Source organism: Mucilaginibacter aurantiaciroseus (assembly GCF_024055595.1).
GTDB classification, from domain to species: domain Bacteria; phylum Bacteroidota; class Bacteroidia; order Sphingobacteriales; family Sphingobacteriaceae; genus Mucilaginibacter; species Mucilaginibacter aurantiaciroseus.
This window is the reverse complement of sequence record NZ_JAMXOF010000002.1, coordinates 403,701-461,205: the sequence shown is the minus strand read 5'-3', so window position 1 is coordinate 461,205 and position 57,505 is coordinate 403,701. Positions and strand designations below refer to the sequence as shown.

The 57,505-nt window shown below is 42.4% G+C and carries 62 protein-coding genes, 1 tRNA gene and 1 pseudogene (2 of these 64 only partly in view); 17 read left to right on the top strand and 47 right to left on the bottom strand.

Annotation, left to right across the window (positions count from 1 at the left end; translation table 11 throughout):
* The 7 genes from NAF17_RS10220 to NAF17_RS10190 form a co-directional block, all read right to left on the bottom strand.
* Positions 1-1,482 carry the 5' portion of a glycoside hydrolase family 31 protein gene (locus NAF17_RS10220; protein WP_252757894.1) on the bottom strand. Its footprint begins 123 nt before the window's first position, so only the first 1,482 of its 1,605 coding nucleotides appear in the window; it begins with the start codon at positions 1,480-1,482; its stop codon lies beyond the left edge, outside the window.
* Positions 1,483-1,498: 16 nt separating this feature from the next.
* The gene (locus NAF17_RS10215; protein WP_252757893.1) at positions 1,499-3,046 is read right to left on the bottom strand and encodes a DUF4832 domain-containing protein; all 1,548 of its coding nucleotides are present in this window, start codon (positions 3,044-3,046) and stop codon (positions 1,499-1,501) included.
* 23 nt (positions 3,047-3,069) lie between these two features.
* Complete coding sequence (locus tag NAF17_RS10210; RefSeq protein WP_252757892.1) at positions 3,070-4,194, bottom strand: acyltransferase family protein; 1,125 nt, start codon at positions 4,192-4,194, stop codon at positions 3,070-3,072.
* Between the two features lie 54 nt (positions 4,195-4,248).
* The gene (locus NAF17_RS10205) at positions 4,249-5,115 is read right to left on the bottom strand and encodes a PKD domain-containing protein (RefSeq protein ID WP_252757891.1); all 867 of its coding nucleotides are present in this window, start codon (positions 5,113-5,115) and stop codon (positions 4,249-4,251) included.
* A 32-nt stretch (positions 5,116-5,147) separates the two neighbouring features.
* The gene (locus NAF17_RS10200; protein WP_252757890.1) at positions 5,148-6,665 is read right to left on the bottom strand and encodes a RagB/SusD family nutrient uptake outer membrane protein; all 1,518 of its coding nucleotides are present in this window, start codon (positions 6,663-6,665) and stop codon (positions 5,148-5,150) included.
* A 29-nt stretch (positions 6,666-6,694) separates the two neighbouring features.
* Positions 6,695-9,709, bottom strand: coding sequence for a SusC/RagA family TonB-linked outer membrane protein (locus NAF17_RS10195; protein WP_252757889.1), 3,015 nt, complete (start codon positions 9,707-9,709; stop codon positions 6,695-6,697).
* Between the two features lie 265 nt (positions 9,710-9,974).
* Positions 9,975-11,009, bottom strand: coding sequence for a LacI family DNA-binding transcriptional regulator (locus NAF17_RS10190; protein WP_252757888.1), 1,035 nt, complete (start codon positions 11,007-11,009; stop codon positions 9,975-9,977).
* Between the two features lie 535 nt (positions 11,010-11,544).
* Between NAF17_RS10190 and NAF17_RS10185 the strand changes: the two genes are divergently transcribed.
* Entirely contained in the window at positions 11,545-12,153 is a 609-nt protein-coding gene (locus tag NAF17_RS10185) for a DUF1684 domain-containing protein (protein WP_252757887.1), read from the top strand.
* 71 nt (positions 12,154-12,224) lie between these two features.
* Positions 12,225-13,022 (top strand): DoxX family protein, encoded by a 798-nt coding sequence (locus NAF17_RS10180; protein ID WP_252757886.1) that lies wholly within the window; start codon positions 12,225-12,227, stop codon positions 13,020-13,022.
* 42 nt (positions 13,023-13,064) lie between these two features.
* On the opposite strand, the gene NAF17_RS10175 is transcribed toward NAF17_RS10180, so the two are convergent.
* The gene (locus tag NAF17_RS10175) at positions 13,065-13,409 is read right to left on the bottom strand and encodes a hypothetical protein (RefSeq protein ID WP_252757885.1); all 345 of its coding nucleotides are present in this window, start codon (positions 13,407-13,409) and stop codon (positions 13,065-13,067) included.
* 242 nt (positions 13,410-13,651) lie between these two features.
* Here NAF17_RS10175 and NAF17_RS10170 point away from each other — a divergent pair, with 242 nt between their 5' ends.
* A complete protein-coding gene (locus NAF17_RS10170) occupies positions 13,652-14,101 on the top strand; it encodes a CHAT domain-containing protein (RefSeq protein ID WP_256474514.1) in 450 nt (149 codons plus the stop codon).
* Between the two features lie 3 nt (positions 14,102-14,104).
* Here the strand turns inward: NAF17_RS10170 and NAF17_RS10165 are convergent, their stop codons facing one another.
* On the bottom strand, positions 14,105-15,070 hold the full coding sequence (locus tag NAF17_RS10165) for a ligand-gated ion channel (RefSeq protein ID WP_252757884.1): 966 nt from the start codon (positions 15,068-15,070) through the stop codon (positions 14,105-14,107).
* Between the two features lie 186 nt (positions 15,071-15,256).
* Entirely contained in the window at positions 15,257-15,850 is a 594-nt protein-coding gene (locus tag NAF17_RS10160; RefSeq protein ID WP_252757883.1) for a 2OG-Fe(II) oxygenase, read from the bottom strand.
* Between the two features lie 258 nt (positions 15,851-16,108).
* Here NAF17_RS10160 and NAF17_RS10155 point away from each other — a divergent pair, with 258 nt between their 5' ends.
* The 3 genes from NAF17_RS10155 (at position 16,109) to NAF17_RS10145 (ending at position 17,142) form a co-directional block, all read left to right on the top strand.
* Positions 16,109-16,285, top strand: a complete 177-nt coding sequence (locus NAF17_RS10155; protein ID WP_252757882.1) for a hypothetical protein — start codon at positions 16,109-16,111, stop codon at positions 16,283-16,285.
* A 162-nt stretch (positions 16,286-16,447) separates the two neighbouring features.
* Positions 16,448-16,798: a DoxX family protein gene (locus tag NAF17_RS10150; protein WP_252757881.1), complete on the top strand. Its 351-nt coding sequence runs from the start codon at positions 16,448-16,450 to the stop codon at positions 16,796-16,798.
* Entirely contained in the window at positions 16,798-17,142 is a 345-nt protein-coding gene (locus NAF17_RS10145; protein WP_252757880.1) for a DoxX family protein, read from the top strand. Before NAF17_RS10150 ends, NAF17_RS10145 begins: the two co-directional genes overlap by 1 nt.
* Positions 17,143-17,315: 173 nt before the next feature.
* Here the strand turns inward: NAF17_RS10145 and NAF17_RS10140 are convergent.
* From NAF17_RS10140 to NAF17_RS10110, 7 genes and pseudogenes are all read right to left on the bottom strand, one after another.
* A pseudogene (locus NAF17_RS10140) lies at positions 17,316-17,867 on the bottom strand (glycoside hydrolase domain-containing protein).
* A 67-nt stretch (positions 17,868-17,934) separates the two neighbouring features.
* Positions 17,935-18,792: a helix-turn-helix domain-containing protein gene (locus NAF17_RS10135; protein WP_252757879.1), complete on the bottom strand. Its 858-nt coding sequence runs from the start codon at positions 18,790-18,792 to the stop codon at positions 17,935-17,937.
* A gap of 181 nt (positions 18,793-18,973) precedes the next feature.
* The gene (locus NAF17_RS10130) at positions 18,974-20,191 is read right to left on the bottom strand and encodes an acyltransferase family protein (protein WP_252757878.1); all 1,218 of its coding nucleotides are present in this window, start codon (positions 20,189-20,191) and stop codon (positions 18,974-18,976) included.
* Positions 20,192-20,319: 128 nt separating this feature from the next.
* On the bottom strand, positions 20,320-21,249 hold the full coding sequence (locus NAF17_RS10125; RefSeq protein WP_252757877.1) for a hypothetical protein: 930 nt from the start codon (positions 21,247-21,249) through the stop codon (positions 20,320-20,322).
* 38 nt (positions 21,250-21,287) lie between these two features.
* Positions 21,288-21,989, bottom strand: coding sequence for a hypothetical protein (locus NAF17_RS10120; RefSeq protein WP_252757876.1), 702 nt, complete (start codon positions 21,987-21,989; stop codon positions 21,288-21,290).
* Positions 21,990-22,081: 92 nt separating this feature from the next.
* A complete protein-coding gene (locus tag NAF17_RS10115; RefSeq protein ID WP_252757875.1) occupies positions 22,082-22,699 on the bottom strand; it encodes a hypothetical protein in 618 nt (205 codons plus the stop codon).
* Positions 22,700-22,707: 8 nt separating this feature from the next.
* Positions 22,708-23,133 (bottom strand): DUF998 domain-containing protein, encoded by a 426-nt coding sequence (locus tag NAF17_RS10110; RefSeq protein ID WP_252757874.1) that lies wholly within the window; start codon positions 23,131-23,133, stop codon positions 22,708-22,710.
* A 273-nt stretch (positions 23,134-23,406) separates the two neighbouring features.
* On the opposite strand from NAF17_RS10110, the gene NAF17_RS10105 reads away from it, so the two are divergent.
* Positions 23,407-25,413, top strand: a complete 2,007-nt coding sequence (locus NAF17_RS10105; protein ID WP_252757873.1) for a sensor histidine kinase — start codon at positions 23,407-23,409, stop codon at positions 25,411-25,413.
* 11 nt (positions 25,414-25,424) lie between these two features.
* Positions 25,425-26,171, top strand: coding sequence for a LytR/AlgR family response regulator transcription factor (locus tag NAF17_RS10100; RefSeq protein ID WP_252757872.1), 747 nt, complete (start codon positions 25,425-25,427; stop codon positions 26,169-26,171).
* A 326-nt stretch (positions 26,172-26,497) separates the two neighbouring features.
* Here the strand turns inward: NAF17_RS10100 and NAF17_RS10095 are convergent.
* Positions 26,498-26,571, bottom strand: a tRNA-Asn gene (locus tag NAF17_RS10095).
* A gap of 87 nt (positions 26,572-26,658) precedes the next feature.
* Here NAF17_RS10095 and NAF17_RS10090 point away from each other — a divergent pair.
* Positions 26,659-27,573 carry a PfkB family carbohydrate kinase gene (locus NAF17_RS10090; RefSeq protein ID WP_252757871.1) on the top strand — a complete coding sequence of 305 codons (915 nt, stop codon included), beginning with the start codon at positions 26,659-26,661 and terminating at the stop codon, positions 27,571-27,573.
* A gap of 88 nt (positions 27,574-27,661) precedes the next feature.
* Here NAF17_RS10090 and NAF17_RS10085 read toward each other — a convergent pair whose 3' ends face one another.
* From NAF17_RS10085 to NAF17_RS10070, 4 genes are read right to left on the bottom strand one after another with little or no spacing between them, the layout of a single operon-like run.
* Positions 27,662-28,660 carry an ABC transporter ATP-binding protein gene (locus NAF17_RS10085; RefSeq protein ID WP_252757870.1) on the bottom strand — a complete coding sequence of 333 codons (999 nt, stop codon included), beginning with the start codon at positions 28,658-28,660 and terminating at the stop codon, positions 27,662-27,664.
* Positions 28,661-28,684: 24 nt separating this feature from the next.
* On the bottom strand, positions 28,685-29,491 hold the full coding sequence (locus NAF17_RS10080; protein WP_252757869.1) for an outer membrane beta-barrel protein: 807 nt from the start codon (positions 29,489-29,491) through the stop codon (positions 28,685-28,687).
* An 18-nt stretch (positions 29,492-29,509) separates the two neighbouring features.
* The gene (locus NAF17_RS10075; RefSeq protein ID WP_252757868.1) at positions 29,510-30,277 is read right to left on the bottom strand and encodes a hypothetical protein; all 768 of its coding nucleotides are present in this window, start codon (positions 30,275-30,277) and stop codon (positions 29,510-29,512) included.
* Positions 30,252-30,824, bottom strand: a complete 573-nt coding sequence (locus NAF17_RS10070; protein WP_370340991.1) for an RNA polymerase sigma factor — start codon at positions 30,822-30,824, stop codon at positions 30,252-30,254. The genes NAF17_RS10075 and NAF17_RS10070 overlap by 26 nt, the downstream gene beginning before the upstream one ends.
* A 116-nt stretch (positions 30,825-30,940) precedes the next feature.
* On the opposite strand from NAF17_RS10070, the gene NAF17_RS10065 reads away from it, so the two are divergent.
* Positions 30,941-31,441, top strand: coding sequence for a hypothetical protein (locus NAF17_RS10065; protein WP_252757867.1), 501 nt, complete (start codon positions 30,941-30,943; stop codon positions 31,439-31,441).
* Between the two features lie 2 nt (positions 31,442-31,443).
* On the opposite strand, the gene hemJ is transcribed toward NAF17_RS10065, so the two are convergent.
* From hemJ to hemA, 10 genes are all read right to left on the bottom strand, one after another.
* Positions 31,444-31,977 carry a protoporphyrinogen oxidase HemJ gene (gene hemJ, locus NAF17_RS10060; protein WP_252757866.1) on the bottom strand — a complete coding sequence of 178 codons (534 nt, stop codon included), beginning with the start codon at positions 31,975-31,977 and terminating at the stop codon, positions 31,444-31,446.
* 65 nt (positions 31,978-32,042) lie between these two features.
* On the bottom strand, positions 32,043-33,068 hold the full coding sequence (hemE, locus tag NAF17_RS10055; RefSeq protein WP_252757865.1) for a uroporphyrinogen decarboxylase: 1,026 nt from the start codon (positions 33,066-33,068) through the stop codon (positions 32,043-32,045).
* A gap of 81 nt (positions 33,069-33,149) precedes the next feature.
* Positions 33,150-33,671 carry a tetratricopeptide repeat protein gene (locus NAF17_RS10050; RefSeq protein WP_252757864.1) on the bottom strand — a complete coding sequence of 174 codons (522 nt, stop codon included), beginning with the start codon at positions 33,669-33,671 and terminating at the stop codon, positions 33,150-33,152.
* Positions 33,672-33,674: 3 nt separating this feature from the next.
* Positions 33,675-34,382 (bottom strand): response regulator transcription factor, encoded by a 708-nt coding sequence (locus NAF17_RS10045; RefSeq protein WP_252757863.1) that lies wholly within the window; start codon positions 34,380-34,382, stop codon positions 33,675-33,677.
* Positions 34,383-34,394: 12 nt separating this feature from the next.
* Positions 34,395-35,270 (bottom strand): sensor histidine kinase, encoded by an 876-nt coding sequence (locus tag NAF17_RS10040; RefSeq protein WP_252757862.1) that lies wholly within the window; start codon positions 35,268-35,270, stop codon positions 34,395-34,397.
* Between the two features lie 63 nt (positions 35,271-35,333).
* Positions 35,334-36,671, bottom strand: coding sequence for a glutamate-1-semialdehyde 2,1-aminomutase (gene hemL / locus NAF17_RS10035; protein WP_252757861.1), 1,338 nt, complete (start codon positions 36,669-36,671; stop codon positions 35,334-35,336).
* Positions 36,672-36,773: 102 nt separating this feature from the next.
* Complete coding sequence (gene hemB, locus NAF17_RS10030; RefSeq protein ID WP_252757860.1) at positions 36,774-37,745, bottom strand: porphobilinogen synthase; 972 nt, start codon at positions 37,743-37,745, stop codon at positions 36,774-36,776.
* A 95-nt stretch (positions 37,746-37,840) separates the two neighbouring features.
* Entirely contained in the window at positions 37,841-39,415 is a 1,575-nt protein-coding gene (gene hemC, locus NAF17_RS10025) for a hydroxymethylbilane synthase (RefSeq protein ID WP_252757859.1), read from the bottom strand.
* A gap of 134 nt (positions 39,416-39,549) precedes the next feature.
* Complete coding sequence (locus NAF17_RS10020) at positions 39,550-40,017, bottom strand: hypothetical protein (RefSeq protein WP_252757858.1); 468 nt, start codon at positions 40,015-40,017, stop codon at positions 39,550-39,552.
* A 49-nt stretch (positions 40,018-40,066) separates the two neighbouring features.
* The gene (hemA, locus tag NAF17_RS10015) at positions 40,067-41,293 is read right to left on the bottom strand and encodes a glutamyl-tRNA reductase (protein WP_252757857.1); all 1,227 of its coding nucleotides are present in this window, start codon (positions 41,291-41,293) and stop codon (positions 40,067-40,069) included.
* 167 nt (positions 41,294-41,460) lie between these two features.
* On the opposite strand from hemA, the gene NAF17_RS10010 reads away from it, so the two are divergent.
* The 7 genes from NAF17_RS10010 to trxA all read left to right on the top strand — a co-directional run bounded on the left by NAF17_RS10010 (position 41,461) and on the right by trxA (position 47,432).
* Positions 41,461-41,832 (top strand): DoxX family protein, encoded by a 372-nt coding sequence (locus NAF17_RS10010; RefSeq protein ID WP_252757856.1) that lies wholly within the window; start codon positions 41,461-41,463, stop codon positions 41,830-41,832.
* 209 nt (positions 41,833-42,041) lie between these two features.
* The gene (locus NAF17_RS10005) at positions 42,042-43,568 is read left to right on the top strand and encodes a bifunctional GNAT family N-acetyltransferase/carbon-nitrogen hydrolase family protein (protein WP_252757855.1); all 1,527 of its coding nucleotides are present in this window, start codon (positions 42,042-42,044) and stop codon (positions 43,566-43,568) included.
* A 35-nt stretch (positions 43,569-43,603) separates the two neighbouring features.
* Positions 43,604-43,888 carry an RDD family protein gene (locus NAF17_RS18300; protein WP_370341164.1) on the top strand — a complete coding sequence of 95 codons (285 nt, stop codon included), beginning with the start codon at positions 43,604-43,606 and terminating at the stop codon, positions 43,886-43,888.
* 108 nt (positions 43,889-43,996) lie between these two features.
* Positions 43,997-44,827 (top strand): alpha/beta hydrolase family protein, encoded by an 831-nt coding sequence (locus NAF17_RS10000; protein WP_252757854.1) that lies wholly within the window; start codon positions 43,997-43,999, stop codon positions 44,825-44,827.
* 76 nt (positions 44,828-44,903) lie between these two features.
* On the top strand, positions 44,904-45,902 hold the full coding sequence (locus tag NAF17_RS09995) for an MBL fold metallo-hydrolase (protein WP_252757853.1): 999 nt from the start codon (positions 44,904-44,906) through the stop codon (positions 45,900-45,902).
* 89 nt (positions 45,903-45,991) lie between these two features.
* Positions 45,992-46,867 carry an alpha/beta hydrolase gene (locus NAF17_RS09990; RefSeq protein ID WP_252757852.1) on the top strand — a complete coding sequence of 292 codons (876 nt, stop codon included), beginning with the start codon at positions 45,992-45,994 and terminating at the stop codon, positions 46,865-46,867.
* A gap of 265 nt (positions 46,868-47,132) precedes the next feature.
* Positions 47,133-47,432 (top strand): thioredoxin, encoded by a 300-nt coding sequence (gene trxA, locus NAF17_RS09985; protein ID WP_252757851.1) that lies wholly within the window; start codon positions 47,133-47,135, stop codon positions 47,430-47,432.
* A gap of 194 nt (positions 47,433-47,626) precedes the next feature.
* Here the strand turns inward: trxA and NAF17_RS09980 are convergent, their stop codons facing one another.
* The 15 genes from NAF17_RS09980 to rplR all read right to left on the bottom strand — a co-directional run.
* Complete coding sequence (locus NAF17_RS09980) at positions 47,627-48,265, bottom strand: phosphatase PAP2 family protein (protein WP_252757850.1); 639 nt, start codon at positions 48,263-48,265, stop codon at positions 47,627-47,629.
* Between the two features lie 4 nt (positions 48,266-48,269).
* Positions 48,270-50,006 (bottom strand): thiamine pyrophosphate-dependent enzyme, encoded by a 1,737-nt coding sequence (locus NAF17_RS09975; protein ID WP_252757849.1) that lies wholly within the window; start codon positions 50,004-50,006, stop codon positions 48,270-48,272.
* 139 nt (positions 50,007-50,145) lie between these two features.
* Positions 50,146-50,706: a 50S ribosomal protein L17 gene (rplQ, locus tag NAF17_RS09970; protein WP_252757848.1), complete on the bottom strand. Its 561-nt coding sequence runs from the start codon at positions 50,704-50,706 to the stop codon at positions 50,146-50,148.
* A 158-nt stretch (positions 50,707-50,864) separates the two neighbouring features.
* Positions 50,865-51,857 (bottom strand): DNA-directed RNA polymerase subunit alpha, encoded by a 993-nt coding sequence (locus tag NAF17_RS09965; protein ID WP_252757847.1) that lies wholly within the window; start codon positions 51,855-51,857, stop codon positions 50,865-50,867.
* Between the two features lie 96 nt (positions 51,858-51,953).
* A complete protein-coding gene (gene rpsD / locus NAF17_RS09960; protein WP_252757846.1) occupies positions 51,954-52,562 on the bottom strand; it encodes a 30S ribosomal protein S4 in 609 nt (202 codons plus the stop codon).
* Positions 52,563-52,629: 67 nt separating this feature from the next.
* Complete coding sequence (gene rpsK / locus NAF17_RS09955) at positions 52,630-53,019, bottom strand: 30S ribosomal protein S11 (protein ID WP_252757845.1); 390 nt, start codon at positions 53,017-53,019, stop codon at positions 52,630-52,632.
* Positions 53,020-53,152: 133 nt separating this feature from the next.
* Positions 53,153-53,530: a 30S ribosomal protein S13 gene (rpsM, locus tag NAF17_RS09950; protein ID WP_067059732.1), complete on the bottom strand. Its 378-nt coding sequence runs from the start codon at positions 53,528-53,530 to the stop codon at positions 53,153-53,155.
* 72 nt (positions 53,531-53,602) lie between these two features.
* Positions 53,603-53,719 carry a 50S ribosomal protein L36 gene (gene rpmJ, locus NAF17_RS09945; RefSeq protein ID WP_073405774.1) on the bottom strand — a complete coding sequence of 39 codons (117 nt, stop codon included), beginning with the start codon at positions 53,717-53,719 and terminating at the stop codon, positions 53,603-53,605.
* A gap of 8 nt (positions 53,720-53,727) precedes the next feature.
* Positions 53,728-53,946 carry a translation initiation factor IF-1 gene (infA, locus tag NAF17_RS09940; RefSeq protein ID WP_022833270.1) on the bottom strand — a complete coding sequence of 73 codons (219 nt, stop codon included), beginning with the start codon at positions 53,944-53,946 and terminating at the stop codon, positions 53,728-53,730.
* A 63-nt stretch (positions 53,947-54,009) separates the two neighbouring features.
* The gene (map, locus tag NAF17_RS09935) at positions 54,010-54,801 is read right to left on the bottom strand and encodes a type I methionyl aminopeptidase (RefSeq protein WP_252757844.1); all 792 of its coding nucleotides are present in this window, start codon (positions 54,799-54,801) and stop codon (positions 54,010-54,012) included.
* Between the two features lie 5 nt (positions 54,802-54,806).
* Positions 54,807-56,150 carry a preprotein translocase subunit SecY gene (gene secY, locus NAF17_RS09930; protein ID WP_252757843.1) on the bottom strand — a complete coding sequence of 448 codons (1,344 nt, stop codon included), beginning with the start codon at positions 56,148-56,150 and terminating at the stop codon, positions 54,807-54,809.
* Positions 56,151-56,155: 5 nt separating this feature from the next.
* Positions 56,156-56,602 carry a 50S ribosomal protein L15 gene (gene rplO / locus NAF17_RS09925; protein WP_252757842.1) on the bottom strand — a complete coding sequence of 149 codons (447 nt, stop codon included), beginning with the start codon at positions 56,600-56,602 and terminating at the stop codon, positions 56,156-56,158.
* 4 nt (positions 56,603-56,606) lie between these two features.
* Positions 56,607-56,786 (bottom strand): 50S ribosomal protein L30, encoded by a 180-nt coding sequence (gene rpmD, locus NAF17_RS09920; RefSeq protein ID WP_067059736.1) that lies wholly within the window; start codon positions 56,784-56,786, stop codon positions 56,607-56,609.
* Between the two features lie 6 nt (positions 56,787-56,792).
* The gene (gene rpsE / locus NAF17_RS09915; RefSeq protein ID WP_252757841.1) at positions 56,793-57,311 is read right to left on the bottom strand and encodes a 30S ribosomal protein S5; all 519 of its coding nucleotides are present in this window, start codon (positions 57,309-57,311) and stop codon (positions 56,793-56,795) included.
* Between the two features lie 12 nt (positions 57,312-57,323).
* Positions 57,324-57,505 carry the 3' portion of a 50S ribosomal protein L18 gene (gene rplR / locus NAF17_RS09910; protein ID WP_252757840.1) on the bottom strand. It continues 166 nt past the right edge of the window, so the window shows 182 of its 348 coding nt (coding positions 167-348); its start codon lies beyond the right edge, outside the window — the gene reads right to left on this strand; it ends in the stop codon at positions 57,324-57,326.

Here is a 57,505-nt window from a genome sequence, read left to right as displayed (position 1 = left end):
TGTATTGCCGTTGGCTACCATGGGCGCCACCAGGTATTTATTCCCCAGCATAAACTGGCCGCTTACTTCAGCCAGGCCCTGGTTAGGGAACTCGTACTCCATACTGCGGGTAATAGGCTCGCCGGTTTTGGCGGCTTGCTTCACCAGTTGCATAATGTATGGCGTGTATTTAGCCCTAACATCCACAGCCTTTTTTACCGCTGCAAGGTTTTGTTTTGATAACACCCTCCATGGCGCTACCGAAAACTGCATCATTGGCATTAATGCCGAGCATTGCGCCGAACGTACTACCAGTTGCTCATCAAGTTTATCCCTGCCAATGAATGAGCCATATTCGCCGCCCCCAATCATATCGGGGCAGGTGAATTGGTAGCCTAACAGGCCCGCAGTGGTTAGATTCGGGATCAGTTTTTGCAGATCTTCCCAGTTGTGTTTTTTATCGCGCAGGCGTTGTACTAATGGCTCGCCACCCATTTTCCACATGGCGCGGTATTCGTTTAGCGGGTAGTACAGGCCTAATTCGCCCCATAACCTGCTATGCTCATTTGGTGTTGCCGGTTTAAATGATACCGCGTTTGCCGGATAGAAATCAGCGTCTCCGGCATCAAACTTAAAACCATCCAGGTGGTAAGTATCCACCATATGATCTAAGCGGCCCTTAAACCATTTTATAGCATCGGGGTTGGTAAAATCAAGCACGGCACTGTAACCGTTCCACCATGTGATTATGGCAGGCTCACCGGCATCTTTTTCCGGGTTACCGGTTTTTACTTTATTAGCCATCAGCAACAGCTTTTTAGCAAGCAATTCCCTCGCAACTTCGGTATCGGGCGATACAAAGGGGCTTACCCAAAGCATCACTTTAAAACCCATGCTGTGTAGGGTATCAATCATAGCCGGGGCGTTGATAAACCTGTCCGACCGGAAATCAAACCTGCCGTAGTAATCGGCCCAGTTGTCATCTATCATGATCACACCCGGAGGGAAACCATTGTCGATTATCGAGTGCGCGTATTTTAAAATATCCTTTTGATTTTGGTTGTAAACCAGTTCTATCCAGGTATTGTACTGCGGCTTGCTGAACAACAAGGTATCCGGCAGTTTACCTTTAGCGGGGAAGAAACGTTTTGACGCGTTGCTAAATGCCTCGCGTAAATTCTTACCTGCCGAATCGATAGTTACCGCAACTTTTGTATTGCTGATAACCAATTTATTGTTCGTTACCGTAAACTTAAAAGGCTCCTCGCTCCAAATGAACCGGCCTTTGGTAGATAGCAATAGCGGCGCCGCCTGGTTGCCTTTGGTATCGGCATACATATCGTAGCTGTAACCATCTTTAAAAGGTGCCAGGTGCGCCTCGTTAGAAGCGCCGCCGAACCATTTTTCTCCATCTTTAATAGTTATGCTTGTTTGCGCGTACAGCCCGGCACCTGTAATGCATAGCATCACGGCAAACAAACATATTTTAAAGGCCTTTATCATTTAGCAGGGGGTATATTTAGTTAACTTTTATAGTGTGGTTTAACTTGTTGTAACCTGTTGCAGCATCCCATGTGCCGTTGTTGGCTAAGCGGATGCTAAACTCTGGCTTGGTAGCGATGCTTGCATAAGCATCCGGCAGGTTCAACAACATTTCGTAATCGCCGGCAGGGAAATCTGAAGGGATCTTAACCGTTTCTGTGATCTTGTTAACACCACTGTACCACCTCCTAACATCAGTAGCCAGGTCGAATGATTTTACTTCGTTGGTTTTGGTGTTGCGCAGTAACAGTTTTACCGTACGTTTATTGTATGGCGATGCATAGCCCGCGTTTTTGACGTTCAACACCATATTAAGATCGGTACCTTTAACAACGTTATCGGGCAATACGGCGCTTTGCAATACAAGACGGTAACCCAGGTTGCGTTTAATGTTATCCATACAACCGCCATCCTGCCAGTCGTTATTAACATCGGTATTGTAATGTGCATTGATGAAACTGTAGTGCAATGCTGCAAACTCCGCCTGGATCTTACCTGCAGGTTCGCAGTCATTAGTTGGGCTGTAACCATCAGAACAGGTTTCACCACCTACAACTACAAATTTGCTATCGGCTTTAAAGTAGTCTTTCAGCGTATTTAAAGCTGCGCCACCAGATTCGCGGGGGCTCGAGCTATTACCATAATCGGTATAGGTACCAAAGTCATCTGCGCTGGCCATAAAGCAATCGTTATGGTAACCTAAGCGCGCAATATCAGTTGCGGTAAAGGCACTGCTTTCTGTCAATGGTGCAGAGGTTAACGGCGCATTAACACCGTAGATATAACGTTGCTTTAATTGCGGGTAACGCAGCTGGATCATCCTGTCGGCAGGTACTGCGTCAAGCATGGCTTTGATCACTTCTATCCTATCTTTCCAGTTTTGGTCAAGCAATTTGCCTTGTGCCGCGTTTGGTGAAGCATCACCGAAGAAGTCGCTGTAGTACTGCTCGCCCCATGTACCTATAAAGCCTAATTGCACACAGGCAATAACATCGGCATTATCATGCAATACTGGTTTTAACTGCGCGATGTGGTTTAAGATGATCGCCTTTGGAGCATCGCCGTATAGCGGGCAAATAAAACCCTCAGGGCAGTTACCCGGCTTTGCTGTCGCGGTGTAAACAAAGCGGGGTATCAGTTTAACACCTGCGCTACGTGCGGCCTCAAAATCCTTTTTAATATTGGTGATGAAATTGGCAGTAATGGCGGTATTAACCACATCATCTAAAATATAATACCTGAACACCAGCGTGCTTGATACCTGGTAGTTAGCCGACTGGATAGACTGCGGCGAACGGTAGCTTTTTAACTCATCGGCAGTTAATACCGTGTAGTTGCTGGAGTGTACCTCAGAGTAGCGGTAAAAACCACGCTCGGGGTTAGGGAAATCTTCGGCGCTTTCGGTATAGGTAACGTTTACCTTTTCAATTTGCACGAGGTTGGCGTCTTTATCTTTACACGATGACGAAAGCAGTACTGCTGCTAAACACGTGCCCAGGGCATAGCCTGTAAATTTTTTGATCATGATATCTTAGTTTAAGAGTAGTTTTATAGTTTAAAAAAGATCTTTTGTTTATAAAGCCAGTAGCATAAGCCCCATTCTAAAACCAACGCGGCCATGGCTGATGTTACTGCCGCGATACTTAGCGGCACGTTCAAAAACAGGTGCAGCATATTGCCTGTAAAAACAGCTACCTTGGCATTTACCCATTGTACGCCCACGGTTTCGAAGAACAGGTAAATGAATATGGCATTCATGCCCACCACGGTAAAGATCCAGGCGTATCTGGTATTACGTTTAACATCAACCAGCCAGTAAATCGCGGCCAGTATCAGCAAAACCCACCCTACCGATGCAAAAGCGAACGAACTTGTGCTGATGCGTTTGATGATAGGTGTAACGCCACTCCAATCCAACCCAAAGCCTGTAGCCAGCGCTATTAATCCTGCAATTACCAATGCCTTTATTTTGTAGGTGATGGTTTTGTTGGAGATAAGCAACTTGCCTGCCAGTGCGCCCCAAATGGTATGCGCCGCCGTTGGGATGCAATTAATGGTTACCCATCCGTCGCTGTTTATTTTGCCCATGAGCAGGGTATCCACATATGTCCCAAAGTTTTTGCCTTCCACAAACGGCTGGTCAAAACCTGGTATCAGTATGGTGCGGTATAAAACCTCTGTTAGGATAAGCAGGCCGATGGTGAACACAAACTGCCAGGTGTACGGCCTGTCAATTATCAAATAAGCTACGATGGTAGTGAATGATAATTGGGTAAGCACGTTCCAAAGTTCCCAAACGGGTTTGCCTGCATAAAAACAATGCAGGGCAACACCGCATATAAAAAGCTTTAGGCTGCGTACAAGCACATGTTTTAAGTTGTGCCCCCAGCTTTCGCCTTTTGCCAGTTTACGGCTGTAAGAAATATACATCGCAGCGCCCGCCATAAACATAAACGCAGGCTGCACTAAATCCCAAAAACGCAGCCCGTGCCACGGATGGTGAAAGAACTGGATGATTAACCCGCCCATGGGCTGCGCCGGATCAATGTGCTTTATTGCTTCGTAAAGCATGCAGCTTTCGCCGCAAAGCAGTAACATGATCATACCGCGCATCACATCTAAGGATACTAAGCGCCCGTTAGCCAATTGATCAGCATTCAAATTATTCACCATAAAAGCGCTTTGATATATATTTTTGTTTACAGCCTCAACTAACCAATTAAAACATTATTCGCTCATGTCTAAGAAGTAGCTTGATGTGCCCGTATCAGGCGCGCTACCGTATAATACCGAGTAATCATTTTTAGTTATCTGTATTGCCAAACGTGCACCCGTACCTGTAAGGCCCTTTAGCTTGCCACGTGCAATACGCATCTCAAACTTGGTTATACCATTAGCTTCCTGTATGGTGCCAACCGTAATAGCATCAGCAATTGATTGCTGCTCGAAAGAGAATGCATTTTGGTTGGTGCTATTGTGATAAAATATATCTATCCCGTTGGTAAGCAACTGGCCTTCCAATAAAACATCATAGCCACCATCGGGGTATGTACCGGTAAGCAAGCCTGTTGCAGGGTTGTTGTCAGAGTCGATATAAAAATCGAAGATGTCCGCGTCAGCTTTTTTCCTGGCCATTTCTATGTAAGCATAAATATAGTTACCATCGTAATCAAACTTAACCTTATTAAACACACCTTTATTGGGGCCTAAGGTTATCACATCTTTAGTAACGGCATCCCAATCGGCAAGCGAGTTATCGTTTATTTTAACCGGGGTTGTTTTGGCTATACGCAACACGGTTGATGCCTCGGCACTTTTACCGTTTACAGATGCTGTTAGCGTTGGCACATATTTGCCTTTGCCTGGGTAAACATGGGTTGGTTTAGCTTCGGTAGAGGTTTTACCATCGCCAAAATCCCATTTGTAATCTGTTACACCTTCTGTTTTTACGGTAAAGGTTGCGGTTGCGCCGTCAACATCTATCTCGTAAAGCAGATCTGTTTTAGGGGTGTAATTATCTTTTTTACATGAGCTGAATACCGAACTTGCCACGGCTACCGACAGCATGAACATGTAAGCTTTAAAATTTTTCATATCAATTTATATGTTACGATGTGATAATTAAATTATGGGTTTTGGGTTGCTAACGGGTTGCTCAGCGTTTCATCAACAGGGATGTAGTAAATAGTACGCGGGCTGGTATATGGCACAGTTAAGTTTAAATAGCCTGCAGGTGTTTTTGAAAGGTCTACATCGCTTTCTTTTAAACCTGCAATGTGATAGCCCCAGTAAGCCTTATTCAGTGTACGTTTGTTGCGGAAAACATCATAAGAGCGGTGGCCTTCAAATGCCATCTCTATGCGTTTTTCATCCAACACTACATCTAAGGCAGATTTACCCGCAGGTAAAACCTTGTTGTAAAGCGAGCCTTCTAAACCGCGGTTCTTGCGAATCTCGTCTACGTCATCAAGCGCCGCTGTGGTGGCGCCGGTTTTAGCTTCTGCTTCCGCACGGATCAGGTACATTTCTGCCAGCCTGAACATTATTGGCGAACTTAAGTTTGGCAAACCGCCCTGGAACGAAAATTTGCTGATGTAATAAACTTCTATCCCATTTCTTTTTTGAACGTTGCCACCGGCATCTTTAGATGGAACAATGTACGACCAGCGAACATCCTCTGGATGGGCCGACATTAAACCGCGTAATGATGATGAAGCATATTCTTCGCCCCAGCCAGAGTTACCGTCTGAGTAGATCATGGAGGCGACAGAACCAAATTTCCCGTAATCATCCACCGGGGTAAACGCCACGCACCAAATGGTTTCACTTGCTGTTTGCGAGTTGGCAAACATGGCTGGATAGGTTGCTTTGGTAGCTAATGTGTACTTACCCGCGTTTATTACCTTATTTGCATATTCAACAGCTTTAGCATTATCTTCTTTGTAAAGGCTTACACGTGCCAACAAAGCATTTGCGGCTGCCTGTGAAGCGTATTGTACACCTCTTGGCTGGGTCATCAAAGCCGCGGCTTTCTCAGCATCGGCAAGTACCGAATCATAAACTTCCTTAACGGTTGAACGTGCTTTTTTAGAATCGTCTGTAAGGTTAGTACGCAGGATGACGCCCGGCGAATTTGGATCGGTAGTGTATGCCTTACCGAAGGTCCTTACCAGGTTAAAGTGGCAAAATGCACGTAAAAAGTAACACTCGCCCAGTAGCTGGTTGGTTGTAGCATCAGTTTTGCCCGATTTTTCTACCGCGGCAATAACGGTGTTTGCGCCGGTTATTATTTTATATGAGATATACCAGTAATAACGTGTATTACCCTGTGCCGGCGAATGGTTTAAGCTAAAGCTATAGTACAATGGGTCGGTTGTTACCTGGCCGCAAACAATATCATCACTGGCAAAATCGCTCAGGTGATAAAACTGGCGCAGGTACATATTGTTCTGATCTATCGATCCGCCAAACTCAATATGGTCTTTCAATAACGCGTATGCCCCGTTAAGTGCATTGGTTAAACCATTGGTTGTGGTAACAATTGTACCCGTGCTAATGGCATCGCTTGGGTTTACATCAAGGTTTTTACAGCTGCTTGCTGCAACAACCATAAGGGTAATGAAGGTGAATATTTTCTTTTTCATATACTTAATTTTAATAGGCTGCAGCCTGCTTAAAAGTTGAAATTAACAGTTAATAAATATTGGCGGTTGTTTGGGTACTTAAAGTCGGATATACCCGGCATTGCAAAACTGCCCGGTGTAATGGTAGTTTGCGGGTCCTGACCTAAGAATTTAGAGAACGTGGCTACGTTATCGGCAGTTACACCAACGCTTACGCCCTTCATCGCTATTTTGTTAGCCCATGCATTTGGCAGGGTGTAGCTGAAAGCAATGTTCCTGATGGTAAAGTAGCTGCCATCTTTTAAGTAACGGGTTGATGTTTCTGTAGAGTTAGCATTGTTTTGCGGGCTTGGCTCGGTGGCTTGGGTATCGCCCGGGCCTGTCCAAACTTTAGCACCATCAGGTAATTTTATCTGGTTGTAATATGGTTCGTGGCCATCGTTCATCATATACCTTAAGTTATTGCTAAACACTTTATTACCTACGCTAAAATATGTGCTTACACGCAAGTTAAAGTTTTGGTACCTAAAGCTGTTGTTAAAACCACCCTGGAATTTAGGCAACGCCGAACCAACTTCCTGGTTGGTGGCTTCTGCATAGTTAAAGGTGCGTTCTTTGGCAACGGCCTTGCCATCGGTGTTATAGATGATCTTCTCCCAGGTAGGTGCGCCTGTTTGCGCGTCAACACCTGTCCATTTTTTCATATAAAACTCAAACAGGTTACCTCCGTTGCGATAGATCTGCGATACATTGGTAGTGCTTGGGCTGGTTTTTACGATATCTGACGGAAAGCTTTCCAGCGTGTTTTTATTATAGTTGATGGTAAAATCGGTTGTCCACTCAAAGTTTTTGGTTTTTACGTTGGTTGAGTTGATGCCCAATTCGATACCTTTATTGATAACCTTACCGGCGTTTTCCCATTTAGTTTCGAAACCAACCGAAAGCGGTTGCGATACCTGTAGCAACAGATCTTTAGTATCGTTACGGTAAACATCTATTGTTACGTTTACACGTTTAAATAAACCGATGTCGATACCGGCATTTATCTGTTGTTTGCTCTCCCATGTAAGGTTAGGGCTTTCTATTTGGTAAGGTATTGCACCTACCAACCCGTTGTATTGGGTAGTTAACGAGAACAGACCAAGGAAACGTGATGCGCCAATATCTTGTGTACCGGTAATACCGAAGCTACCACGCAGCTTTAAGTTATTGATAACACTGTTTTCCTTCAGAAACTCCTCGCTGCTGGCTAACCATGCTGCCGATACAGATGGGAAACCACCATAATGCTTGCTTGGTGCAAAGTTTGATGAACCATCGTACCTGTACGAGCCCGAAAGAAAATACCTGTCTTTGTAACTGTAGTTAACCTGGGATATTAATGATTGTAAAATGTATTTGTTATAAGCGCCATTAACCAATTGGTTGTTTGATACAACGTTAAGCACGCTAAGCCCCTCTGGTAAGCCTTTACCTGAACCGCCCGAATATTCGTTTTTACTACTCTCGAACGCGCCACCAACAAAACCGCTGATGTTATGATCGCCAAGCCTGAAATCGAATTTAAATAACTGGTTACTAATAAGGCCGTAATTAAGGGTGTTTAACTCATCCAGGTAACCTGTACCATGAAAAGTACCTGCCGCTAATGGCGATACAAAATTCCTGCTTTTATCAAACGATGCTGCCACCCTGTTGGTACTTGCAAAAGTTAACCAGTTGGTGATGCGGTAATTGATATTTAAATCGTAGTTAAGGTTAAACCCTTTATAAGAGTGATCGGAATTTTGAACGGTGTTAATAGGGTTTATTTTATCCCTCGACCACCATTTAAATGCCGAGTTACCATCTACATAAATTGGGTTGCCTGCTGCATCGTACGGGTTATCCCAAGGCATGTTCAGGAACGAGTAATACACATCCATGTAATCGTAGCTTTTGCCTTGCGACGCGCTTATGTTGATGTTATTGGTTACATCCAGTTTTTTTGAGAAATGGTAAGTTGAGTTACCACGTAAGTTAACCCGCTCAAAATTGGTGTTAATGAACGTACCTTTTTCTTTATAGTATGATGCACCTATGTAATAATCATTCTTTTCTGTTTTGCCACTGGCAGATAGGTAGAAGTTATATACCGGTGCTTTTTTGAAAGATTGTTTAGACCAGTTATAATCCTGGTTGCGTAGCGATAAAGGGCGCTCTGCGTAGAACTTCGCCAAGTCGATCTTGTAAGAGTTATCAGTTGCCCCTACAATGTAATCGCGGTAAAACTCCTTTTGGTAATCGTAAAGCTCGTTGCTGTTCATCACGTTCAGTTTACCAAAATCGGCAGTCCTAAAACCTGTTGAAAGCTTAGCCTCAAACCTGGTTTCGCCTTGTTTTGCAGTTTTTGTGGTGATGATGATAACACCCGCGTTTGCCTGCGAACCGTATAATGCGGTAGCACCTGCATCTTTCAATACCGTAACGCTTTCAACATCGTTGGGGTCGTAGTTACCGCCAATAATACCATCAACCACAAAAAGCGGGCTTTGGCTTGCATTAACAGATGATACACCACGCAGCCTGATTTCGGCCACCGCGCCCGGCGCGCCTGAACTGTTTACCACGTTTAAACCTGCAACTTTACCTTGCAGCATGGTACCAATGTCGTTTGAGGTAACGTCCTTAAGTTTGTTGGCAGATATCACGGTAACCGCACTTGTTAGCTCGTTTTGCTTTTTGCTGGTGTAACCTACTACAATAACATCGTTAAGTTGCTGCACATCCTCGGTTAGTTGAACCTGGATGCCGGTTTGGCCACCGGTTACTGCTATCTCTTTAGGCAGGTAGCCTACAAAGCGTACAACTAATATTGCTTTGCCCGCCGGCACGTTTAAAGAGAAATCTCCGTTAACGTTTGTCATGGCGCCGTTGGTTGTGCCTTTAAGCGAGACGGTTACGCCTGCCATTGGCTGCTTGTCGAGCGCGGCTACTACATGCCCTGTAACCGGTAGGGTTTGCGAGAAACCCTGCAGGCAAAACATCATAGCGCAAGAACAGATAAGTAAAATTTTCCTGGTCATATTCTGTGGTTTAGTTTATTAGGTAATCTTTAGTTTGTTGCTTATTGTAAAAGTGATGTAAAATTATTGTTAACGAAAGGGTGCAGCAGAACGCAAAAGCGCAAACACGTTTACGCAATCGTTTGCGTGACTTACGCAACCGTTTGCGCCATTTTACGCAACCGTTTGCGTAAAATTTACTTAAGTGCTGATTAGCAGATTATTATTGGTTGTTTTAGATATAAAACACCCAATAATGTTTGGTTAACACAAAAAGGAGGGTTAATTATTTGGCAGATGAGTAATCTATCATCTCCGAATCGATGATGTGCTGCAATAATGGGAGTTCGGGCGAGTTAGGTTTATTGGCATTGTTGATCATCTGAAACAGGAACTCTGCTGCCATAGACGATTGTTTGTTCGCAAATTGTTCTATCGACCCTAATGGCACGCTTTCCATATACTCCCAAATAGGCAAATTGGCAAAACTGATAAAGCTGATATCCTTGTTTACCACCAACCCGGCGGCTTTAACCGCGGCAATGCAATCCAGCAAAACGTAATCGTTAAATACAATAATGGCGGTTGGGGGTTCTTCAAGCGCAAGCAATTTGTCTATAGCCTTAACGTTGTCTGCTTTAGCTAAAGTGGTAGATACAATAATATCCTGGTCCATCGGCAGGTTATTCTCTTTCAGGCATCGGCAGTAGATCTCCAACCGTTGCAGGGTGGCAGCCAGTTTGGCCGGGCCATTTATCAAACCTATCCGGCTGTGCCCTATACCAACCAGTTTGGTTATGGCCTGCAACATGCCCGATACCAGGTTACAGGCTACATAATTTATATCCTTGCGGTTGGGTACCCTGTCAAAAAACACCACGGGGATGTTGTACTTTTTCAGGCTATCAAAATGCTCGTAGGTGGAGGTTTCTTTGGTGAGCGATACCAGCACGCCATCTACGCGGTGGTCTTTCATGTTTTCTACTATCTTTTTCTCGCGCTCAAAATTATCAAGCGATTGCCCGATGATCACGTTGTAGTTGCTGGCTTCGGCGGCATCCTCTACCCCAGTTAGCGCGGCAGAAAAGAAAGGTTCGGAAAGATCAGGGATGATTACGCCTATGGTATAGGTTTTACGCTCCTTAAAGTAGATGGCCATTTTGTTGGCCTCGTAACCCAGTTCTTTTGCCACCTTGTGTACCCGCATGGTAGTTACCAAACCAATGCTCGGATGATCGTGCAGCGCCCGCGATACGGTAGATGCAGATACATTGAGCCGCTTGGCTATCTCTTTAATAGTGGGTAACTTATTGTTGGACATGTGTTGCTAATGGAGCAGTACTTATTAGCTAATGTACTATATTAATTGTAAAGCTAACAATTTACCATTTGCCACAAAATAACAAGGGCCTTTGCAATAACGCAAGGCCCTTATTAAAAGTTTGGGGAAATTGCGTAGAAATACGTGGTTTAGACTGCGTGCATTTTTACGCAGTTTATATTTTTAACCTTTAGGTTTCCTGATGAGAAAAGTTAACCACCAAGAAAGCATTTTAAAAACTTGTGAACAAATAGCCCAAAGGTAACTTAAGCTACAGTTTGATGCAACTTTTAAGTAACAGTCAACGCAACTGTTAAAGTGTAAAACCTTCAAGAATATTATGTGACAATTAAATGACGTGGGGTTATGTACATAAATAACAAAAGCGGGTGATTCTGCCATTCAACCGGCTAACAATAAAGTGTAACAGAGCAATAGTTTAGTCAATACCGAATACTTTGCTATTTTTATGAAGTTAATAATTTTCAGCATTTAATGCCGTGTTTGTAAATTAGGCACCTATTAAAACAGCCCCATGAAATACCTATTGTACCTATTGATCTTTTTTAGCGCAAACACATTAGCGCAGGATTATAAAACGCAGCTTGCCACCCATCGCGATAGCTATAAAAAAGATTTTACTACAGATAAACACTCACCCATCAAAGAAGCCGACCTTGCCAACCTGCAGTTTTATGATGCCGATAGCACTTACCAGGTTAATGCGGATGCTGAGATCTTAGCTAACCAGCTCACCTTCCAGATGCCGACCTTTGACGGTGCCAGGCAGGCTTATGTAAAATACGCACTCATCAAATTTGCGCTAAAGGGCAAACCATACCATTTGCATATCTACAAAAATGTATCGTTTAGTAATGTACCCTCTTTGGTAGATTACCTGTTTTTACCCTTTACCGATGATACTAATAATACTGAAACCTATGGCGGCGGCCGCTACATCGACCTTAAAACCGGCGACATCAAAAACGGCAAAGTTGTGGTAGACTTTAACAAAGCCTACAACCCATACTGCGCCTACAGCGATGGTTACCAATGCCCTATGCCACCCGAAGAAAATAACTTAAAACTTAAGGCTGAAGCCGGTGAGAAAAAATTTACAGGTGAAAAAAAGCACCGCCAATAAGCAACATTTAATTATAAATAGTTTGGCAATTTTGTAAATTGCGTAAGTAACCCATTTTATAAACCTTCTTCATGCAAAACCCTGTTAAAGTATGGCGCGTGCTATTTGCGCTTGCCATTATCGCTATTGCCTTACAGCAGTTATTGTTCTCGGTATTTATGCCTGTAATTATCCCCTGGCCCGCCGAGCTCTCCACGTCAAAATTAGCTGTTTATACAGGTAGCGCGGTATTGATTCTTACAAGTGCATTCATTTTTGTTGATGGCAAAGCACGTCCTGCGGCCATCTACCTGGGTTTATTGTTTTTACTGTTACTAATCATCTTCCATATACCCAATCAATTCTTAAACAAGCCGGAGTTTTTAGGCAGCTGGGCAAACTCACTCAAAATATTAACACTAAGCGGATGCGCTTTAATAATCGCATCAGCCTTACCGAAGGGAAATTACACCACCGGATTCGGGGGCATCCTGCCGGCGGGCAAATACTTCCTGGCCATAACCATGCTTGTTTTTGGTGCCGAACATTTTATTTATGCCGATTTTGTGAAGAACCTGGTTCCAAAAGGCCTGCCGGGTCACCTGTTTTGGACCTACCTAACCGGTGCAGCACTTATTGCTGCAGGGCTTGGTATCATCCTAAATATCAAGCGCCGTTTAGCAGCACAGTTGTTGGGCATTATGATCCTGATCTGGTTTGTGATGCTCCACATCCCCCGTGCTATGGCCGATCCGCATAGCCTTAACGGCAACGAGATAGTAAGCGCGTTTGAAGCACTGGCGTTTAGTTGCGGCGCGTTCACTTTGGCCGCCTTGAGTAAAACCAATGTTATCCCAGTCACTGCTAAATTAAAAACAAAAAAGGGTTAGCTTTTTGCTAACCCTCCTCTTTTATAACTTTCCTTCCAGTTCCTACGCTTTACTGTAGTTTGAAGTAACCGGCGAGACGTTTTTAAGCCACTTTTTGGCGTTTTCGGGCTGCTTTTGTTTCACAAAACTTAGGGCAATCTGGTATGCCGCATCATACTTAAACACCGACTCGCCCTGGTACAGTTGCTGCAATATGACGCGGCCTTTGGCTTCCTGTTTATCTTGTATCAGTGTGATGCTGTAGTAGGCTGCTATGCTGTTCTTAGGGTTAGCGGCGTATTCTTTGGCCAGTAGCTTCTCGGCTTCCGCATAATCTTTTTTGTTATAATAAGCGGCTGCCTTTTCCAGGTTGGTTGGTGTGCCCTCACCACGCTCGATAACCGACATGCTGCCGTTTATGCTATACTCTTCGTAAAGGCTTTTCTTAAACGCCCATCATCGCGGTAAAGAAAGAAGCCGCGGCTATCTACGAACTGATCAAAGGCAAATACTTGTACAATAACGAGGTGAATACCAAAGCTTTCTTTAATAGCTTTGAAAATTCGGGCACGTTACATATCAGCACGCACGCGTACCTGTAGGGTGTAAATAAGGAACCTACGCTTGATTTTGGGAAAGAAAAACTTTTCCTGTTCGAGCTATTAGCCAGGCGCAATAAACCGAACCTGATTGTACTTAGTGCCTACCGTACCGGCGACGGGCAGTTGGCAAAGGGCGAAGGGGTAATTAGTCTTTCGCGTGGGTTTAGCGCCATTGGCACACCCGCAACAATAGCCGGTTTATGGAATGTAAATGATGAAACCGTATCGCAAATTACCAGCAATATGTATAAATTTTTGCTTGATGAGCAAAGCAGCGGCTACGCCCTGCACCTTGCCAAATTGGCCTGGTTAAACACCAACCAAACAGCCGATGCAATGTACCTGCCCTACTACTGGGACAGCCTGATATTGATGGGCACAAACAACCCGGTACTTTTGCAGGCAACCACAAACAAGATTTACTGGTACGCGGCAATAGGCGCTTTAATGGGCGTAGTTTTAGCTTTTATATATCTTAGAAAACAGGGTAAGAAATAGCCGTTAACTACCTCTTGTCGCTTCAAAAATAAACCAGGCGTTCAGCACAAGGTAGGTGCCTAATAAAACCTGCGCGGCTATAAAATCAAACCTTTTGGCTTTCTCTACTTCATTGCGCTTAATTAATTTGAGCGAATAGGATGTACCGATAATAACCGACAAAATAAACAGCAGCGTGATACCATGCAGGGTATCTACCAGGGTAAAAGTGGTAGACTCCGGCAGCGCCGAATCGACAATATACTTGTTACCAATTACGGCGAATAGTGCCCCCACACTCAACCCAAACCTCGAATCGATGCTATCTGTATGGATGTAAAAACACATGTATGCGATGAGGAAAGCCACATACATCCCCAAAAACATTTTCCAGAATAAGCCCATCGCATCGCGGGCAATGATCATCTTAACTTTAAAACTACTGTATTCGGTATGGGGTTTGGGTGCGCTGTCATCGCCAAAAGCGGTCTCATATTTTTTAATGCCTGTAGATACTTTCAGGCTATCTATCCGCCATCCCCGAAGGGTAAATCTCGGGTCAAATTCTTTTCCCAAAGTATCAGGGGCAAACACCAAAGCTTTAGAATCGAACTGCGAATTCTCGATAGAGAAACGAAGCGTTTGGTGGTCGAACGGAAAGTTATCTATCGCCCAGGAATCTTTCATTACGCATTGCAGCTTCATCAGTATGTAAACCTTGTTATCGCTGGAGTCTACCGTAGAATAGGATTGCGTAACCGTTTTGGCCTGCGGCACTTCCAGGTTATGCAAAAAATCGAATTTTTTGTTCTTGTATTTCAGCCACAGCCATAGGCTAACCGTGTACTCTTTATCCTTAAAATTGATGTCGTGGATGCTGGTGATATAAATGCCTGCTTTTACGGTATCGGGGTGTTCCTTTTGCGCCTGCGCGGCCTGGCAAAAAAGTATAAGTGTAAAAGTAACTGCTAATAAGAAACGTTTTAACATTGCCGTACCGGGTTTTGAGGTATAAGCTAAAAATAGTCATTTTGTTTGATTAGTATTACGTTCATTCCCAAGCGTAATGCCATCATGTTTATCTCAGTAGTGGTGATGTTCACCCTCATTGGCAAGGACTTAAGTTTGCCTTGGCTGGTTAAAAAGCTAAAAACCGACAAAGATTAATGTGTACCGCTAATTTACAGCGGCAACCTTTAACCAACCGGTGATGCTCATGCGCGGCAGGTTGGTTACCAAAACCTCGTGCTCCAGTTCGGTACTTTTAAAGAACACGCTTTTGCCCGAGTTTGGGCTGATATCCTGTGATTCATTCCCCTGGTAAATGCGCAACGAGCCGCCATCAACTTCGGTATTTAGGTAGATGATCATCGAAAATGCGCGGGTACCGTTCTGCTTAAAGTTGTCCAGGTGGCGTTTATAAAAGCTCCCTTTCTCGTAAAGCGCGTAATGGAACTCGTAACCGGTTATGCCTGCATAACAACTACTGTTTAAATGGGCTACAAAGCTATCCATCAAATCAAAAAAACTATTCTCATGAACATTGTTATGGAGCCTGTCCAGCCAATAGATCTTATCGCTGCGAACCAACATATCGTGATTTATTAGTTTATTGTTGCCCGTGCCTGCAGCAAGCAATTTATCGGCTGCATATAGCGTATTGATATTATTTACCAAATGGGCAGATAAAGCCTGGGTAAGGAAGTTTTTAACCGTGCCCACGTTGGTGGCCAGGTAACTATCGATGAGTTCGTTGAAGATGATTTCCAAATTGTGGTAAGGTACACTTAATAAAGGCGGCAACTGCTTTTAATCATTTAAAGCGGCAACTCAGATATAAGTAAATAAACAACGTTTAGCGATAATTTATTTCTAAATTGCAGCGTAAATATTCTGCCTCCCGTCACTCTTTTATAGCGTTTCTTTTAATATTACAGGCATAATTAAGTCCTGATGTTTGCTTTGCCGGTGCTTTATGAAACCTGTTATAACTTATTTTTCACTTGTACATTTTAAAATAACATTCAAATGAACAAAATTTCCAAAATTGAATTTGCTATCCTCACCATGGTGATAGTTATCATTTTTATCTCCGAGTACTATTACATCTTTTTAAAAGAACATGACCGGGCCATATTTATTGGCTTGTGGCCACCAACAATGATCGGTTTACTCATCTACTTTAACCAAAAAAAACAAAACTAAGATGGGAAATTTAGATCTGTTAATCCTAACCGTTATTGTAACGGTTTTGTATGTGGGCTTTGCCGTTAGCTTGTTTTCTGCCCAAACCAAACAACAACACCATAAAGACCAACGCTGAGTTTATTCTTTCCGGTTAATGTCCACCATTTTAAATCCCAAAAAATGAATACACTTGCTAATTGTGCTCAAGTAATTATAGCACTATCAATAGGCTATGTCTGGATCATCCGTTTTGATAACATCGTAGTAGAATTTAAACAATACGGCATCCCCGATGTATTACGAAGTTTTGTAGGAGCCAGCAAAATAGCCTTATCTACACTGTTGGTTGCCGGTATTTGGTACCCCTCATTAGTATTGATACCCGCTTTGTTAATGGCAGCCTTAATGATTTGCGCGCAAATCGCCCATTTCCGTGTCAAAAACCCGTGGTATAAGTTTATGCCTTCGGCCCTTTTATTGACCCTTAGTTTATTTACTGCCTGGGTACACTCGGGTTTATTAAAAATTTAATGCTACTGATCGTATTAACATTAATATCAGCACTGTCGTTTTTATATTATGGTTCCACTTTCTTCGCAACCAAGTCCATGAAGCTGGAGTTTGAGCGGTATGGTTTAGATAGGTACAGGCAACTGATAGGTGGGTTACAACTGCTTGGTGGTTTTGGTATGCTTATAGGCCTGTTTTGGGTGCCTGCTTTACTTTTAGCATCGGGCGGGCTGGCCTTGCTGATGCTGATTGGGTTTGGCGTGCGGTTAAAAATGAAAGATGGCTTTTGGGCATCACTGCCATCTTTCATTTTTATGTTGATAAACTTTTATATCTGTTTATCCGCAGCAGGCATTACTGGCTAAAACTTTTTTGATAACGGTGGTGGCACTATTTTGTCAGTTAGTAAACCTTAAACTTATTAACAACCAGTTATTTATAAATAACCACGTGTGTTCACCAACGTGAACGTGAACATTTGATTGCCTCCGCCTCCGTTTTCACACGGATTATTCTTAGTTACCACGTTGATAGTCCCTCATGTTTTGAACAGATCGTGCGATACAAAGTAGCTGTTTATCTTTTTGCCATTCACTTTTATGGCGGTGATGGCCCTGCCCTTACCCGGTTTAGCAATAGTGAGGATTTTACCGCTGCTGGTTTTCCTTGTCACTTTATCGAATAGTGGCGCGGTCACGATATACTTAGGGTTGGTAGCCGAGAACGGGTACAAACCCATCGAACTAAACACATACCATGACGACATTTCGCCGGCGGCATCCATCCCACTTAACTCCAGGCCTTCGTCGCCAATGCCATATAGGTTATTCAGGCTGTTATCCAATACCTTCTGCGTTTTCTCCGGCTTGCCGATAAAAGTACAGGCGAAAGGCGCTTAGTGATCTGGCTGGTTACCCTGGCAATATTGGCCTACCATAATTTCTACATTACGGGCAATATATTTAGGGTTCCAAGGTAGGGTAAACAACGAATCCAGCTTCGATTTAAACTTCTTTGAGCCACCGTACAGGGCTATCAACCCCAGCATATCATACCGTGCGAAAAACTGTACACTCTTACAAAGGCCGATAAAGGCAGGCTTGGTGCAAATTCCAGTAATACCATTAGCTTAATTTATATTTCTCTTTTGTTTATCATTAATAAATTTTATGCAACAGCTTAGGAGATAAAAAATCAGAATACCCCAAAATCTGTTCTGGGGATCGTTCTGTTTCCGCTAATAGTGTATTGGGTGTGTTCCCTGCAAATTGCTTAAAATCTTTAGCCAAATGCTGATAATCTGAATAGCCTGTTTTAATGGCGATAGTAAACCAGCTTAAATGAGGATAATGCTGCTTTGTTGCATAAGCCTGGTAAAAACGGCAAATACGTGCGTAAAATTTAGGGGAAATACCTACCTGCCTTGTAAACGTCCGCTCAAATTGACTAATGCTAAGGCAGGCCATGCTGGCATAAGTGTCGAATTTAAAACTTTGAGGACTATCAAATATAAGTTTCCCAATTTTATCAACTGGCCGGATAAACTCATCTGCCTGGCCTATTTTTTTTAATAGAAATGTTTCGAATATGTTTGGCAACTCTTCTAGCGACTTAGCGTTTGCCATTTGCTCGTGTAGCTGTTTCATACCGTTACCCAACACCAGTTCGGCATCAACGTTTTTATCAACAAATTCTGTCATCGGTATTCTAAAAAGTTGAAAAAAAGCACCAGGTTGGAAGCTTACATGAAACATGATGTAATCGTTAGACGAATATAAGTTATGCCTACAGGTGTTTTGCCCCATAATAACCGATCTTGCTCTGTTTTCTGAAACACCCATTTCTGGTATCTCTGAAAACAACTTACCGCGGACATAGAACGTGATTCCCTGATCCGGACAAGCCGGATAAGGCTTTACCGGAACTTTGGTTTGGGCATCAAAAACAAAATGCAAACAAAAATAATGCTTAATGTATTGTGCCGTTAATGGGTTGGGGAATATATAGCGTAACAAGGTATTGAATAATTTATTGCAAACTAATAATAATAAGACAATTTTGATTAAACAAATCAAATTTAATCAATTGATAACTAACACATTATTTGCCCGTAACCGTTAAATATGGCCAAGGCTTTTAATATTAAATTTCCAATCCTAAAGCCCTAAGTATCTTTCATTACACTATCGGTAATATTTACCCCGTATTAGATACTGTCTGTATGATCCCGGATTGTTTGTTTTTTTTACGCCGGTTAATCCAGTTGCGTGCAGGCACTTCTATAAAACGATAAGTTAAAGAAGAAATCAATAAAGTTACGCCAACAAAGCCTAAACTGATAAGCCATGCTACAGGCATATCGGGTTTAGGCGGTGGCCCAAACTGCAACCCTTTACCGGCAGGATGCAAGTAAGCGGTGATACTACCCATGGTGTACAATAATGGTTCGTGCACCAGGTAAATGGAAAATGACCAATCGCCCAGCATTTGTAGGGGTTTTATGCCAAATAACTTATCAATGCCGGTACTTCCATACGTTCCCGAAAGCAGTAACAGGGGAAAGAGAGTTACGGTAACAAAATCCGGAAGAGCAAAGTGCATGGAGGTAAATATGCTGAAGGCAATTATTGCCATGGCGTATCCGTTGCTTAATAGCTTTGATCCCCAACCTGCTTTGTAACATTGATACATAGCCATGCCCAGTGTAAACCCACATAAACACCTTAAAAACCCGAACTGGTAGGCTGCATTAAGCGACAGTGCTGCCGGATTTATTTTTACAAAGGACAATTCAGGTGGTACCGTTATAATTGGAATGATATAATAAGTTATCCCTAGGTAGCCTATAAAGCAAAGCGCTATCACAATTATTATTCCTGACGGCTTAAGCTTCATGATTGGTTTAACCAAAAAGGGAAATACCATATAAGCCCACCATTCCGTGCTGATGGACCAGGATGCATGGTTCCAGCTAAACCAGTTATGTAAATTCATGGAATGCAGTAAAAGCAAGTTAGTTAAAACGGAGTATCCGTTATCGGCTATTTGCAAAACAGGCACTTTAGGTATTTGTAGTAAGGAAGATATATAAAAGAGAATGATAGTATATATCAAAGTTACCAGGTGCATAGGGTATATCCTTGCAAAACGGGCGATGGTAAATTTTTTGAATTGTGTGCCGGTAATTGCCTCTGCAAACCATTTACTGTAAACATGGCACATAATAAATCCGCTGAGGATAAAGAAAAAATCAACCATTAAGTACATCCTGCTTAGTATCATGGAATCCTTAAACCTTATCAGGCAATCACCGCCTGAGCCAAGTGTCAAATCAAGGTGAAACAATACGGTAAGTAACGCAGCAATACCGCGTAATGGCGTAAGGTTAACTAAATAGCGTATGGTTTTTTGCATGGGTACTGGTTAGTATGCGTGAATTGATTATAAATTAAAGGTGGATTACTTCTGGCGGAGCTTCACTTAAATATTTTGCAAACTTCAATGGGCTCTTAAGCTATGGCCTTAGCATTTTTAAAAAAAAATCAATTGCCTACCTTCATTTTATGCTGTCCGATTTTTAAAAACATCCAGGCGGCGATTAACGTTAAAACCATTGCCGGTAACCCCCTGTACTCAAAATCGCTGTTGATCAGTTCTTCAATTTTAGCGCGGGAGTAATCATGTGACAAATAACCCTGTAAATCCTTTGCGATGTAGATAAATGTGATGAAGAAAATCCAAAATATAGTAAGCCCGTAAATACCGACAAATAGCTTTGGAACGCTTTTAGGCCTCAACCAAAACATTGGTATAGTGAGCAACATCGGGGTAAAAGCCACAATCAGTAAAAAAAAGAATTTTGTTGGTACAATGGCTTCCCTGAAAGCAAGCCAGTCTTTAGCTCCGACCGTAGTGTATAATGAAAAATTCACTAATGCATCGTAATTTCCTGTCCAAAACGTGATGCTAAAAAATAAGATGAACACCCAGCGGCTTACTACTTTAATATCGCTCAAATACCTGTTAAGCAACCAAAAACCCATTAAAACCTGCAAAAAGGAGGGGATGATTTGAAAGTATAAGCTTATATCCATCAATCGCCCGTAGATCGCTACGTTAAAACCGTTTATCCACAACGATAACTGTATTGGCATTATAAAAAAGAGGGTTGCGCAAACCGAAATGGCGCTTAAGCAAATAATAGCCCACATAGCCGGCTTGGGAAACGTATTCGGACGGAACCAAAGCAACAGAACAGAGAGAAGCAATAAGGCTACCGACGAATAGATTATCAATATTCTTACGGATGCATTAAATACACCCATATAGGCGTCATAATGTTCATGAATTTGAGAAAACGAAGGATAGATGATCAGATAATTGGATGTGATGATCCCAAAATAGTAGAGGCTCACCAGGAAGTACGCAGTTATTACGCCAATGATCTTCAAGTTAAGTGGCTCGTGATTCATGATCTGATTGATTCATGGTTTTGATTTAATAGCTATTATCAAAAAAATAACTGTGCAAACTTGCCGGCAACTGCCTGCCATGGTGCCGACATTTGGAACTCCCATATCAGGTGCATACCTACTAAAATACACAGGGTAATTAAGTAGGGTTTGTACGGCCTTTTGTTAATGGCATCATAAATAATAAAGCCTATCGCTAAAGCATCGGTTAACAGTAGCGAGTATTCTATGGCTAATGGGAATGGCACACCGCCGTAAATAATCATTGCCCTGCCTACACCCGGGCCAAGCATTAAAAAGGCCGTGGCTATCATGTATCGCATATGGTAAGCACTATTGCTTTTGTGTACAATAGCTAAAATATATAAAGCACCAAAGGCAAAAATATCTGGCAGGTTTAGAGCCAGGCCGGCGATGTTTTGTACTTTCGGTATGGTTGGAGCCAAACGCTGATACTGGCCTTTGGAAACTAAAAAAATTGAGAGCAATATCAACGGCACCAATACATAAGACACCTTCCCAAAATTGCGGTGCAGCTCATATTTTTTATAGCGGATTAAAAAGGGCTGAACGATGAGCATGCCAAACCAGCTTAGCATCATCAGCCCATGAAAATGTTGCACATTAGTGATACCGTTGAACGAAGGGAACAAGACGAAATAAGTTCTGAAAAAGCCCCAGATTACAAAGGCTAAAATTACAACTACAAAGTAGCTTACATTTTGATAGGTTTTCTCCATGATGGTTTTTTTATTTATGACGAAATTCGTTTAAAACGGAATAGTTATGGTGGTAAAAAATCGGCATGTTTTATTTTCATCACAAAAGGCCTTCACTTAAGTTTCAGCTTATTCAATTTACGGCGCATGACTAAAAACATAATGAGCAAACCGGCTACAAATGCCAAAACGATACGGATAACCAGAGTCTTCATCACATCCATACGATCATAGGGCACGGTTCCCTGCCCGGCTACCATGCACCAGTGAGCGCCTTTTTTGATATAAGTTTCCAGCCGCATCACATCCAAGTTCATTTCACCTGCGGGCGTACCTAATGTTACATCAAGCAGTACGTTTCTAACCGCGGTATTACCGTCATTATACAGGCGTACAATTTCAGTTCCGGGCACAACAAGCACCTTTTTGAAAATAATGCCGTCCTTTTCTGCATTTTTTTTCCAAACCCCACCGCTGATGGATCTAAGGCCCTCGGGCCCTACAGCAACCAAATCATCTGTACATTGAGATGTTAGCCGGGCGGCACCCGGTTTGTCAGGCGCAATGGCGTGCATATAAGCAATCACTTCTTTGCGCACTTCGGGATTGCCGGTTAAATTTAAAGCAGACGAATCTGCGTTTGTAAGTAAATAAACCTGATGATCTATCTTTTTTTCACAGGCGGATAGGACAATCAATAAAGCGCAAAACATTAAAGGGATAGGTTTCATATTAAAGTTTAAAATTTTGAAAATGAATGTGTTACATTTACATATAGCTGCCGGTTCACCAAGATAAGCCAGCATGTATCGCAAGCAATCAGGATCCTTTCACTAAAGCCTCTTATTGATGGCGGGCTAAGAAGAAAAATAATAAATAGCACAACACTTATCACCCTAAAAAACCAGGATGTTTTGGCCATGCGTTGCCAGTCATTATTCTTTTTGAAGCTAAAGCCCCAGGTAATTATGGCTATACTTAAACTTAACAAGCCGATTAATGCGGAGAAACCATGAATTAAACCCTGCGGTGTTGGCGGCGTACCCGGCAGATCGGTAGTGAATATGGAGAAGAGAAAAGCGCAGGCAAACCACAACCCCAAAGTAATTGTGGCCGATTTAGATGCCTTAATATTGTTTACTAACCCTGTGATAATCGTTTTCATAATTATTAAAATGGTTAAAGGTTTTTAAAAATATTGAGCAGCTGCACTCGTTTTTAACAATTCAATTGCTTTGGTTATCGTAAAATTGCGAGCTTTAAAAATTATTTCAAAGCCATGTGGGGCCAACGGCAGCTTTTGTGAGTGAGGGCATGTTTTATTGAGCAAGAGTTAATTTTACCGATGTACTTACCATTCACTCAAAAAAATAACCGTTAACCATAAACTTTACGCAATGTCCTAGGGTTTATTTACATTTAAAAAAAGCCATAATTAATGCGCCTTATTATTGCCCTTTTTTGCTTATTTATTGCCGCAACCGGGTTAACAAAAGCCCAGGATACGATTGCATTAAACGGACAACCTAAATGGGAAAAAGCGTTTGATATGGCCGACCATTGCCTGTTTTATGAAGAAACAGCTGATCAGCCTTTAACTTTTACTGAAATAAAAAAAGCGGTATTTATTCCGTATCGGAAAGAGTTAAGAGAACTGGAATATTCCAACAGGCCTCTGATTATTCAGTGGATTAAATTTGCCATATGCAACGTGTCAAAAACCGACACTATAGACTTAAGACTGGATGCTTCTGCTCATTATTACACCCGCTTGTACGATAGGCAAAAAATTATAGGGCTCGGCGGGGCCTATCAAACAGGTTTGCCAACTTTGTGGCGGTATGGTATGTCCTTACTCATCCCGCCGCATACTACCATTGTTTACCTATTACGCACCGAAGACCGTAAAGATCAGTTGATACCGCCTCATATTCTTTTAAAAACGCCATATGTTGCTGTAAAAGAGGGCACTCTTGATATATATGGAGACCGGTATCTTTTTTTGCTGTTAGCCAGGCTTTGCGGTTGCTTATTTTTCATAAACCTGTATGCCGTTTATCAGTATTACTTATATCGCGATATTGCATTTATCTGGTATATATGCTACACCGCATCGGCTTTATTTATGGGATTGTTTTGGATGGATATAAGATTACAATTGATGCTGTTTTCGCCATTCATACGCGATATTATTTTCTCGATCTGCATTTTACTGATCCCCGCACTTTATGCGCTTTTTATAGGGCAGCTGCTTCAGTTTTCGCGCTATTTTAAAAAAGGCTGGGTGTTAATAAAAGTGTTGATAGGTATTGCGGTATTGCAAATGGTCATTGAATTTCTGGAGGTGCATAACGGTTGGTTTATATTCAACAAAAATTACTACAGCATTCTTACGTCCGTTTTCCCCACATTGGCACTTAATTTTGTGTTGCTGGTACTTACCGCAAAAAGCAAAGAACCTGTAAAATGGTTTTTGTTTGGCGGGTTAGTGAGCATGCTATTATTATGGTTTTTACCATTTACACGTATATTCTATCATTTGCCTTACAAAAGCCATGAGTTTTTTGTGATAATCATTTTTTTACCTGCCTTTTTTTTATTAGGCTTAACTATCGAAGCAATCTTCTTTTCGTTTGCGTTATCCTATCGCGCAAAGCTGATTTTGATTGAGAAAAACACTTTGCAGGCAACCTATGCCTTGCAGTTACAAAATGAACTTGCTGTAAAAACAAATGAATTGCAAATACAGAACAGCATCAGCGAAGCCCAAAAAATAAAACAGGTAGAAACAGACTTTGAGCACAGGATAGCAGAAACCGAAATGACGGCACTACGCGCACAGATGAACCCGCATTTTATATTCAACTGCCTTAATTCCATCAAGCTCTACACGCTTGAAAATGATTCGCAAACGGCATCGGAGTATCTTACTGTTTTTTCACAACTCATCAGGTTGGTACTGGAGAACTCGCAGTCGGAAAAAGTGACACTACAAAAGGAACTTGAAACACTGCGCTTGTATATTCAACTTGAAGCAATGCGTTTTAAAAACAAGGTGCGCTATCAGATCAATGTAGACCCGGCTATAGACCAACAATTTACAGATATCCCCCCGTTGCTTTTGCAGCCCTATGTGGAAAATGCAATATGGCATGGCCTGATGCATAAAAAAGAAGGAGGAATTATCAAAATAGATGTTGCACAGCCCTCGGAACATTTGTTGCATATCGAAATTACTGATAACGGTGTAGGGCGGGAACTAGCGGCAGCCTACAAAAGCAAATCTGCTACCCGGCAAAAATCGTTTGGCTTAAAAATAACTTCGGAAAGGATAGATATCATCAACCAATTATACGAAATGGAGGCTGATGTAAAGATAATCGATCTGAAGGATTCCATGAATAATGCTATAGGAACGAAAGTGACCATTCAAATCCCCTTATAACCTGGAAATATATGCTTAAAGCCGTTATAATAGATGATGAACCGGATTGTGTAAAGCTATTAGCATTGCAGCTAAAAATGTATTGCCCACAAGTAGAGGTGATAGCGGAATGTACTGAAAGTAGCGAGGGGCTTGAAAAAATAAGAGCCTTGTTGCCAGATATGGTATTCCTGGATATAGAAATGCCGGTAATGAATGGTTTTCAATTGTTAGAAAAAGTAGGTGCTATCAATTTCAGCCTGGTGTTTATAACCGCGTATGACCAGTTTGCGGTTAAAGCATTCCGCTTTAGTGCGCTGGATTACCTGCTAAAACCCATCGACGGGAAAGACCTCAAAGCTGCAGTTGAAAAAGCCGAATACCGGCGGTTCCCGGATAAACAACAGCTTAGTCTGTTAAAACAACAATTGCATAGTGGCGAAAAATCAATACCAGAGAAAATAGCTTTGCCATTTCAAAATGGGGTTACGTTTGTAGAGATCAAAAATGTCATCTATTGCGAATCGGACAATAATTATACCCGCTTTAACATGATTGACGGCCAACAGCATACAGTAGCCAAAACTTTGGGTGATATACAGGAAGTATTGGAGGAACGGAATTTTTTGAGAGTTCACAGGCAATACCTCATTAATCTTGACCACATCAAAAAATACGTTCGCGGCGAGGGCAATTATCTTATACTGTCCAATAGTAAAAATATCCCAGTTGCACGAAATCAGAAAGAAAAGCTTATTGAAAAATTTGGGTGGCTATAACAAATGAAATATAATTGAAAGATTTTGGGTAAGATTAGCCATCTTTAACCATGTAAAAAAGATTATTGAGGGAATTGAGAAACATAGTTTAGTTGCCGACACAATAATTTCCTGAAATAAACCCGTCGTTATACTGTATTATCATACCGTATTTTCGTATCAAATCGTATCATTATCGTGTTTGCCATTCTATGAGGGGAATTAATCGTGCAATGAAAGATTAATAACATTCAACAGTTTTAATAAAAGCAATGTATATTTTGTGCAAATTCTGTGCACAAAAAAACCCCACTCGCCAGAGTGGGGTTAAATCATTGATTTTGAGGCTCCTGAGCCTGGACTCGAACCAGGGACCCTCTGATTAACAGTCAGATGCTCTAACCAGCTGAGCTACTCAGGAGTGTTTTTCCGTATTGGAGTGGTGCAAAAGTATGATTTCTGGTGTAATTTCACAATATTTGCACAAAAAAAATTAAAAAAAATTTACATGAGTTTGTTAGTTATTGGTACTGTGGCGTTTGACGCAATTGAAACCCCTTTTGGAAAGACAGATAAAATTGTTGGAGGGGCTGCTACCTATGCAAGTTTGGCCGCTTCTTACTTTTACGACAAGATAAAGATCGTTGCTGTGGTAGGCGACGACTTCCCCGCTGAAGAAATTAAAGACTTTAATAACCACCATATAGATACCGAAGGCCTGCAAATAAAACAAGGTGAAAAATCATTCTTTTGGAGCGGCAAGTACCATAACGACATGAACAGCCGAGATACTTTGGTTACTGAGCTGAACGTACTTGCTGATTTTGACCCGATCATCCCCGAGGCTTACCAGGACTGCGAATACCTGATGCTGGGCAACCTTACCCCACAGGTGCAGCAAACAGTTATTAAACGCCTTAAAAATCGCCCTAAATTGATTGTAATGGACACCATGAACTTCTGGATGGACATTGCCATGGACGATTTGCTGGAAACCATTAAAATGGTTGATGTTTTAAGCATTAACGATGCAGAGGCACGGCAGCTATCGGGTGAGTATTCTTTGGTGAAAGCCGCTAACAAGATCCTGACTATGGGACCAAAATACCTGATCATTAAAAAAGGCGAGCATGGCGCGTTGTTATTCCACGAAGATCATATCTTCTCGGCCCCTGCCCTTCCGCTTGCTGAGGTATTTGACCCAACCGGCGCAGGCGATACCTTTGCGGGTGGCTTTATTGGCTATATGGCTAAAGTGGGTACGGTTAACTTCAATAACATGAAGAATGCCATCATCTTCGGTTCGGCACTGGCATCATTCTGTGTAGAAAAATTTGGCACCGAGAAGATCAAGAATCTAACCGATGCGGAAGTTGACGCACGTGTGCAGCAGTTTGTGCAATTATCGTCTTTTGAGATCTAAACCCCTCCCAACTCTCCCCGGAAGGGAGGAACTATAAAATATTGGCAACCTTAAGTCTCCCCTACCGGAGGAGATTTGAGGGGGCCAATTAATACTCCAGCCATTTTTTTATTTTGAGGCCAACAATGTCGCCTTCTTTATATTTGCCGCTATCATCGTTTATAACGCGGAGTATCACGCCATTATTCTCCAATATCAGGTCATCATAAAAACCTTTAAAAAGCACCTGTTTTACAGTCCATTTATTGGTTTTAAGCACATTATTGATACGGATCCATTCGGGATATATCACTACGGCTTCTTTATGAGATTCGATGCCGCATACCTTGGCTTCATCAACCGTAAGCACATTACAATTGGTAAGCAGCTCGGCGGTATATAAATTAACCGGGGAATGATAAAGGGTCTTCGGGTGACCGGTTTCCACAATCTCTCCATCCTTTAAAACGATCAGTTCATCGGCCATAGAGAGTACTTCGGCCGGGTCATGCGATACCATTACCACGGTAAGCCCGGTTTCCTGTACAATTTGCCTGATATCATGCTGTAAGCCTTCGCGGAACGATGTATCTACCTGGTTAAAGGGTTCATCGAGCAATAAAACTTCGGGACGGTTAATAATGGCGCGGGCAATGGCAACACGTTGTTTTTCGCCGCCGCTCAGGTCGGCAACGCGCTTTAGGGATAGGTGCATCATATTTAACTGAGTGAGCACTTGTTCAGTCTTTTCTTCCTTATGCCTTACATTAGTGCTTGGCAGCATAGCCGCTACGTTATCCCAAACGCGGGCAAACAGGTTCAGGTCGTCGGTATGCTGGGTTACCATTTTCATGGCATCATGGCCGGGTATCAGCTTTTCTTCAGGCCCCAAAATGCGTTCGCCTTTGAAGTTTACAGTGCCTTTTTCAGGCGAAAGAAGGCCGTAAAATAGTCGTAATAAAGTGCTTTTACCGCTGCCGCTTTGACCAATTATGGCGGTTATTTTGCCGGGGATTATCTCGAGGTTTATATTTTTAACCCCCGATGCTTCGGCCCCGCCGTATGTTCTGTTAACTGATATTGCCTGTAAAAAAGGTACTTCTGCCATTAGGTGCAAAGATACTAAATTGTATTACCACCCAACACTCATCCCAAACGAGAAGTTTCTGAGGCCATCCTGTGCGGGGCTGTTCTCGAACATATTATTTAAATAGTATTTACCAAATACACCTATGGCACCATAACCAACGCGCAGCGATGCACCGTACCTAAATTTGGCAAAGTTGTAGTTACCGCTCAGTTTTGGGTCGCCGTTCTCTTTACTTTCCTGTTTTAAGCTACTGCTTAAACGTACACCTAGTTCAGCTGCGCCAACAAAATGAAACCTGCGGCCATCATCGTCATCGTGGGTGCGAAAATCGAACGCTATTGGCACACGGATGTAGGTTACCGACAACCGGTTTTTATCGTATTTAACAGCATCCTGGGTATAAGCAAGCGGTGCCTGGTTACGCAATATGGTAACGCTTTCGCGCAGGCGCAGGTTTGTCCAATCGAAACCACCGGCCGCGTAAATCCTGAACGAGCTATTAAAGCGGTAGCCCAACTGCAAAATATCAAACCCAATGTTACTGCTCCTCCATGACCTATAATTTAAAAACTGGTTGGTTGGTGATAGCTTAAAGCTGCCATTATCATTCAGGGTACTTAAACCAATGTCAAACCTGGTAAACGTAAGCCCGAATGAAAAGCCCGGCGCTTTTGATTTATAGCTGGTAGTGTCATTTATAGCCCCCTGCGCGGCATCATCTCCAAAGCCAAGGCGGATCCTTGTACGGCGGGTTTTGGTAGTATCTGTACTGGTTTTAACAGAATCTGTTTGTGCAAATAGGGTTGTTGCTGCCAGGCATATTATTGCGGTAAAAATCAGGCGTTTCATATCGTGGTATATTTTATGCTATTGGTCTGTCTTTTTTATTTTTATAAATCCAAGGTTCAACCCGCTCAGGGTAGATTCATCCTCATCATTCGGGCTCGAAAACTCTATCAGTTTATCTTTCCGTTTATCAATCTTACTAACTACGGCGTTTATCAGATCGCCAAAATTACGGATGCGATACTTTTTAACCTGTACCGCGGCCAATACTTTACTTGCACGTGCATCTTTTGCCTGCGCTAAGGTATTAGTTTTTAACGGCTGATCTTCTGGTATATCAATCTTATCATTAAATGGCACACTCCTGTCCGGCACTACAAACTTCAACGGTACATCTGTTTTTTGAACCGCCTGCGCCAATTGCGGCACTAATTGCGTTACTTTTTCTTGTTTTACTAAAATCAGCTGTTCTTTAACAACCTTTACTTGTTGCTTGCGCGATGCTACCGTGTTTAAAGCTACAACCTTTTCAATCTGAGGCTTAACTACTGTTGGCAACACAATTACCGGCTGTATAATTGTTTTTGCAGGCTTATTGTTTTTAGCCGCAGCTATTTGTACCGGCTTTTTCGTAATTTCTTTTTTATTCGATACAATATACAAGCCCGCGCTAAGCAATATAAGCAAACTGGCGGCAATGCTCAGGTAACTACCCAATGGCCTTTGTTTTTTATTCATTTGGGATGCAATGCCTCCCCAAACCTGTGCGGATGGCTCAACCTCCAAATTATCGAGTTTAGACCTAAACAGGTTATCAATATCTTTATCCTGCATATCCATATTTTTCATTGTCAATTTTCAATATCTGCTCCTTTAAAATAGCCCTCGCCCTTGATAGCTGCGACTTTGATGCCCCCTCGCTGATGCCAACAATTTCGGAAATCTCTTTATGCGAATAGCCATCGATGGCATATAAGTTAAAAACCAAGCGGTAACCCGGTGATAACGCTTTGATCAATACCAATAGGTCTTTAGCCTCCAAACTGCTCGATGCAGCTGCGTCAACAAATGGTTCATAACCGGCTTCATCAATATCAACCACCTGCATCATTTTATGGTGCCGGCGATAGTATTCTATGGAGCTGTGCACCATAATGCGCCTCACCCATCCCTCAAAAGAACCATCGCCACGGTAATCGGCAATCTTTTGGAATACCTTTATAAACCCATTCTGCAGCATATCTTCCGCTTCCATTTTATCGGTAGCGTAGCGCATGCAAACACTCAGCATTTTAGCCGCGAACTGCTTGTACAGCGTTTCCTGCGCTTTACGCTGCCCGTCCTTACAGCATTTTACTAAATGTTCAATATTAGGTTTAGGTTCCAAAAACATCATTTAACAGTAAGATGTAAAGGAACACACAATGGTTGCATCGGGTAGTAAAATAAATTTAGTTAAATTTAACAATTGCAATATCCGCAAATACTATCCGGAAACCAGAAATTGGAATAATGAAATTGATTTTCGCTTTAACATTTATATTGATTACCAATATTGCATACGCTCAAAAGTCAAGCCCTACAATCAAACAGGTTTACAAATTATTAAAATTGAGTATTGATCAATCATCTAAAAAGAGCATCAGCATCGGTTCAGGAGAATGGCTTATTTGTAATCAAGACAGCGCTTTCTTCAAAGATGATACACTAAGGCTTTACGATCACATCAATTATTTTTATCAATTAAGTAAATGTTGTGATTTTGTTGGATGGACATTTTACAAAAAAAATGCTTTTGTACAGTCGAGATCTCAAATATGTAAAGAGCCGGCTTCAGGATCGGCCTATACTGAATATTACAATATCCAGCTTTTTTCAAAGGATAAAAGGACATTTATGAATGTTAAAAAACAGGCAATTGTGACGGAAAAATTTGAGATCATTCGTATTAAAAATGTCGCGTTAGCTAATAATAACTTCAGCAATGTTATAACCTTAAAAAGGTTGAGATAAGCTCAACTCTTCTCCCTAAAATACTTATAGATCTTTACTGCCGACATGATGATGAGGCTGAATAAGATTATCCCTATCACCCCAAAGATCCAGTTGATAGCGCTCTTAAGCACTACCAGGAACACAATAGCGAAGAGTAAAATAGTAGCCAACTCGTTCCATAAACGGAGTTTGATGGATGTCCATTTGAAAACGCCATGAGCCATTTGTTTCATTATTTTCTGGCAGATGAAATGGTACGCAATAAGCACTACTACAAAAGTAAGCTTTACATGCAGCCAGGGCATTTTCCAAAGCGCAGGGTTAAGGTGCAGCATGGTTGCGCCAGCCAAAATAACAAAGTACATGCTTGGCGTGGCAATTATCCACCAAAGCTTTTTCTCAATGATCTCAAATTGATCAGACAGAATGGTGCGGGCAGGTTCGGGTTTGTCCTGAGCCTCGCGGTGGTAAATAAACAGGCGTACAATGTAAAACAACCCCGCCATCCAGCAGACTACAAATATGATATGTATAGCTAAAACGTACTGGTACATTGTGCTTTTAATAATGTCATTGAACGATAGCACTACGCCATCGCTCGCAATGACATATTTTTTTATTAATATCTAAACTCTTTTATAACCTCAACCGCATACTTCACATTATCAAACGGAATATCGGGCATAATGCCGTGGCCAAGGTTAAATATGAACCCATTTTCGCCCCTCATTCGCTCAAAAAGGCGATGGATCCGCTCTTTAATGACTGATTTATCAGCATATAAAATATGTGGATCGAGATTACCTTGTACGGCTATATTTTTTGGTAAACGGTTTTTGATATCCAACAGGTCAACGTTCCAGTCGATAGAGATTACATCCGGTTTGGCCTCTGCCATCAGCGGTGCAAAAACCGAGCTGCCTTTGCAGAAAGAGATCACGGGAATATCTTTCCTGTTTAGCTTGCTGATGATTTCTACGATATAACGATGCGAAAACTCGGTATAATCATCCCATGATAACGCCTGTGCCCAGCTGTCGAAGATCTGTATGGCGTTAACACCCGCTGCAATTTGCAGGTTCAGGTAATCGGCTGTTACAGTTGCAATTTTTGATAATAACTGGTGCGCCATTTCCGGGTGGTTGTGGAGCATCAGCTTGGTTAGTTTAAAGTCTTTGGAAGACCCACCCTCTACCAAGTAGCTCATTACGGTAAATGGTGCGCCTGCAAAACCGATTAGTGGGATGCGGCCATTTAAACGCTGCTGAATTACCTTGATAGCATCGGCAACGTATTGCAGCTTATCGCCGACATTAGTTTCTAAGGCATCAATATCTGCCTGCGTGCGTACAGGATTAGCAAACTTAGGGCCTATACCTTGGGTAAAACTTAAGTCGCCGCCCATAGCTTCGCCGGTAACTAATATATCTGAGAACAATATCGCCGCGTCGATACCTAACAAATCGACCGGCAGCATGGTAACATCGGCAGCCAGTTCGGGCGTTTTGCACATTTCCAGGAACGAATACTTGTTCTTGATTTCCCAATACTCGGGCATAAAACGGCCGGCTTGGCGCATCATCCAAACGGGAGGTCGTTCTGTTTTCCTTGAAAATGCGGCTTTTAAAAATAACGAGTCTTTCATGTTTGTAGAGAGGCAAGATAACAGGAGATAAGATGCAAGAAAAATCTTGTTTCCTGGCTCTTACTATCTTACCTCTTTGTTTTAGTGTTTTCTAAGTTCCTGCTCAACCTTTTGGATCACATCCTTCATTTTGGCAGTTATAATATCTTTATGTTTTTCGGTAAGCTGCAGATATGCTTTGGCTTTTTCATAATTGCCGTTGCGTACGTTTATATTGGCTACATGTACAAGCGCCGCAACGTGATCGTTAGCGCTGCGGAGCGGGTAAAGGGCAGCAATCTCGTAATGTTGTTCGGCTTCGGTGTACTCGCGCTTTTGCAGGCATACACCTCCGTATATAAACTCGTAAAACCCGCGTCGCCTTTTACTAAGCCACTCGGGTTTTGGCACTTGTTTTAGCAGGTTCTCGGCCTTGTCGTAATCCTTTTGATGGAACGCTTTTGCAGCCAGTACAATAGTACCCTGCTTAAAGTAACCCCATAACAACAAGCCAATAAACATTACATTAACCGCCGCCAGCTCGTACATTTTATACTTAAGTACAAAAGCTAGTGCTATAATAAAAAGCCCGGTTACTAATAGTCGTGCCCTGTTTGTAAACATGTATTAGTGCTGGTTATCGGTAAATTTATAACCTACGCCACGTATCGAGTGGAAATAAACCGGGTTTTTAGGATCCGGTTCAAAATACTTACGGAAGGTTAGGATAAAGTTATCAATAGTACGGGTCGACGGGTAAACGTCATAATTCCAAACGGTTTCCAGAATCTGCTCGCGAGATACTGCCTCGTTACGGCGCTCTATCAAAAGCTTAAGCAACATCGTTTCTTTTTTAGTTAACGGGGTGATGGTTTCATCGCCGTTAACCAGTTCAAAAGAGTTAAAGTGTATAGTTTTATCACCAATTTTATAGCTGTTAAACTCTTTAAGGTCATCACCTTTTAGGCTACGTTTAACAAGGTTATTTACACGCAAGATTAACTCTTCCAGGTTGAAAGGCTTGGTCAGGTAATCATCAGCACCTTTTTTAAGGCCCGATATTTTATCTTCGTTGGTGTTTTTTGCGGTAAGGAACATGATTGGCACCTCAGAATTTTCCAGGCGGATGGTCTCGGCAACCACAAAGCCGTCTATCTCTGGCATCATCACATCTAATATCACCAGGTTAAAGCGCTCTTCTTTAAAGATCTGAAGGGCTTTTTTACCGTTGTTTGCTGTAGAAACTTTGTAACCTTCCAGCTCCAGGTTTAACTTGATGGCCTCTAATAAATGATCTTCGTCTTCGGCTAATAAAATTCTTTTTTTGTTTGGCATGGTCTCCATGATTTAGGTTAATGCAAAAACTACTTCAAATACACTCCCGGCAGGGCGGTTGTCTTTAACTTTAATGCTGGCCTGGTGCTTATCCAATACTTGTTTTACAATGTATAAGCCCAAACCAGTACCTTTTGTATTTCGTGTATCTTCGCTGCCTACACGGTAAAATTTATCAAAAATACGTGGCTTCTCATTGTCTGCAATACCTATGCCATGGTCTGCCACCTGAAAGTAAACTTTTCCTTCCTTCTCAAAAAGCTTCACATTTACGGTCTCGCAGGGGTTGGAATATTTTACGGCATTCTCCACCAGGTTGGTAACTACTGACGTTAATGCAAATTTGTCACCCGTTATTTCAATTTTTGGCTCAATCTCGGCGTTGATTATCTGCTGGTTGCAATCACACTTACTTATCTGCAGGCGGTTTACGATGCTATCCACTAAAACAGATAAATTAAACTTAGCCTTAGGGAAGCTGTATGAGCGATTATCAATTTTTGACGCCAGAAGCATATTCTCTACCATATCGTCTAAACGCTCTACATCAAGCAGCGATTTATCAATAAAGTTCAGGATCTGCGCTTTAGCAAGATCGCGCTTTTGGATGGTTTGCAGTAGTATTTTTATAGATGCCAGGGGCGATTTAAGCTCGTGCGTAACGGATAGCAGGAAGTTCTTCTTTTGCACCTGCAGCTTCGCTTCTTTGTTTAAAGACTCGTGCAAAAAGTATGCGCCAACCAAAAACACGGTCACAAACATACAGCCCTCGCCCAAGATCATACCTTTACGGCTTGGGTTGAGGTGCACCAGCATGTACCCCCACCAAATCAGTTCTGCAACGGCATAAATGATGATGGCATAAAATATTACGAGTGTTTTTTTCATTTGGCTTACTCTAAATCTCCTCCGAACGAGGAGACTTTTAAAAAAATAATTTATTAAATTCACTTAAGCCCTCTCTTTCGGGGAGGGTTGGGTGGGACTGAATACAACGTCCAGACTATCAAATATAGCTGTTTTTGTGGTTTCTAAGTCAGCTTGCGTATGCGCAGCAGATATAAAGCCAACTTCGTAACCTGACGGGCCTAAATAAATGCCGCGGTTGATGAGTTCGCGGTGCATTTCTTTAAATTTAATCATACTTGCCGGGTCAATCTGCTCGGCAGTGGTAATACTTTCCTGGTCAGTAAATGCGAACCAAAAAATAGAACCGATGGTAAAGATCTTTACCATATAGCCACGCTCATCAATAAATGCTTGAAGATCTTTTACAAACCCTGCCGTTTTGGCATGCAACTCGTCGTAAAAGCCGGGTTTTAACAATTCTGTTAGCTGCGCGATACCTGCTGCCATGGCCACCGGGTTACCTGATAGCGTACCTGCCTGGTAAACCGAGCCAACCGGTGAGATATGATCCATCACCTCTGCCGATGCACCGTAAGCCCCAACAGGCAAACCACCACCTATAATTTTACCATAGGTAATAATATCCGGCTGAATGTTGTAGTATCCCGCCGCACCTTCAAAGCCCACACGGAAGCCCGAGATCACTTCATCAAAAATCAGCATTGTGCCGTTGTCGGTACAGATCCGGCGTATGTAATCCAGATAATCCTGATTTTGTAAAAGCAAACCGTTATTGGCCGGGACAGGCTCGATAATAACCGCTGCAATTTGCCCTTTAAACTCTTCAAAGGCCTCCTCTAACGCTTTCTTATCATTCAACGATACAACTATGGTCTCGTCGGCAAAAGCCTTTGGCACGCCAGCTGATGAAGTTTCGCCGAAAGTTACCAGACCCGAGCCTGCTTTAACCAGCAAGGCATCGGTATGGCCATGATAACAGCCTTCAAACTTCAGGATCTTATCTCGCTTGGTGTAGCCCCTTGCCAACCTGATGGCCGACATCACTGCTTCGGTACCTGAGCTTACAAAACGAATTTTTTGGATGAATTTATTTTTGCTAAGGATCAACTCGGCCAATTCGTTCTCTAAAGCCGTTGGCGCACCGAATGACATACCATTCTGCATCACCTCGATAACTTTTTCGCGTACTGCCGGGCTGTTGTGGCCCAAAATAAGCGGCCCCCAAGAGCAGCAAAAATCTATAAATTCGTTACCATCGGCATCCCAAATATGGCTACCATCGCCCTTTTCGATAAAAAGTGGCGTACCATAAACAGATTTAAACGCCCTTACCGGTGAGTTTACTCCACCAGGGAAATAGGTCTTCGCTTTTTCGTACAATGCTGCAGATTTTGCTCTGCTTATATCTGGTATAATCATTTAACCCCCTCCAAATCTCCCCCGGTAGTGGAGACTTTTATTTTATTTTAAAAGTTATATCTATATGCCCTCCCCCTCCCGGGAGGGTTTGGGTGGGGCTTTCTACAGCCACTTGTTCAACAACACCTCTTTTGCGTGATAAGTTAATATCGCGCTGGCACCTGCACGGCGGAAACTGGCTAACACTTCGGTAACCGAGCGCTGCTCGTTTAACCAACCGTTTTGCACAGCGGCTTTTATCATGGCGTATTCGCCGCTAACATTATAGGCGGCGATTGGTAGTTCGGTGTTATCTTTTAATAGTTTGATGACGTCCAGGTAAGGTAAGCCGGGTTTCACCATCAGGAAATCGGCACCTTCTGCCTCGTCCAAAGCGGCTTCAATCAAAGCTTCGCGCTGGTTGGCGGGGTTCATCTGGTAGGTTTTTTTATCGCCGAATTTTGGGGCCGAGTTCAATGCATCCCTAAACGGACCATAAAAAGCGCTGGCATATTTAGCGGTGTACGACATAATAGACACGCCTGCATAACCGGCGTCATCCAATACTTTACGGATGTACCCTACCCTACCATCCATCATATCCGAAGGAGCGATGATATCTGCACCGCTTTGGGCATGGGCCAAAGCCATTTTGCCTAAAACTTCTAAAGTTTCGTCATTCAGGATCTCACCATTCTCAAAAATTCCATCGTGGCCGTCGCTGCTGTATGGATCCATGGCTACATCGGTTACCACACATGATTCTGGGAACTCATTTTTAACCGCACGGATAGCGCGCAGGTAAAGGCTCTCGTCGCGGTGGCCTTCTGTAGCATATTTATCTTTAAGGGCTTCGTCGATATTCGGGAACAGGTCAAAAGAGTTTAAGCCCAGCTTCATGCAGCTTTCTACCTCGCGCAGCAGGTTATCTACCGAATACCTGAAAATGCCCGGCATAGATGATACTTCGGTCTTTTGGTTCTCGCCCTCTACAATAAACAGCGGGAATATCAAATTAGCCGCGCTAACATGCGTTTCCTGCACCATCTGGCGGATAACTTCACTCTTACGGTTTCTTCTTGGTCGTTGTAACATATAGCCCTCTCTAAATCTCCCCGGTAGGGGAGATTTTTTATTTAATTTAAAAAGCCCTATTATAGCCCACCCTACCAGGGAGGGTTGGGTGGGGCTTAAATCCCAAACACTGCCTCTGCAAGCCCCACTTCGTCCGGAGAGAAAGGCAGGGTGTATTTTACACCCATTTCATCAAACTTTTTACCGGTTGATTTGCCAATAGCTATCACCTTTTGTCCGGGTTCAAGCAAATTATCGGCAAAATAGGCTTCTACGTTGCTTGGGCTGGTAAATACCACCACATCGGCACCTGTAGGCTCTACTTCTTCTTCCAGCACAGTTTCGTAAACGGGCAGGTCAATTATTTTTGTTTCGGCAGCCAGGCCTTGCTGGATACTCCTCATCGAGTTATCAGCCCCCGGGAACAGGATGATGGTTCCATTTGCCAGTGCAGCAAATTCGGCGGCTACATCTGCAGTGTCGTTACTTTCGCCAACAAAATCGGCAAAGTGGCCGTTGCGGCGCAGCATATCCTCACTACCGGCACCCATCACCCCAAATTTTATCTTTTTAGGAAACTGAGGCGACAACTTAAAGAAATACTCAACCGCGTTTTTACTGGTAAAAAATACCCAGTCGATATTTTTAAGGATGTACGAATCAAACTTAGTGATTACCGGTACGGTACGGATCAGCGAGCGTGCTTCGATCTCTATCTTATGTTTTTCAAGTGCTTTGCGGAAATAGCTTGTCGCCGAGATATCCCTTGATATAAAAACTTTATTCGGGAACTTCCGGTCCTTGGCAAAGCGGGCAACAATTTTTTCGGCAACACCATCAAGGGTATCGCTTTCTATGAAATAGCGGTCGGGAAATTCATCGCCGGCCTCAGCCTTTGAGGTAAACACCTGAAATTTACCATCGTCCCTCCGGCAGTAAACGCCAAGCGGAAGGCTACAGCCTCCACCAAACATCTTTAATACGCCACGCTCCAATCCTAACTCTTCAGCTACATCGGGGTGGTTTAAGGCTTGCAGCACTTCAAATAATTCGGTATTGCTCTCGCGGATCTGGATGGCTAAAGCACCCTGTGCAGGTGCAGGAATAAATTCGGTAGCGGTCAATTCCTCCACATGAAACTCGCTCAGGTCGATACCTAAACGGGTAACACCAGCTTTCGCAAGCATAATCGCGTCGTATTTTTCGTCGCGCAGTTTACCTATGCGGGTAGGCACGTTTCCGCGCAGTTCATCTATCTCCAGATCGGGGCGTACGGCAAGCAATTGCGCCTTACGCCTGTTTGATGATGTACCAACCAAACCACCGAATTTAACAGATAGTTTTTGGCGTACATCAACCACATCTTTCAAGATCAACAACAGTTCAGCCGGGTCTTCCCGTTCTGAAACTGCTGCGATAATGAGTCCCGGAGGGTTTTCAGTTGGCAGGTCCTTATGCGAATGCACTGCAATATCTATAGTGCCTGCCAATAATTCTTCTTCTAATTCTTTGGTAAAAAAGCCTTTCCCTTCCAGCTTATCAAAGCTGAGGTTAAGGAAACGGTCGCCCTGCGTTTTTATAATTTTAAGTTCGGCGGTAATGTTTATCGCAGCCAGGCTATCCTTTACAAAGTTGGCTTGCCATAAAGCTAAATCGCTGCCACGCGTTCCTATTATTACTGTTCTGTCCAAGGGATCTATTTTTACAGTACAAATTTAATTTTTTATGCACAGTAATGTAGTATTAATTAAGGATATGAGAGTGGGCTGACTTATTGAATTTACTATGCAAGTTTAGCGTTGCGTAAATGGTGACACAGATAAAATCAATTGACACGAAACACCCATGGCTTTCTGTAATATTTCAACAAGATATCAAGATCCTGCGGCCTGATGTTCAATGACTCAACCTTTACCTGCTCTTTGCCACCCGGGTAAGCGAATTCTAACATCGGCCTTTCACCTCTACCTATATATTCACCGGATACGCGTTCATCTGATATTTCTGCCCATTTATAAAATGGCGTATTTGCAGTTTGGATCCCCGCTACATTAATAATTATCCTGGGCTTATTGTTAAAAAGACTTTTAGATTTAAAACCCATTAAGATCAAGGTAATTGACAGTGTTATTCCGCCTAAAACCATCTGTCCTGCAGCAATCCAAGATATTGCTATACCAATAAAAATAGATAAAAAGCAAATACTAATAATAGCAAAATCTTTAGAATAGTAAATTGTAACCTTTTGAGGAATGGGATTTGAAACAATTATATTAGGAGTAAAGAAACCCATACGTTTATGCTATTAAGCTAAGAAACGTGATATTCTTAAAAGAAAAGTCTTAATTATTATTAATCAATATATCTTTCGCCATGATCATGGGAACGCTGATATATTTTTTCTCTATATAGTTGATAACTTTTTCAAGGATCTCGCGCGATTCTTTATCAAGGCTTTGTACCTCTTCGGCGAAAACGGTGTTCACCGCGTTGTTACGAATCTCTTTGATTTTCTCGGGCACCTGGCGCATGGCCAGTTCAATTTTTCGTTGTTTAAGCATTACTAAATGCTCTGCAATATTTTGCTCGATAATAGCTTCTGCATGTACCAGTTCCTGGTATCGTTCCTGCAGGTTTTTCTTGGCAATTTCGTTTAAGCTGTGCACTTCAATAAAGTTCACATCAAACTGTTCAAGCACTTCAGGCGCGGTATCATTAGGGATTGCCAAATCGACAATGGTTTTTTTATTGGTATCGCCTTTTAAAAGCGAAGTGTAGATCTCCGTGGTAAGGATAGGCTCAACTGCAGAGGTACAGGTAACAATAGCATCAAAACCGCCTTTAAAGTTCTTTAGCTCATCAAGCTCGTAAGCCTGCCCGCCCAGATCATTAGCCAATTGCTGCGCTTTTGAAAGCGTACGGTTAAAAACAGAAAAGTTGGAAAACTTGTGTTTTTGAAGGTATTTAGAAATATTGCGGTTGGTTTCGCCGGCACCAATAATAAGGATGCGGGCGTTTGCGCAAAGTTTAAGGTCCTTCAACTTACGGTAAGCTAATGAAACTACCGAAATTGGGTTCTTAGAAATATTGGTGTGGGTATAAACTTCTTTAGCCGTTTTAACAACACACTCCATCGTTACACGTAATTTATCGCCTGTTAGGCCTGCCTCGCGGCAATCTTCGTAGGCTTTACGTAACTGGGCTAAAATTTCCTTTTCGCCTACGATCAGGCTCTCTAAAGAACAAGAAGTGCGCAACAGATGGTTCATAGCTTCCGGGCCTTCGTAAATAGAGGCAGCATCCAAAAGAGTAGAAGTGGAGTTTGTACAAAGGCCCATTTGCATTTCGGTTAAAAAAGCCTCCGCAAATTCCCTGTCAACTTTGTGCTGTGTTGATAACACAAACTCAACCCTGTTACAGGTTGATAAATAAAAAATTTCGTCGATGCCAAAATGTTCTTTTGCTGCATGAAGCTTATCGATTGAGCTTTCCTGGCACATCACCAGTCTGCCCAATTCCTTCAGCTCAATGTGTTTATGTGTAAAAGCAATAACTTTTAAATACTTCAAAGCAGTTTTATATTTTGACCGAACAAAAGTAATATACCTTGTTAGATGCAGTGTCAATTATTTGTCATACAGGTGCATTTAGAATGATTATAAATAATGTGTTTTTATCAATTAAAAACCATATTTTTACAATATTTTTGATTTATCAATCAATTGAATAATTAAAAATGCGAATATTAAAAAACGTAAGTATTGCAGTTTTAGTGGTTGGCTACTTTATTGCCGGGGCCAATCATTTTATCCATCCGCAGGGATACATCCTCATCATCCCATCTTACTTACCGGCACCGGTTATCTTAAATTACCTGGCAGGTTTCTTCGAGGTTTTGTTCGCGCTAATGTTGATACGGCCAAAAACACGTAAGGTAGCCTCCTATGGCATAATACTGATGTTGGTTGCTTTTTTACCGGTACACATTACCATGCTGCAAAATTCCCCGCTAAAGGTCGGCGACCTGTGGGTTACCCATGCAATTGCCTGGGTACGTTTAGCGTTGCAGCCGGTGTTAATGCTATGGGCGTGGTGGCATCGGGAATAGTATATTTTACTCACCGTGTCATTGCTTCGCTCAACCACTCTCTCTTCGATACGCGGAAAGAAGGTAAGGCTTTTCATTTCTTCTTCCACCCTATTTGCACAGCTCACAGGATGGACCAACGCAGCGTAGTCGGGGTGACTAAACTGTGCGACTTAAACTGACTATAAGCACTAATCCAAACATTCCGCCCTCATCTCCGTTACAGGAAAATGGATCTGCAAAGTATAGAACTGCGTACCCTCGAGGTACAGGATTACCAGGAGCTCAAAAAATCAATGAAATCGGCCTACCTTGACATGGACGACGATCATTGGGATATGGCCTCTATCAAAAAGCTTATCAGGTTATTTCCCGATGGGCAGGTTTGTGTTACTGTTAATGGCGAGGTTGTTGGTTGTGCGCTATCCATCATTGTAGATTACAATAAATATGGCGATGCCCACACTTATAAACAAATTACAGGCAATGGCAACTTTAAAACGCACGACGATAAGGGCGACGTATTATACGGTATAGAAGTTTTTATCCACCCAAAATATCGCGGGTTACGTCTTGCGCGCAGGTTATACGATGCGCGTAAAGCCCTATGCGAAAAACTGAATTTAAAAAGCATCATCGCCGGCGGCCGCATCCCAAATTATCAAAAATTTCAGACTGATCTCACGCCTAAACAATACATCGATAAAGTAAAGTATAAAGAAATCTTTGATCCTACGCTGTCGTTTCAGCTATCAAATGATTTTCACGTACGTAAGATCCTGCGTAATTACCTGCCCGAGGATGCCCGCTCTAAAGGTTTTGCTACGTTGATAGAGTGGAACAATGTTTATTATGAAGAACTAAGCTCTGTCATCAACCAAAAAACTGTTGTGCGTATTGGATTGGTACAATGGCAAATGCGCCCTTACAACAACATCAGCGAATTAATGAAACACGCTGAATATTTTGTAGATGCTGTGAGCGATTATCAATCGGATTTTGTGCTGTTCCCTGAGCTATTCAACACACCCCTAATGGCCGAGTACAACCATATGGATGCCGCAAAAGCCATGCGAGAACTGGCTAAATATACCGAGGCTATTACACAGGCTTTTTCTAAACTGGCGGTATCCTATAATGTAAATATCATCTCGGGCAGTATGCCCTGTATTAAGGATGATTCGCTTTACAATGTATCTTACCTGTTCAGGCGCAATGGCAGCATGGAAGAGAGTGTAAAGCTACACCCTACCCCGTCCGAGATCAGTTCATGGGGGATGCGCGGCGGCAACGACTTAAAAGTATTTGATACCGATGCCGGCCGGATTGGGATCCTGATCTGTTATGATGTAGAGTTCCCGGAGCTATCGCGCATTTTAGCCAGCCAGGATATGCAGATTCTGTTTGTACCATTCCTTACCGATACCCAAAACGGCTACAACCGGGTTAAGTTTTGCGCCCAGGCCCGCGCGGTAGAAAACGAGTGCTATGTGGCAATAGCCGGCTGCGTGGGTAACCTGCCCAACGTAAATAACATGGATATCTCTTATGCGCAATCAGCGGTATTTACACCGTCAGATTTTGGATTTCCCACAAACGGTATCCAATCCGAAGCTACTCCAAACAGCGAGATGATCGTTATTGCAGATGTCGATCTATCGGTGTTAAGCGCCCTGCATGAGTATGGCAGCGTGCAGAATTTGAAAGATAGACGGACGGACTTATACGGGATCACATTTAACGGGAAGAAAGTTTAATAGCAATTCATACATTGCAACAAATATTGATTGCAATGATTTTTCGTAGCGTTGAACCTAAACCCTATATTAAACTTAGAATAATAGCCACCTTAATTGATTATGGCATATATCTGATTTTTTTCGTCATATACCTCTACATTTTCGACGAAAACCCCGAACCTGGTGAAGCAAGTGTTACGGGCATTATGGCATTGCCTTTAATTATGGTTTGGTTTATATATTTTGTGATTATAGAGTCAACTTCTCAAGCGACGCCCGGGCATGATATTGTAAAATTAACCCTATTGATATTTTCATATACGGGATTCCTGCTTTAATTTGCATTTCAAAAACGCCAAAACATCAAAGATTAGGCGATCTTTGGGCGAACACCTTAGTAGTAAAAGCCACAGATATTACCGAAAAAGAAATAACGTTTTAAGCACATGATTATTAAGCAACATTATACCATCTCCGGCGCTAAAGGCCGCGGGATGACGGCAGATATTAATTATAATACCCTTCACCCCTATGCGCCACTAGTGATCTTTGCACACGGCATTAGGGGTTTTAAGGACTGGGGTGCGCATAACCTGGTTGCCAATTACTTTGCCGAGAACGGCTTCCGTTTCCTCAAATTCAACTTTTCGCACAATGGCACCACAGCAGATAAGCCCACCGAATTTGCCGACCTGATAGCTTTTAGCGATAATACTTTCTCATTAGAATTGGAAGATCTGAAATCGGTTATTGATTTTGCCTGCGGCGGCTCGGCCATCCCGCGGGTTAAAAGCGTTTATGTTATTGGGCACAGCCTGGGTGGGGGTATCAGCATTGTAAAAACCGCCGAAGATAAACGCATTGCTAAAATGGTTACCATGGCGGCCATATCCAGCTTCTACAACCTCTGGCCAAAAGAGGCCGAAAAGCAATGGCGGTTGCAGGGTGTGATGTATATGAAAAATTCGCGCACCGGGCAAAATATGCCGTATAAATCATCGCTATTAAAAGACTTGGATGATAACCCGATACGTTTAGATATCCCGCTTAGGGCATCAGAAATAACACAACCGTGGCTAATCATTCATGGTGATGCCGATACCAGCGTACCTTTAAGTAATGCTGAATTGCTGCATGTGGCCCAACCGCTGGCGGGCCTGCTGGTAATACCAACTGCCGACCACGTGTTTAATGCTTCGGAGCCATATCAACCAACCGAGCTACCCACTCAATTATTGGCATTTTGTGATGCTGCCATTAATTTTTTTAAGCTATAATTGCTGTTACAGCCATCTGGAAGCAATCTTTCAAAGTTATATGGTTTAAATAGCACCACAAGTTTTATAATTGTTAATGAGTTTAGCCGGAGCAAAAAAACAGGGCCGTAAATTTTTAAATACCATACCAACCGAAGAAGCCGGTTTTGGTATAATGATCCCGATACTGCGCGAGCACATTAATAATACGGCCCAAAACGTCCCCAAAGCACCAATAACTGTTCCAAAAACGGATCTATCCGTATACCAAACACCACCGGCAAGCGGCTTACGAATTACTTGGGTTGGGCATAGCAGTTTGCTGATCGAGGTCGATGGCATCCGTATTTTAACCGACCCGGTTTGGAGCCAGCGGGTATCTTTTTCACAAGCTTTTGGCCCTAAAAGATTTTTCCAGCCGCCGATAGCATTAAAAGACCTGCCCCCGCTGGATGTGGTTATTGTATCGCACGACCATTACGACCACCTGGACAAAGCCACTATCAAATTCTTCGCGGGCAAGCCAATACAATTCATCACACCTATGGGTGTTTGCAAATACCTGGAAGATTGGGGCATCCTGAAAAACTATATCCACGAGGTGGACTGGGGGGATAGCGTGATGATAGGCGATTGTAACATTACGGCTGCACCATCAAGGCACTTCTCGGGCCGCGGCATTTTCAACCGTATGGAAACACTTTGGGCATCCTTTGTGATAAAAGGTCCCAAGCATAATATATTCTTCGGTGCCGATTCTGGCTGGTTCCCTGGCTTTGCAGAAATTGGCGAAGCCTTTGGCCCGTTTGACCTCACCATGCTGGAGATAGGCGCATACGGCAAATACTGGCCGGATATCCACATGGGGCCAAATAATGCTACCAACGCCCACCTTGCCTTAAAAGGCAAGCTGATGATGCCATTACATTGGGCAACCTTTAACCTGGCGCCACACGCCTGGTACGAGCCGGGCGAACGCCTGGTAAAATACGGCGAAGAGAAAAACATCAAACTATTCATCCCCCAGCCCGGTAAACCCACCGAGGTAAAAGACCCATATAATTCTGAATGGTGGAAGCCTTTTATGAGTGGTTAGAAGAAGCAAGATATTTAGAATCAGGAATCAAGAAAAAAAAAGTCGACCAGTTTGATTTTAAGGCTCCAAAATGATGTAAATTTACTTGTATGAATAGCACAGTATCATTCTATAAAGTTTTATTTATACTGATGCTGTTCGGCTTGGCATCGCAGGCGCAAACCGTTATACCGCTTTGGGCCAAAGGCGCGCCGGGTTTCGAGAACCGCCGTAACGAGCCTGAACAGGCTAAAGATTACTGGGTAAAAAATATCCACAACCCCTCAATTACCGTTTACCTGCCCCCTGCCGATAAAGCAAACGGTGCAGCCGTAGTAATTTGCCCGGGTGGCGGGCACCGCTTACTGGTATTTAATGCCGAGGGCGTTGCACCTGCCAAATTCTACAATGAGCTGGGAGTTGCCGTTTTCATATTAAAGTATCGTTTAGGCAGGGATACCTTGTCGCCTTACAAGGTTGACATCCACCCTAAACAGGATGCTTACCGTGCCATGCGTTTGGTGCGTAGCCGTGCGGCGGAGTTTCATATCGATACCAACCGGATCGGCATGATGGGCTTTTCGGCAGGTGGTGAGGTGGTAGATATGGTGGCCTTTAGCGGTTGGCAAGGCGACCCAAAAGCCGCCGACCCGATAGATCGTGGCAACGCCAAACCAAATTTTATTGTACAGGTTTATCCCGGCCCGGGCTTTGTGCCCGAGAAGATCCCGGCAGATGCACCTCCCGCGTTTTTGGTTGCGGCTAATGATGATGCTTGCTGCTCGTTACCAATCATCCAATTATTACAACACTATCGCGAAGCAAAAGTACCGGTTGAAATGCATATGTATGCCCGTGGCGACCATGCCTTTAATATGGGCACCAACCGCAAATTAAAGTCCATTAACAACTGGCCGCAGCGCCTCGCCGATTGGCTGGAGGATAGTAATATTTTGCAACCCGAGCGGAAGAAGGTATTACACTAAAATCCAGAGATTGGGTAGCCTCTACAAGGTAAAAAACTTTCTATTAGCGCTTTTACCAAGCGGTAGCCCCAATGGAGCATACCTGCCAATTATATTCTAAAACTGAAATTAATTAAAAATGACCTGTAGGGACAACCGCTTTGTAGAAAAAAAATGATAATTATGCGTGCCTTAGGTACGCTCCAGATTAAACATGGCAATTAGATGATCCGTCAATTAAAACGTATTGCTCCCTTTAACGTTATTACTAAAAGGAGATAAAGAAATGGCAAACTTCCAGGATATTATAGCTTCAGAAAAACCCGTATTGGTAGATTTTGCTGCCGAGTGGTGCGGCCCGTGTAAAATGATGCCGCCAATTTTAAAACAGGTTAAAGATGCCCTTGGCGACAAGGTTACCATCATTAAAATAGACATTGATAAAAACCCGGCTGCTGCAACTGCCTACCGTGTACAAAGCGTTCCCACTTTAATGATCTTCCAAAACGGCGAAAGCAAATGGCGACAAAGCGGCGTAATGCAGGCTAATCAACTGCAACAGGTTATTCAGCAATATATTAAATAGCAGGCGACGGACAGCTTAAGGCATTATTTAAAGTGTTCACGTTTGAGATGTGAACACCACAACAGTTTTCATAACAACCTCATAATCAATAAGCCAATTTTTAGACCTGTCTAAAAATTGCGTTTTTTGTTGGGTTTTTTAATAATTATACCTTTTAAATGAACAAATTATTTTGTTTCTGCCACAGGTGCTTCCTATTTATCGGCAGGCTTACGCAGGTACAGCCATGATAGCAGGTACAGGCAAGGCAGGCCTAATAAAAAGCCGCCCACAACATCTGTAAACCAGTGCGCGCCTAAGTAAATTCGCGAAAAAGGGATGGTAAATATCAAAAAAGCGCTTAAAAAGCCAACACCATATCTAAGCCAATTAGGAATCTTGTCCAACTGGAGCATCAGCAATATCATAAATCCAAAAAACACCACGTAGAACAATACATGCCCGCTCGGGAAGCTCTGCTGCGTGGTTTCGGATAAGATCTTTACAAGACCTTTTGAAGGCCGCGGGCGATTAACCAGGACTTTTACAAGGGTGCTAATTAAACCCGTTAAACCCGTTGCCAGCACATAAACAGCTACCTTTTTATATTTAAAAACGAAGAACAGCACACTGCTAACCAAAAGCAATATTACTGACTCGGGCATGTAGCCTGGCGTACTGATCAGAAACATAGCTTTATCAAAAAAAATATTTTGATGCTCCTGAATCTCGCGCGATACTTTAACATCGATAGGCATAACAGGATATAGCGCTACCAAAACGGAGAGTGTTATAAAGCCTGCGGTAATAAGTGTCAGTACTAACAGTAATATATGCTGCCTGCGGATGTTCATTAATTTATACCAGGTCTTTTAAGTGTTTGTAGTTGGCTTTAATGGTATCTACTACCTCGTCCATGCGGCCGTTAAGCATCAGTTTAGTCATGGATAATGCCATACCCTTTACTTGCGCTAATTCCACTTTTGGCGGCATCGCCAAAGCGTTAGGGTCGGTAAATATATTTATTAAAGCCGGGCCTTTGTATATTAATCCTTCAATTAATGCCTGTCTTGCCTCTTCCGGGTCTTTAACAGTGATGCCTTTTATGCCCATTGCCTTAGCAACCATCGCAAAATCGGGGTTATGCATTTCGGTTTGCCAATTGGGCAGGCCCGCAACTTCCATCTCCAGCTTTACCATCCCTAACGAGCGGTTATTAAACACAATGATCTTTATCGGCAGGTTGTATTGGGTGATGGTCGCCAGGTCGCCCATTAGCATCGACAGGCCACCATCACCACATAAAGCTATAACTTGCCTTCCCGGCATAGCCAAAGCAGCTCCTATGGCTTGTGGCATAGCGTTAGCCATAGATCCATGATTGAACGAGCCTATCATTTTACGTTTACCCGTAGCATTAATATAACGCGAACCCCACACGCATGACATACCGGTATCTACCGTAAAAATGGCGTCGTCGGTAGCTAATTCGTCAATCAAACTGGCAATAAACTCCGGGTGGATATTTTCTTTTTTACCGGTATCTTTTACGTAGATCTTCATGTTCTCTTTAACATGCGCGTAAAACTCCAATTGCGCTTTCAGGAAGCTGTCGTCCTCATGCTGCTCAACGTGTGGCAGCAAAGCATCCAAAGTATCTTTAACAGATCCGCTCAATCCAACATCAACCTTGGCACGGCGGCCAATGCGTTCGGGTTTAATATCTACCTGTACAATTTTGCAATTGGTAGGCATAAATGGCGCGTATGGGAAATCAGTACCTAATAAGATCAATAGTTCAGATTCGTGCATACTTTGGTATGCCGATGGCAAGCCTAACAGGCCCGTCATACCCACCTCGTTAGGATTGTTGAACTGGATATCCATTTTAGAGCGGAAAGAGTAAGCTACCGGCGCATTAAGTTTCTGCGATAAGGCAACAACTTCATCATGCGCGTCGGCGGCCCCTATTCCACAAAAAATGGTGATTTTTTTATGCTGATTAACCAAAGCAGCAAGCTTGTTTATATCAGCATTATTAGGGCGGATTACCGCTACAGGGTCAAAGTTTTGGGTAGATGTGGTAATGTCTTCGGCATCCATGCTGGTCAGATCGCCCGGCACACCAATTACCGATACACCTTTACGATGTAATGCGGCCTGGATGCCTCCTTGAAGCATTCTTGGGAACTGTTTTGGTGTAGTGGCAACCTGGTTGTAGTGGCTGCAATCGTCAAACAATTTAATGGTGTTGGTTTCCTGGAAGTATTCGGTACCATACTCAAAGCTGGCTACGGTTGATGCTATGGCTATAACCGGTGCACCTGAGCGGTGAGCATCGTACAAACCATTAATGAGGTGCACGTGGCCCGGGCCGCTGCTGCCCGCACAACAGGCTAAGTTACCTGTTATCTGCGCCTCTGCTCCTGCTGCATACGCACCGGCCTCCTCATGGCGAACATGGATCCATCGGATACTTCCTTCGCGCCTTACGGCATCATTAACCTCGTTCAGGCTATCACCTGTTACGGCGTATATTCTTTTGATGCCCGCGTTAACCAGCATTTCAACCATTTGATCTGCTACCTTTGCCATACTTAATTTAAATATTATACTATCTAAACCCAGGAAGCAGGCGAGGGTTTTAAATTTCGATAAACATTACAAAACATTAATGCACAAAAAAGCCTCCCGAAATTCGGGAGGCTTTTAATACTTTAAGTTGAATAATAAATTATTCGCCTTTTTCAGCGTTTTTTTCCTTGTCGTCAGCTGCAGGAGCTTCGGTAGCAGGAGTTTCTTCAACAGCCGGTGCAACTTCAGCTACAGCAGTTTCTGTTGCGGCAACAGCAGGCTCAGCTTTTACTTTAGAAGCTCCACCACGGCGACGTGTTGTTTTCTTCTCAGCTTTAGCGTCAACATCTTTACCGTAAACAGTGTTGTAGTCAACTAACTCAATGATCGCCATTTCAGCGTTATCGCCTAAACGGTTCTCTAATTTAACAATACGTGTGTAACCACCCGGGCGATTAGCAATTTTCTCAGCAATTTCACGGAACAGGATGTTCACGGTGTCTTTGTCTTGTAAATAGCTAAACACAGTACGGCGAGAGTGTGTAGTATCGTTTTTTGATTTAGTTAAAAGTGGCTCAACGTAACCGCGCAATGCTTTTGCTTTTGCCAATGTTGTTGTAATACGCTTGTGTAGAATAAGCGAAGACGCCATGTTAGCCATCATCGCTTTGCGGTGGCTGTTTGTACGACCTAAATGGTTTAATTTTTTTCCGTGTCTCATTTGTTTGTTAATTTGTGCACGTGCATACCGTCAGGCGAACTTAATCAAGCCATCGGAATTATGCCCTCGCTTATTTATTAATAATGCTGAGTGGTGAGCCGTAAATGGTGAGTAATTAAAACCACTCTCTATTCAACAACTAAACCCTCTCTAAAAAATTATTCTTCGTCTAACTTAAATTTAGAAAGGTTCATACCAAAAGATAAGCCTTTTGATTTAACCAGGTCTTGTATTTCAGTTAATGATTTTTTACCAAAATTTCTGAATTTTAACATATCAGCAACATCGTAAGAAACCAGGTCTGCAAGGCTACGGATATCAGCAGCTTTTAAGCAGTTAAGTGCGCGGACTGACAAGTCAAGATCAACCAATTCAGTTTTAAGAATTTTACGCATGTGTAAAATTTCTTCATCAACTTCTTTAGTTTCTTCTTTAGCCTGGGCCTCAAGCATCATGTTCTCATCAGAGAACAGCATGAAGTGCTGAATTAGGATCTTAGCAGCTTGTTTCAATGCATCCTCAGGATGGATTGAACCATCTGTAGAAATATCAAGGATCAGTTTCTCGTAATCTGTTTTTTGTTCAACACGATAGTTCTCTAAAGTGTATTTTACATTTTTTATAGGTGTAAAGATAGAGTCGATAGCTATCACGCCTACATTAGCATCAGGATTTTTGTTTTCCTCGTTGCTGATGTAACCACGGCCTTTGGCAACTGTAAGCTCAACTTCAAGCGTTACTGATGAATCCATGTTACAAATAACAAGATCAGGGTTCAATACTGTAAAGTTGTTTGAAAACTTAGTAATATCACCTGCAGAAAAAGCATCCTGGCCGTTAATGATCACAAATATTTTCTCATTATCGCCCGATTCACCTGTTTTTTTGAAACGTACTTGCTTCAAGTTAAGGATGATCTCGGTTACATCTTCAACCACACCTTTGATGGTCGAAAACTCATGCATTACTCCAGAAAAACGTACTGAAGTAATAGCAAAACCTTCTAATGAAGAAAGTAAGATACGACGCAGAGCATTACCAATGGTTATACCGAAGCCTGGTTCTAACGGACGAAACTCAAACGTGCCATCAAAATCATTTGATTTCTGCATGATAACCTTGTCTGGTTTTTGAAATGCTAAAATTGCCATTTATATCTTTTGTTTATTGTTAACTAATTTGAAATGATTTTAACCACGAAAATGATTGGCATAATATGCCAACCACTTCCCGGATAATTATCGTTATTATTTTGAATATAACTCGACGATTAGGTTTTCCTTGATGTTCTCAGGAATCTCATCACGATTAGGGTAGTTTAGGAATTTACCTGATAATTCATCGGCGTTCCACTCTAACCAGCTATATTTATTTACTTTACGGCCTGCTACTGAATTAGTAATGCTTTCAAGTGTTTTTGACTTTTCGCGCACTGCGATAACGTCACCAGCTTTTAACGCATAAGAAGCGATGTTTACAACGTTACCGTTAACAGTGATGTGTTTGTGGCCTACAAGTTGGCGTGCACCAGAACGGGTAGGTGCAATACCTAAACGGTAAACTGCATTATCTAAACGTGCTTCTAAGAACTTTAACAAGTTCTCACCAGTGATACCTTCTTTTGCAGATGCAGTGTGGAACAAGTTTTCGAACTGACGCTCTAATACACCGTAAGTGTATTTAACTTTTTGCTTTTCCATTAACTGTACCGCGTACTCAGACTGCTTTCCTCTTCTTTTAGAAGCACCATGCATACCTGGACCGTAGTTTTTTCTCTCTAACGCTTTGTCCGGACCGAAGATCGGCTCGCGGAACCTACGCGCAATTTTTGATTTGGGGCCTGTATATCTTGCCATTATTTGTGTGTTTTAAAGTATCAAACAGCCCGCAGCTGTCGAATCTTAGCTTTAAAAATTAAGTGAATTAAACTCTTCTACGTTTAGACGGACGGCAACCATTGTGTGGAAGCGGTGTAATGTCTTTTATGGTAGTTACTTCGATACCTGTTGTTTGCAGTGTACGGATAGCAGACTCGCGGCCTGAACCCGGACCTTTAACAAATACCTCTACTTTGCGCAGACCTAAGTCGTAAGCAACTTTACCGCAATCGCCAGCAGCTTGACCGGCAGCGTATGGGGTATTTTTTTTAGAACCTTTAAAACCCATTTTACCTGCAGAAGACCATGATATAGCCTGGCCGCTTTTGTTGGTAAGGGTGATAATGATGTTGTTAAAAGTTGCGTTGATGTGTGCTTCGCCTACTGACTCAACAATAACAACACGTTTTTTGGTAACTTTTTTGCTTTTAGCCATTTTGTTTTTAATTATTGATTTGGTGAATTACTGAGTTAGTGATTGTAACTCGGACCCACTAATCGCTTTAATTCTAATTATTCCTGGCAAGCTTAAAGTATTAACTACCCACCGCTCACCAATCAACTATTTACTATTTAGTAGCTTTCTTTTTGTTAGCAACTGTTTTACGTTTTCCTTTACGGGTACGTGAGTTGTTTTTAGTGCGTTGGCCACGTAGGGGTAAACCTTTACGGTGACGGGTACCACGGTAGCAACCGATATCCATTAAACGTTTGATGTTAAGCTGAACTTCTGAACGTAGGGAACCTTCAACTTTAACTTTATCGTTGATGATGGTACGGATAGCAGTTAACTGATCATCATTCCAATCCTGAACTTTGATGTTAACATCGATACCTGCTTCAGTTAAGATGTTTTGGGCTGTAGTACGGCCAATACCGTATATATAGGTTAAACCTATTTCGCCTCTTTTATTTTTTGGTAAATCAATACCGGAGATCCTTGCCATATTTGTTTTTTGTTTTTAAGTAATACCGAACGGCGGGCCACCGTTGTGCGGCTTATTACAATTCCTTTTTAATTATCCCTGACGCTGCTTATACTTAGGGTTCTTTTTGTTTATCACATAAAGTTTCCCGTTACGGCGGATGATCTTACAATCAACACTGCGTTTTTTAATGGATGCTCTAACTTTCATCTCGTTTGTTATTTATATCTGTAGGTTATTCTTCCTTTTGTTAAATCATACGGGCTCATCTCTAGTTTCACTCTGTCGCCAGGTAATATTTTGATGTAGTGCATCCGCATTTTTCCGGATATGTGTGCAATAATCTCGTGGCCGTTCTCAAGTTCAACTCTAAACATAGCATTAGATAATGCTTCGCGAATTGTTCCATCTTGCTCAATCGAGGATTGTTTTGCCATATTTTATTGATTATTACTTAATTATCCACCCCAAAACCGGGATGCAAAATTAATAAAAATTATTTACTTTTTATTCTTTTCTTCTAAAACTTTATCAATGTAGTCAAACGTCGATAAAATATCGGGTTTCCCCCTTTTTACAGCTACCGTATGCTCGTAGTGTGCCGATGGTTTTTTATCAACGGTTGATACCGTCCATCCATCATCCCAAAACTTAACACCGGCACGGCCTGCATTTATCATCGGCTCAATGGCAATTACCATTCCTTCCTCTAATTTAATACCTGCACCACGTTTGCCATAATTAGGAACTTCGGGCTTCTCATGTAAGCGTGTACCTACACCATGGCCAACCAATTCTTTAACTACACCAAAACCGTTCTTTTCGGCGTGCTCCTGCACCGCGTAGCCTATGTCGCCAATGCGCATGCCTACAACAGCTTTCTCTACACCAAGGTCTAAACACTCGCGGGTTACGCGCATTAGCTTCTTGGTAGCCTCATCAACCTCGCCAATGGCAAAGGTAAAGGCAGAGTCGCCGAAGTACTTATTCAGGATCACACCACAATCAACCGATACCAGGTCGCCCTCTACCAACGCTTTGTTAGTTGGGAAACCGTGTACCACCTGGTCATTAAGCGAAATACATAATGAATAAGGGAACCCATTATAGTTTAAAAATGCCGGAACCCCTCCGTTGTCACGGATAAAGGTTTCGGCAAGTTTATTTAATTCTAAAGTAGTAATACCTGGGCCAATAACTTTCGCTATTTCCCCATGTGTTTTGGAAACAAGTAAAGAACTTTCTCTTATCAGTTCTATTTCTTCAATAGACTTATAGATGATCTTTGGCATGTTTATTAGATAACCGGCGGGGTTGCACCAGAAGCTGTAGGGATACTTGCACGGCCTTTGATACGCCCTGTTTTCATTAAACCATCATAATGACGCATTAACAAATGACTTTCAACCTGCTGTAAAGTATCTAACACTACACCCACAAGGATGATCAATGATGTACCGCCGAAGAATCTTGCAAAGATGCTACTCACACCTACCAAACTGGCCAAAGCCGGTATAATAGCGATGATGGCTAAGAAAATAGAACCCGGTAAAGTTATTCTTGAAATAACCCCATCGATGTAATCTGCAGTAGATTTACCTGGTTTAACACCCGGGATAAAGCCACCGTTCTTTTTCATATCATCAGCCATCTGGTTAGGATTAACTGTAATAGCAGTGTAGAAGTAAGTGAATAGTATAATTAATATACCAAACGTTACATTATGCTGCCAAGAGTTATAGTTTGATAATGATATTAACAAACCGTTAGAACTTGCATTAGGAAAAAACTGAGAAACAGTTGCGGGAATAAACATTAATGCTTGGGCAAAAATAATAGGCATTACACCAGCAGCATTCACCTTTAAAGGTATATACTGGCGTACGCCACCATATTGTTTGTTGCCTACAATACGTTTTGCGTATTGTACGGCAATTTTACGTGTACCCTGTACTATTAATATGGTAAACATTACCACACCAAGCAGTGCCACAATCTCAACAATAAAGGTAATTAAACCACCTGCACCGTTTGTACGTGAATCAAACTCAACAACAACCGCGCTTGGTAACTGAGCTATGATACCTGTCATGATGATCAATGAGATACCGTTACCGATACCTTTATCAGTAATCTTCTCGCCCAACCACATAACAAATAAGGTACCTGCAGTTAATACGCATACGTTCAATATTGTAAATAAAGGGTTAGAGATAGACATAGCATCGGCACTAACCTGTGATTTGAGGTACCCAATAGCCTGTAGCGCTGTAATTGCTATAGTTAGGTAACGTGTCCACTGGTTAATTTTGTTACGGCCGCTTTCGCCTTCTTTTTGTAATTTAATAAAGTATGGTACCGCAATACCTAATAATTGCACCACAATTGAAGCAGAGATATAAGGCATAACACCTAATGCCAAAATAGAAGAACGTGAGAACGATCCTCCGGCAAACATGTTTAACAAGCCTACAAGCCCTTCTTTATTTTGTGTAGCATTTAGTGATGCCGCTTTTACGCCAGGCAAAACAATATACGAGCCAACACGATATATCAAAAGAAATAAGAGTGTGTTTAAAATACGCACTCTTAGATCTTCAATTTTCCAGATATTGGATAATGTGGTGAAAAATTTCTTCATCGAAATTATAACTTTACAATAGTTCCGCCGGCCGCTTCAATAGCTTTTTGTGCAGTAGCGGTAAATGCGTGTGCTTTAACCTCTAATTTAGCTTTTAATTCGCCACGGCCAAGAATTTTAACCAATTCGTTACGAGAAGCTAAACCGTGCTCTTTCAGGATATCGAAATCTACTGTTACCAGTGAAAATTTCTCAACCAATTGTTGTAACACATCAAGGTTTACACCTGTGTATTCAACACGGTTAGGGTTTTTAAAACCAACCTTAGGCACACGGCGTTGTAATGGCATCTGGCCGCCTTCAAAACCTACCTTGGTAGATGTACCTGAACGTGAACCGGCACCTTTATGGCCACGGGTTGATGTACCGCCACGGCCAGAACCTGTACCACGGCCAATTCTTTTTCTATTTTTAGTAGAACCTTCTGCAGGTTTAAGATTACTTAAATTCATGATATTAAATATTTTCTACTGCTACAAGGTGGTTTACTTTACGTACCATACCTATAATAGCAGCAGTGGCTTCAACTTCCACGCTGTGGTTAATTTTTTTAAGACCTAAGGCCTCAACGGTTTTTTTCTGGCGCTCGCTTCTGTCGATAACGCTTTTAATTTGTGTTATTTTGATTTTCGACATGACTGATTATCCGTTAAATACTTTACCTAAACTAATACCGCGATGTTGTGCTACAGTAACTGCATCACGTAATTGTGATAATGCAGATACGGTTGCTTTAACCACGTTGTGCGGGTTTGATGATCCTTTAGATTTTGCCAATACATTGTGTATACCGGCACTCTCTAACACTGCACGCATTGCACCACCAGCTATAACACCAGTACCGTTTGCAGCAGGTTTTAAGAATACAAAACCACCAGAGAATTTACCTATTTGCTCGTGAGGGATAGTGTTGTTGATAATTGGAACTTTTACCAAGTTCTTTTTAGCATCATCAATACCTTTAGCAATAGCTTCGGTAACTTCTTTTGCTTTACCTAAACCATAACCTACAACACCGTTCTCGTCACCTACTACCACTATGGCAGAAAAGCTGAATGTACGGCCACCTTTGGTTACTTTGGCCACACGTTGTATGCTCACCAGGCGATCTTTTAATTCGATCTCGCTGGTTTTTACTCTTTTTATGTTGATTGTTGACATTTCCTGTTTCGATTAAAAGTTTAAACCACCTTCACGTGCACCTTCGGCCAATGATTTGATACGGCCATGATACAGGTAACCATTCCTGTCAAACACTACATCTTTAATACCTGCAGCAATAGCTTTTTCGGCTACTAATTTACCTACAGCAGTAGATTGGTCTGATTTGGTTGTACCACTTGCAACAAAATCTT

Coding starts and splice junctions, on each gene's coding strand:
- NAF17_RS10215 (WP_252757893.1), bottom strand. CDS start 3,046: ATGATCAAAAAATTTACAGGCTATGCCCTGGGCACGTGTTTAGCAGCA.
- NAF17_RS10210 (WP_252757892.1), bottom strand. CDS start 4,194: ATGGTGAATAATTTGAATGCTGATCAATTGGCTAACGGGCGCTTAGTA.
- NAF17_RS10205 (WP_252757891.1), bottom strand. CDS start 5,115: ATGAAAAATTTTAAAGCTTACATGTTCATGCTGTCGGTAGCCGTGGCA.
- NAF17_RS10200 (WP_252757890.1), bottom strand. CDS start 6,665: ATGAAAAAGAAAATATTCACCTTCATTACCCTTATGGTTGTTGCAGCA.
- NAF17_RS10195 (WP_252757889.1), bottom strand. CDS start 9,709: ATGACCAGGAAAATTTTACTTATCTGTTCTTGCGCTATGATGTTTTGC.
- NAF17_RS10190 (WP_252757888.1), bottom strand. CDS start 11,009: ATGTCCAACAATAAGTTACCCACTATTAAAGAGATAGCCAAGCGGCTC.
- NAF17_RS10185 (WP_252757887.1), top strand. CDS start 11,545: ATGAAATACCTATTGTACCTATTGATCTTTTTTAGCGCAAACACATTA.
- NAF17_RS10180 (WP_252757886.1), top strand. CDS start 12,225: ATGCAAAACCCTGTTAAAGTATGGCGCGTGCTATTTGCGCTTGCCATT.
- NAF17_RS10175 (WP_252757885.1), bottom strand. CDS start 13,409: ATGTCGGTTATCGAGCGTGGTGAGGGCACACCAACCAACCTGGAAAAG.
- NAF17_RS10165 (WP_252757884.1), bottom strand. CDS start 15,070: ATGTTAAAACGTTTCTTATTAGCAGTTACTTTTACACTTATACTTTTT.
- NAF17_RS10155 (WP_252757882.1), top strand. CDS start 16,109: ATGAACAAAATTTCCAAAATTGAATTTGCTATCCTCACCATGGTGATA.
- NAF17_RS10150 (WP_252757881.1), top strand. CDS start 16,448: ATGAATACACTTGCTAATTGTGCTCAAGTAATTATAGCACTATCAATA.
- NAF17_RS10145 (WP_252757880.1), top strand. CDS start 16,798: ATGCTACTGATCGTATTAACATTAATATCAGCACTGTCGTTTTTATAT.
- NAF17_RS10130 (WP_252757878.1), bottom strand. CDS start 20,191: ATGCAAAAAACCATACGCTATTTAGTTAACCTTACGCCATTACGCGGT.
- NAF17_RS10125 (WP_252757877.1), bottom strand. CDS start 21,249: ATGAATCACGAGCCACTTAACTTGAAGATCATTGGCGTAATAACTGCG.
- NAF17_RS10120 (WP_252757876.1), bottom strand. CDS start 21,989: ATGGAGAAAACCTATCAAAATGTAAGCTACTTTGTAGTTGTAATTTTA.
- NAF17_RS10115 (WP_252757875.1), bottom strand. CDS start 22,699: ATGAAACCTATCCCTTTAATGTTTTGCGCTTTATTGATTGTCCTATCC.
- NAF17_RS10110 (WP_252757874.1), bottom strand. CDS start 23,133: ATGAAAACGATTATCACAGGGTTAGTAAACAATATTAAGGCATCTAAA.
- NAF17_RS10105 (WP_252757873.1), top strand. CDS start 23,407: ATGCGCCTTATTATTGCCCTTTTTTGCTTATTTATTGCCGCAACCGGG.
- NAF17_RS10100 (WP_252757872.1), top strand. CDS start 25,425: ATGCTTAAAGCCGTTATAATAGATGATGAACCGGATTGTGTAAAGCTA.
- NAF17_RS10090 (WP_252757871.1), top strand. CDS start 26,659: ATGAGTTTGTTAGTTATTGGTACTGTGGCGTTTGACGCAATTGAAACC.
- NAF17_RS10085 (WP_252757870.1), bottom strand. CDS start 28,660: ATGGCAGAAGTACCTTTTTTACAGGCAATATCAGTTAACAGAACATAC.
- NAF17_RS10080 (WP_252757869.1), bottom strand. CDS start 29,491: ATGAAACGCCTGATTTTTACCGCAATAATATGCCTGGCAGCAACAACC.
- NAF17_RS10075 (WP_252757868.1), bottom strand. CDS start 30,277: ATGAAAAATATGGATATGCAGGATAAAGATATTGATAACCTGTTTAGG.
- NAF17_RS10070 (WP_370340991.1), bottom strand. CDS start 30,824: ATGATGTTTTTGGAACCTAAACCTAATATTGAACATTTAGTAAAATGC.
- NAF17_RS10065 (WP_252757867.1), top strand. CDS start 30,941: ATGAAATTGATTTTCGCTTTAACATTTATATTGATTACCAATATTGCA.
- hemJ (WP_252757866.1), bottom strand. CDS start 31,977: ATGTACCAGTACGTTTTAGCTATACATATCATATTTGTAGTCTGCTGG.
- hemE (WP_252757865.1), bottom strand. CDS start 33,068: ATGAAAGACTCGTTATTTTTAAAAGCCGCATTTTCAAGGAAAACAGAA.
- NAF17_RS10050 (WP_252757864.1), bottom strand. CDS start 33,671: ATGTTTACAAACAGGGCACGACTATTAGTAACCGGGCTTTTTATTATA.
- NAF17_RS10045 (WP_252757863.1), bottom strand. CDS start 34,382: ATGCCAAACAAAAAAAGAATTTTATTAGCCGAAGACGAAGATCATTTA.
- NAF17_RS10040 (WP_252757862.1), bottom strand. CDS start 35,270: ATGAAAAAAACACTCGTAATATTTTATGCCATCATCATTTATGCCGTT.
- hemL (WP_252757861.1), bottom strand. CDS start 36,671: ATGATTATACCAGATATAAGCAGAGCAAAATCTGCAGCATTGTACGAA.
- hemB (WP_252757860.1), bottom strand. CDS start 37,745: ATGTTACAACGACCAAGAAGAAACCGTAAGAGTGAAGTTATCCGCCAG.
- NAF17_RS10020 (WP_252757858.1), bottom strand. CDS start 40,017: ATGGGTTTCTTTACTCCTAATATAATTGTTTCAAATCCCATTCCTCAA.
- NAF17_RS10010 (WP_252757856.1), top strand. CDS start 41,461: ATGCGAATATTAAAAAACGTAAGTATTGCAGTTTTAGTGGTTGGCTAC.
- NAF17_RS10005 (WP_252757855.1), top strand. CDS start 42,042: ATGGATCTGCAAAGTATAGAACTGCGTACCCTCGAGGTACAGGATTAC.
- NAF17_RS18300 (WP_370341164.1), top strand. CDS start 43,604: ATGATTTTTCGTAGCGTTGAACCTAAACCCTATATTAAACTTAGAATA.
- NAF17_RS10000 (WP_252757854.1), top strand. CDS start 43,997: ATGATTATTAAGCAACATTATACCATCTCCGGCGCTAAAGGCCGCGGG.
- NAF17_RS09995 (WP_252757853.1), top strand. CDS start 44,904: ATGAGTTTAGCCGGAGCAAAAAAACAGGGCCGTAAATTTTTAAATACC.
- NAF17_RS09990 (WP_252757852.1), top strand. CDS start 45,992: ATGAATAGCACAGTATCATTCTATAAAGTTTTATTTATACTGATGCTG.
- trxA (WP_252757851.1), top strand. CDS start 47,133: ATGGCAAACTTCCAGGATATTATAGCTTCAGAAAAACCCGTATTGGTA.
- NAF17_RS09980 (WP_252757850.1), bottom strand. CDS start 48,265: ATGAACATCCGCAGGCAGCATATATTACTGTTAGTACTGACACTTATT.
- NAF17_RS09975 (WP_252757849.1), bottom strand. CDS start 50,006: ATGGCAAAGGTAGCAGATCAAATGGTTGAAATGCTGGTTAACGCGGGC.
- rplQ (WP_252757848.1), bottom strand. CDS start 50,706: ATGAGACACGGAAAAAAATTAAACCATTTAGGTCGTACAAACAGCCAC.
- NAF17_RS09965 (WP_252757847.1), bottom strand. CDS start 51,857: ATGGCAATTTTAGCATTTCAAAAACCAGACAAGGTTATCATGCAGAAA.
- rpsD (WP_252757846.1), bottom strand. CDS start 52,562: ATGGCAAGATATACAGGCCCCAAATCAAAAATTGCGCGTAGGTTCCGC.
- rpsK (WP_252757845.1), bottom strand. CDS start 53,019: ATGGCTAAAAGCAAAAAAGTTACCAAAAAACGTGTTGTTATTGTTGAG.
- rpsM (WP_067059732.1), bottom strand. CDS start 53,530: ATGGCAAGGATCTCCGGTATTGATTTACCAAAAAATAAAAGAGGCGAA.
- rpmJ (WP_073405774.1), bottom strand. CDS start 53,719: ATGAAAGTTAGAGCATCCATTAAAAAACGCAGTGTTGATTGTAAGATC.
- infA (WP_022833270.1), bottom strand. CDS start 53,946: ATGGCAAAACAATCCTCGATTGAGCAAGATGGAACAATTCGCGAAGCA.
- map (WP_252757844.1), bottom strand. CDS start 54,801: ATGCCAAAGATCATCTATAAGTCTATTGAAGAAATAGAACTGATAAGA.
- secY (WP_252757843.1), bottom strand. CDS start 56,150: ATGAAGAAATTTTTCACCACATTATCCAATATCTGGAAAATTGAAGAT.
- rplO (WP_252757842.1), bottom strand. CDS start 56,602: ATGAATTTAAGTAATCTTAAACCTGCAGAAGGTTCTACTAAAAATAGA.
- rpmD (WP_067059736.1), bottom strand. CDS start 56,786: ATGTCGAAAATCAAAATAACACAAATTAAAAGCGTTATCGACAGAAGC.
- rpsE (WP_252757841.1), bottom strand. CDS start 57,311: ATGTCAACAATCAACATAAAAAGAGTAAAAACCAGCGAGATCGAATTA.